The sequence below is a fragment of the Streptomyces sp. NPDC087787 genome (assembly GCF_044743035.1).
Taxonomy (GTDB): domain Bacteria; phylum Actinomycetota; class Actinomycetes; order Streptomycetales; family Streptomycetaceae; genus Streptomyces.
The window spans coordinates 1-57671 of sequence record NZ_JBIUVQ010000004.1 but is presented as its reverse complement, the minus strand read 5'-3'; the positions used below and the strand labels follow the sequence as shown (position 1 = coordinate 57671).

Annotated in this window: 45 protein-coding genes (1 of these 45 running past the window's edge); 29 read left to right on the top strand and 16 right to left on the bottom strand. The window is 73.1% G+C overall.

Annotated features, from left to right (window positions below; all coding sequences use genetic code 11):
• From ACIOWN_RS08110 to ACIOWN_RS08090, 5 genes are all read left to right on the top strand, one after another.
• Positions 1–140 carry the 3' portion of a phosphoribosyl-ATP diphosphatase gene (locus ACIOWN_RS08110; protein ID WP_362347160.1) on the top strand. The gene continues 133 nt to the left of window position 1, outside the view, so only the last 140 of its 273 coding nucleotides appear in the window; its start codon lies off the left edge, out of view; the stop codon is at positions 138–140.
• Between the two features lie 56 nt (positions 141–196).
• On the top strand, positions 197–1045 hold the full coding sequence (hisG, locus tag ACIOWN_RS08105; RefSeq protein WP_362347162.1) for an ATP phosphoribosyltransferase: 849 nt from the start codon (positions 197–199) through the stop codon (positions 1043–1045).
• Between the two features lie 21 nt (positions 1046–1066).
• Complete coding sequence (locus ACIOWN_RS08100) at positions 1067–1534, top strand: PH domain-containing protein (RefSeq protein ID WP_100567920.1); 468 nt, start codon at positions 1067–1069, stop codon at positions 1532–1534.
• A gap of 223 nt (positions 1535–1757) precedes the next feature.
• Complete coding sequence (locus ACIOWN_RS08095) at positions 1758–3104, top strand: hemolysin family protein (protein WP_362347164.1); 1347 nt, start codon at positions 1758–1760, stop codon at positions 3102–3104.
• Complete coding sequence (locus tag ACIOWN_RS08090) at positions 3101–4195, top strand: hemolysin family protein (protein ID WP_362347166.1); 1095 nt, start codon at positions 3101–3103, stop codon at positions 4193–4195. The genes ACIOWN_RS08095 and ACIOWN_RS08090 overlap by 4 nt, the downstream gene beginning before the upstream one ends.
• A 33-nt stretch (positions 4196–4228) precedes the next feature.
• Here the strand turns inward: ACIOWN_RS08090 and ACIOWN_RS08085 are convergent, their stop codons facing one another.
• The gene (locus ACIOWN_RS08085) at positions 4229–6094 is read right to left on the bottom strand and encodes an AAA family ATPase (RefSeq protein ID WP_362347168.1); all 1866 of its coding nucleotides are present in this window, start codon (positions 6092–6094) and stop codon (positions 4229–4231) included.
• Positions 6095–6525: 431 nt separating this feature from the next.
• On the bottom strand, positions 6526–7146 hold the full coding sequence (locus ACIOWN_RS08080) for a hypothetical protein (protein WP_362347244.1): 621 nt from the start codon (positions 7144–7146) through the stop codon (positions 6526–6528).
• Between the two features lie 242 nt (positions 7147–7388).
• On the opposite strand from ACIOWN_RS08080, the gene ACIOWN_RS08075 reads away from it, so the two are divergent.
• Positions 7389–8765 carry a peptidase C39 family protein gene (locus ACIOWN_RS08075; RefSeq protein ID WP_362347169.1) on the top strand — a complete coding sequence of 459 codons (1377 nt, stop codon included), beginning with the start codon at positions 7389–7391 and terminating at the stop codon, positions 8763–8765.
• A 198-nt stretch (positions 8766–8963) separates the two neighbouring features.
• The gene (locus ACIOWN_RS08070) at positions 8964–9584 is read left to right on the top strand and encodes a TetR/AcrR family transcriptional regulator (protein ID WP_100567925.1); all 621 of its coding nucleotides are present in this window, start codon (positions 8964–8966) and stop codon (positions 9582–9584) included.
• 69 nt (positions 9585–9653) lie between these two features.
• Here ACIOWN_RS08070 and ACIOWN_RS08065 read toward each other — a convergent pair whose 3' ends face one another.
• Complete coding sequence (locus tag ACIOWN_RS08065; protein WP_362347171.1) at positions 9654–10886, bottom strand: glycoside hydrolase family 18 protein; 1233 nt, start codon at positions 10884–10886, stop codon at positions 9654–9656.
• 324 nt (positions 10887–11210) lie between these two features.
• Here ACIOWN_RS08065 and ACIOWN_RS08060 point away from each other — a divergent pair, with 324 nt between their 5' ends.
• Positions 11211–12383 carry an acyl-CoA dehydrogenase family protein gene (locus ACIOWN_RS08060; RefSeq protein ID WP_358735845.1) on the top strand — a complete coding sequence of 391 codons (1173 nt, stop codon included), beginning with the start codon at positions 11211–11213 and terminating at the stop codon, positions 12381–12383.
• Here ACIOWN_RS08060 and ACIOWN_RS08055 read toward each other — a convergent pair.
• Both ACIOWN_RS08055 and ACIOWN_RS08050 read right to left on the bottom strand, forming a co-directional pair.
• A complete protein-coding gene (locus ACIOWN_RS08055; protein ID WP_362347173.1) occupies positions 12346–12597 on the bottom strand; it encodes a hypothetical protein in 252 nt (83 codons plus the stop codon). The genes ACIOWN_RS08060 and ACIOWN_RS08055 overlap by 38 nt on opposite strands.
• 180 nt (positions 12598–12777) lie before the next feature.
• Positions 12778–13224, bottom strand: coding sequence for a hypothetical protein (locus tag ACIOWN_RS08050; protein WP_401981124.1), 447 nt, complete (start codon positions 13222–13224; stop codon positions 12778–12780).
• A 235-nt stretch (positions 13225–13459) separates the two neighbouring features.
• Here ACIOWN_RS08050 and ACIOWN_RS08045 point away from each other — a divergent pair, with 235 nt between their 5' ends.
• From ACIOWN_RS08045 to fxsA, 4 genes are all read left to right on the top strand, one after another.
• A complete protein-coding gene (locus tag ACIOWN_RS08045) occupies positions 13460–13900 on the top strand; it encodes an Lrp/AsnC family transcriptional regulator (RefSeq protein WP_100567930.1) in 441 nt (146 codons plus the stop codon).
• Between the two features lie 89 nt (positions 13901–13989).
• Positions 13990–15594 (top strand): amidohydrolase, encoded by a 1605-nt coding sequence (locus ACIOWN_RS08040; RefSeq protein ID WP_401981122.1) that lies wholly within the window; start codon positions 13990–13992, stop codon positions 15592–15594.
• 546 nt (positions 15595–16140) lie between these two features.
• A complete protein-coding gene (locus tag ACIOWN_RS08035) occupies positions 16141–16941 on the top strand; it encodes a polyprenol monophosphomannose synthase (RefSeq protein WP_362347179.1) in 801 nt (266 codons plus the stop codon).
• 85 nt (positions 16942–17026) lie between these two features.
• Positions 17027–17581 (top strand): FxsA family membrane protein, encoded by a 555-nt coding sequence (gene fxsA, locus ACIOWN_RS08030; RefSeq protein ID WP_362347182.1) that lies wholly within the window; start codon positions 17027–17029, stop codon positions 17579–17581.
• A gap of 150 nt (positions 17582–17731) precedes the next feature.
• Here fxsA and ACIOWN_RS08025 read toward each other — a convergent pair whose 3' ends face one another.
• From ACIOWN_RS08025 to ACIOWN_RS08010, 4 genes are all read right to left on the bottom strand, one after another.
• The gene (locus ACIOWN_RS08025) at positions 17732–18106 is read right to left on the bottom strand and encodes an RNA polymerase-binding protein RbpA (protein ID WP_003977404.1); all 375 of its coding nucleotides are present in this window, start codon (positions 18104–18106) and stop codon (positions 17732–17734) included.
• A gap of 279 nt (positions 18107–18385) precedes the next feature.
• On the bottom strand, positions 18386–19735 hold the full coding sequence (locus tag ACIOWN_RS08020; protein WP_401981118.1) for an MFS transporter: 1350 nt from the start codon (positions 19733–19735) through the stop codon (positions 18386–18388).
• Positions 19736–19808: 73 nt separating this feature from the next.
• Complete coding sequence (locus ACIOWN_RS08015) at positions 19809–20576, bottom strand: glycerophosphodiester phosphodiesterase (RefSeq protein WP_401981117.1); 768 nt, start codon at positions 20574–20576, stop codon at positions 19809–19811.
• A gap of 17 nt (positions 20577–20593) precedes the next feature.
• On the bottom strand, positions 20594–21223 hold the full coding sequence (locus tag ACIOWN_RS08010) for a hypothetical protein (RefSeq protein ID WP_362347187.1): 630 nt from the start codon (positions 21221–21223) through the stop codon (positions 20594–20596).
• A 100-nt stretch (positions 21224–21323) separates the two neighbouring features.
• Between ACIOWN_RS08010 and ACIOWN_RS08005 the strand changes: the two genes are divergently transcribed.
• Positions 21324–22829, top strand: a complete 1506-nt coding sequence (locus ACIOWN_RS08005; protein WP_362347189.1) for a PLP-dependent aminotransferase family protein — start codon at positions 21324–21326, stop codon at positions 22827–22829.
• 37 nt (positions 22830–22866) lie between these two features.
• On the opposite strand, the gene ACIOWN_RS08000 is transcribed toward ACIOWN_RS08005, so the two are convergent.
• The gene (locus ACIOWN_RS08000; RefSeq protein ID WP_401981115.1) at positions 22867–24444 is read right to left on the bottom strand and encodes a hypothetical protein; all 1578 of its coding nucleotides are present in this window, start codon (positions 24442–24444) and stop codon (positions 22867–22869) included.
• A gap of 40 nt (positions 24445–24484) precedes the next feature.
• Entirely contained in the window at positions 24485–24679 is a 195-nt protein-coding gene (locus ACIOWN_RS07995) for a hypothetical protein (protein ID WP_100567939.1), read from the bottom strand.
• A 311-nt stretch (positions 24680–24990) separates the two neighbouring features.
• On the opposite strand from ACIOWN_RS07995, the gene ACIOWN_RS07990 reads away from it, so the two are divergent.
• The 8 genes from ACIOWN_RS07990 to ACIOWN_RS07955 all read left to right on the top strand — a co-directional run bounded on the left by ACIOWN_RS07990 (position 24991) and on the right by ACIOWN_RS07955 (position 37947).
• The gene (locus ACIOWN_RS07990; RefSeq protein ID WP_326801621.1) at positions 24991–25383 is read left to right on the top strand and encodes an ankyrin repeat domain-containing protein; all 393 of its coding nucleotides are present in this window, start codon (positions 24991–24993) and stop codon (positions 25381–25383) included.
• Between the two features lie 324 nt (positions 25384–25707).
• Positions 25708–27126 (top strand): HEAT repeat domain-containing protein, encoded by a 1419-nt coding sequence (locus ACIOWN_RS07985; RefSeq protein ID WP_362347194.1) that lies wholly within the window; start codon positions 25708–25710, stop codon positions 27124–27126.
• 139 nt (positions 27127–27265) lie between these two features.
• Positions 27266–28393: a glycosyltransferase family 4 protein gene (locus ACIOWN_RS07980; protein ID WP_401981112.1), complete on the top strand. Its 1128-nt coding sequence runs from the start codon at positions 27266–27268 to the stop codon at positions 28391–28393.
• Entirely contained in the window at positions 28390–29553 is a 1164-nt protein-coding gene (locus tag ACIOWN_RS07975; protein WP_362347197.1) for a glycosyltransferase, read from the top strand. The genes ACIOWN_RS07980 and ACIOWN_RS07975 overlap by 4 nt, the downstream gene beginning before the upstream one ends.
• Positions 29550–30410: an SGNH/GDSL hydrolase family protein gene (locus ACIOWN_RS07970; protein WP_362347199.1), complete on the top strand. Its 861-nt coding sequence runs from the start codon at positions 29550–29552 to the stop codon at positions 30408–30410. The genes ACIOWN_RS07975 and ACIOWN_RS07970 overlap by 4 nt, the downstream gene beginning before the upstream one ends.
• A 289-nt stretch (positions 30411–30699) precedes the next feature.
• Positions 30700–32226 (top strand): hypothetical protein, encoded by a 1527-nt coding sequence (locus ACIOWN_RS07965; RefSeq protein WP_362347201.1) that lies wholly within the window; start codon positions 30700–30702, stop codon positions 32224–32226.
• Positions 32227–32278: 52 nt separating this feature from the next.
• On the top strand, positions 32279–33157 hold the full coding sequence (locus ACIOWN_RS07960) for a hypothetical protein (RefSeq protein ID WP_362347203.1): 879 nt from the start codon (positions 32279–32281) through the stop codon (positions 33155–33157).
• Between the two features lie 86 nt (positions 33158–33243).
• A complete protein-coding gene (locus ACIOWN_RS07955) occupies positions 33244–37947 on the top strand; it encodes a hypothetical protein (RefSeq protein WP_401981108.1) in 4704 nt (1567 codons plus the stop codon).
• A gap of 148 nt (positions 37948–38095) precedes the next feature.
• On the opposite strand, the gene ACIOWN_RS07950 is transcribed toward ACIOWN_RS07955, so the two are convergent.
• Positions 38096–38557, bottom strand: a complete 462-nt coding sequence (locus ACIOWN_RS07950; RefSeq protein WP_362347207.1) for a hypothetical protein — start codon at positions 38555–38557, stop codon at positions 38096–38098.
• 421 nt (positions 38558–38978) lie between these two features.
• On the opposite strand from ACIOWN_RS07950, the gene ACIOWN_RS07945 reads away from it, so the two are divergent.
• From ACIOWN_RS07945 to ACIOWN_RS07925, 5 genes are read left to right on the top strand one after another with little or no spacing between them, the layout of a single operon-like run.
• Positions 38979–41858: a nitrate- and nitrite sensing domain-containing protein gene (locus ACIOWN_RS07945; protein ID WP_401981381.1), complete on the top strand. Its 2880-nt coding sequence runs from the start codon at positions 38979–38981 to the stop codon at positions 41856–41858.
• Entirely contained in the window at positions 41855–42280 is a 426-nt protein-coding gene (locus ACIOWN_RS07940) for a roadblock/LC7 domain-containing protein (RefSeq protein WP_100567950.1), read from the top strand. The genes ACIOWN_RS07945 and ACIOWN_RS07940 overlap by 4 nt, the downstream gene beginning before the upstream one ends.
• Positions 42281–42298: 18 nt before the next feature.
• Positions 42299–42691 (top strand): DUF742 domain-containing protein, encoded by a 393-nt coding sequence (locus ACIOWN_RS07935; RefSeq protein WP_100567951.1) that lies wholly within the window; start codon positions 42299–42301, stop codon positions 42689–42691.
• Between the two features lie 24 nt (positions 42692–42715).
• On the top strand, positions 42716–46372 hold the full coding sequence (locus ACIOWN_RS07930; protein ID WP_362347209.1) for a hydantoinase B/oxoprolinase family protein: 3657 nt from the start codon (positions 42716–42718) through the stop codon (positions 46370–46372).
• Positions 46353–46958: an ATP/GTP-binding protein gene (locus ACIOWN_RS07925; protein ID WP_362347211.1), complete on the top strand. Its 606-nt coding sequence runs from the start codon at positions 46353–46355 to the stop codon at positions 46956–46958. The genes ACIOWN_RS07930 and ACIOWN_RS07925 overlap by 20 nt, the downstream gene beginning before the upstream one ends.
• A gap of 66 nt (positions 46959–47024) precedes the next feature.
• Here ACIOWN_RS07925 and glpK read toward each other — a convergent pair whose 3' ends face one another.
• Positions 47025–48545 carry a glycerol kinase GlpK gene (gene glpK / locus ACIOWN_RS07920; RefSeq protein ID WP_362347212.1) on the bottom strand — a complete coding sequence of 507 codons (1521 nt, stop codon included), beginning with the start codon at positions 48543–48545 and terminating at the stop codon, positions 47025–47027.
• Between the two features lie 232 nt (positions 48546–48777).
• On the opposite strand from glpK, the gene ACIOWN_RS07915 reads away from it, so the two are divergent.
• Positions 48778–49314: an NUDIX domain-containing protein gene (locus tag ACIOWN_RS07915; protein WP_362347214.1), complete on the top strand. Its 537-nt coding sequence runs from the start codon at positions 48778–48780 to the stop codon at positions 49312–49314.
• A 51-nt stretch (positions 49315–49365) separates the two neighbouring features.
• On the opposite strand, the gene ACIOWN_RS07910 is transcribed toward ACIOWN_RS07915, so the two are convergent.
• Positions 49366–51732 carry a TIM-barrel domain-containing protein gene (locus ACIOWN_RS07910; protein ID WP_362347215.1) on the bottom strand — a complete coding sequence of 789 codons (2367 nt, stop codon included), beginning with the start codon at positions 51730–51732 and terminating at the stop codon, positions 49366–49368.
• Between the two features lie 215 nt (positions 51733–51947).
• Here ACIOWN_RS07910 and ACIOWN_RS07905 point away from each other — a divergent pair, with 215 nt between their 5' ends.
• The gene (locus tag ACIOWN_RS07905; RefSeq protein WP_362347217.1) at positions 51948–53915 is read left to right on the top strand and encodes an acetoacetate--CoA ligase; all 1968 of its coding nucleotides are present in this window, start codon (positions 51948–51950) and stop codon (positions 53913–53915) included.
• A gap of 124 nt (positions 53916–54039) precedes the next feature.
• Complete coding sequence (locus ACIOWN_RS07900) at positions 54040–54927, top strand: hypothetical protein (RefSeq protein ID WP_362347218.1); 888 nt, start codon at positions 54040–54042, stop codon at positions 54925–54927.
• Between the two features lie 70 nt (positions 54928–54997).
• On the opposite strand, the gene ptsP is transcribed toward ACIOWN_RS07900, so the two are convergent.
• Together ptsP and ACIOWN_RS07890 are read right to left on the bottom strand one after the other, a co-directional pair.
• Positions 54998–56668 carry a phosphoenolpyruvate--protein phosphotransferase gene (ptsP, locus tag ACIOWN_RS07895; RefSeq protein ID WP_362347220.1) on the bottom strand — a complete coding sequence of 557 codons (1671 nt, stop codon included), beginning with the start codon at positions 56666–56668 and terminating at the stop codon, positions 54998–55000.
• A 92-nt stretch (positions 56669–56760) separates the two neighbouring features.
• Positions 56761–57210, bottom strand: a complete 450-nt coding sequence (locus tag ACIOWN_RS07890; RefSeq protein ID WP_362347221.1) for a PTS glucose transporter subunit IIA — start codon at positions 57208–57210, stop codon at positions 56761–56763.
• Positions 57211–57671 lie beyond the last annotated feature (461 nt).

Sequence of the window (57671 nt, the reverse complement as noted above, 5' to 3'; positions counted from 1 at the left end):
AGGCCGCCGAGGTCTGGATGGCCGCCGAGTACGAGGGGAAGGAGGCGGCCGCCGAGGAGATCTCGCAGCTGCTGTACCACGTCCAGGTGATGATGGTCGCCCGCGGCATCTCCCTGGACGACGTCTACGCCCACCTCTGAGCACTCCGGGCAACCGCACACACTCCCGTACGAGACGAACAAAGGAAGCCGACCTCATGCTGCGCATCGCCGTCCCCAACAAGGGTTCACTCTCCGGCCCTGCGGCGGACATGCTGCATGAGGCCGGCTACCAGCAACGGCGGGAGTCCAAGGAACTGCGGATCGTCGACCCGGTCAACGAGGTCGAGTTCTTCTACCTCCGTCCCCGCGACATCGCGATCTACGTCTCCACCGGCCGCCTGGACATCGGCATCACCGGCCGCGATCTGCTCATCGACTCAGGCGCCGGCGCCGAGGAGATCCTGCCGCTCGGCTTTGCCCGCTCCACCTTCCACTACGCCGCCAAGCCCGGCGCGGTCGGCGGCATCGCGGACCTGAACGGCCGTACGGTCGCCACGTCCTACGAGGGCATCGTCAGCAAGCACCTTGCCGACAGCGGCATCGACGCCTCCGTCGTCCACCTGGACGGCGCCGTCGAGACCGCCATCGAACTCGGGGTCGCCGACGCCATCGCGGACGTCGTCGAGACCGGCACCTCCCTGCGCAACGCCGGCCTGGAGATCGTCGGCGAGTCGATCATGAAGTCCGAGGCGATCGTCGTCCGCCGCACCGGCGCCGACGTCGAGGAGCCCAAGGTGCAGCAGTTCCTGCGCCGCCTCCAGGGCGTCCTGGTGGCCCGGACGTACGTGATGATGGACTACGACTGCCGGGTCGAGCAGCTGGAGAGGGCCGTCGCGCTCACCCCCGGCCTGGAGTCCCCGACCGTCTCCCCGCTGCACAACGAGGGCTGGGTCGCCGTGCGCGCCATGGTCCCCGCCAAGGAGGCGCAGCGGATCATGGACGATCTGTACGAGATCGGCGCCCGGGCCATCCTCACCACGGCCATCCACGCCTGCCGCCTCTGAGGGACGAGGAGGCAACCAGAGATGTCCGAGCTGCCCGCACTTCCCGTCACCTTCCGCCCGGGCCGCACCCGGGCCGTCCTGCTCACCGCAGGGGCCGTCATATTCGTGGTGATCACCACCGTGGGCCTGCTGCTGGAGCAGCTCAGCCCCGGCGAACGGGTGAGTTTCGCCTTCACCGGCGCGCTCCTGGCGGGGGTCCTCGTCCTGCTCGCCCGGCCGAAGGTCGTCGCCGACGACTCGGGCGTCACCGTCGTCAACATCGCCGGCCGCCGCCGTCTGGAGTGGGCGGAGATCATACAGGTCAACCTGCGCCCGGGTGATCCGTGGGTGTTCCTCAACCTCAGCGACGGCACCAGCCTGGCCGCCCTCGGCATACAGCCGGGCATAGCGAAACAGCAGGCCATCGCCGACGCACGCGCCCTGCGCGCGCTCGTCGAAGCCCGTTCGGCCGCGGGCCCCGAGCAATCCGGCGACGAACCTCATAGCTGACTCGGGCGTCCACCCTGCCGCATCGGCCCGTGTCTTGATTAATCTGGTTGCGGACGCGTTTTCGCTGCGCCTCCGCCCCTGGGTCCCAAGACCGGTGCCAGGGGCTCCTGCTACCCGAGGAGTGACTCCCTCCGGCGATGGACGGATCGTCCTGCAGTACCTGCGCCGCCCCCTGCCGACATAGCGCGGACCTGTTCCGCGTGAACGCGGAGGCGGCGGCATCATGACCATCCCCCTGCTGCTCCTCGGAGCGGCTTTCCTGCTCATTCTCGCCAACGGCTTCTTCGTCGCGGCCGAGTTCGGCCTGGTCACGGTCGAGCGCCCGGACGCCGAGAAGGCCGCCGAGGAGGGCGACAGACGGGCCCTCAGGGTCGTCGAGTCCCTCAAGGAGCTGTCCTTCCAGCTCTCCGGCACCCAGCTCGGCATCACCATCACCTCCCTGGTCGTCGGCATGCTCGCCGAACCCGCGCTGGCCGGGCTGCTGCGCGGCCCGTTCGCGGCCGCCGGTGTCCCCGGAGGAGCCGTCTCCGGGGTCGCCGTCGTCGTCGGCATGCTGCTGGCCTCGGCGGTCCAGATGGTGATCGGCGAGCTCGTACCCAAGAACTGGGCGGTCTCCCGGCCCCTCCAGGTGGCGCGCTTCGTGGCCGGCCCCCAGCACCTCTTCTCGCGCCTGTTCCACCCGGTGATCTCCGCGCTCGACACGGTCGCCAACCGGCTGGTGCGCGCCCTGGGCGTCGAGCCCACGGAGGAGCTGGCCTCGGCCCGCACCCCCGGCGAGCTGGTCTCCCTGGCCCGCCACTCGGCCCGGGCCGGCGCCCTCGAACAGGACACCGCGGACCTCTTCGTGCGCACCCTGTCCCTGGGCGACCTGACCGCACAGCACGTCATGACCCCGCGGGTGAAGGTCAGCGCGCTCCAGTCCTCGGCGACCGCCGAGGACGTGGTCAACCTCACCCGCGCCACCGGACTGTCCCGCTTCCCCGTCTATCACGAGAAGATCGACGAGGTCGTCGGCATGGTCCACCTCAAGGACGCCCTCGCGGTGCCGTCCGACGAGTGGCTGCACACGCCGGTGGGCCGCATCGCCCGCCCGGCGCTGCTGGTCCCCGAGACCCTGCCGGTGCAGCCGCTGCTCGCCCAGCTCCGCAACGAGCAGCCGATCGCGGTCGTCGTCGACGAGTACGGCGGCACCGCGGGCGTCGTCACCCTGGAGGACATCGTCGAGGAGCTCGTCGGCGAGGTCCGCGACGAGCACGACGCCACCGACGTGCCGGAGGTGGCACCGGCCCCGCCCGAGGACGGCAGCCCCGCCTGGGACGTCGACGGCGGCTGCCGTGTCGACCTGCTCCGGCGGATCGGCCTGGACGCGCCCGAGGGCCCCTACGAGACCGTCGCCGGACTGGTCGCCGACCTGCTCGGCCGTATCCCGGCCCCCGGCGACCGCGCCGAGCTGCCGGGCTGGCGGCTGGCCGTGCGCCAGGTCGGGCACTACCGCGCGGAGCGGGTCCGGCTGGTCCGTACCGCCACCGTGACCGACGCGGTCCCGGCCGTGGCGGAGGCCGCCCGATGAGCGTGATCCAACTGCTGTTCGCCGCGCTGCTGGTCCTCGCCAACGGCTTCTTCGTCGGCGCCGAGTTCGCCCTCGTCTCCGTCCGCCGCAGCCAGATCGAACCGCTCGGCACCGCCCGGGCCCGCCAGGTGCTGCACGGTCTTGAGCGGCTGCCGCAGATGATGGCCGCCGCCCAGTTCGGCATCACCGTCTGCTCGCTCACCCTGGGCGCCGTCGCCGAACCCACGGTGGCCCGCCTGCTGGAGCCGGTGTTCGCATGGCTTCACCTGCCCAGCGGCGTGGTCCACCCGCTCGGCTACGTCATCGCGCTCGCGGCCGTGGTCTTCTTCCACCTCGTCATCGGCGAGATGGTGCCGAAGAACCTCGCCATGGCCGCGCCGGAGAAGGCCGCGCTGTGGCTCGGCCCCGGTCTGGTCGCCTTCGCCCGGCTGTGCCGGCCGATCACGGTGGCGCTCGGCGCCTGCGCCAAGGGTGTCCTGCGGCTCTTCCGCGTCGAGCCCAAGGACGAGGTCGAGGCCGCCTTCACCAGCGTGCAGCTCGGCCGGCTGGTCGAGGACTCCCGCCAGGCGGGGCTCCTCGACCCCGAGGAGCAGGAGCGCCTTGAGGACGCCCTGGAGCTGGGCTCGCGGCCGGTGACGGACGTCCTGCTCCCGCCCGAGGCACTGGTAACGGTCGGTCCGTCGGTCACGTCGGCCGAGATCGTCGCGCTCACCGCCCGCACCGGCTACTCCCGCTTCCCGGTCGCCGCCCCCGGCGGCGTCTTCCTCGGCTATGTGCACGTCAAGGACGTGCTCGACGTGGAGGACGCCGGGCAGGCCGTACCGCAGCGGACGTGGCGCCCGATGGCGACCCTGGGGGCCGAGCTGCCCCTGGACGACGCCCTGACCGTCATGCGCCGGGCGGCCACCCACCTGGCCCAGGTGGCGGACGCCTCCGGCACGGTGCTCGGCCTGGTGGCCCTGGAGGACGTGCTGGAACTGCTCGTGGGCGAGGTGCGCGACCCCGCGCACCGCCTGGCGGCCGAGGTACGGCTGACCGAGCCACGGGTCAGCGGCGAGCCGGAGGAGGCCCTGGCCACCCGGGCCCCGTGAGGCACCCGGACGCGGGGCCCCGGGATCCGTCCGTCACAGGGCCGACGGATCCTGGGGTCCCCGCCCCGACAGCACCTCCCCGTACGCCTGCATCAGGTCCGGCAGCCGCAGCGTCGACAGGTCGTCCCGGGTCGGGGTAGCCGGGTACGTCGACAGCCTGAGGTCCCGGTAGGCGCAGCTCTTCTCGTACAGGGTGCGCAGGAAGCGCCCGTTGCCGAGTTCGTCGATCCAGCCCTGGTCGACCACGTGCCCGGCGATCGAGTGCAGCTCGTCGCGGGCCTCGTCGTCCCACAGGTCGCCGTTCTCCGCGGCGAGCACCTTGCCGATCTCGGTGAGTTCCGCGGGCCGGTACGAGGGGAAGTCCACCCGGGTGGTGAAACGCGACGACAGCCCGGGGTTGGCGGCCAGCAGGCGGTCCATGCCCTCGGGATAGCCGGCCAGGATCACCACCAGGTGGTCGCGGTTGTCCTCGGCCCGCTTGAGCAGCACCTGGAGGGCCTCGTCCCCGTACGCGTCGCCCTTGCCGTAGCCGGAATTGGACAGGGAATACGCCTCGTCGAGGAAGAGCACGCCGCCGATCGCGGAGTCGATCAGCTCGTTGGCCTTGACGGCGGTCTGTCCCAGGTACTCGCCGACCAGGTCGGCCCGCTGCGCCTCCACCAGGTGGTCGCCGCCGAGCAGGCCGAGTGCGTAGAAGACACGGCCGAGGATGCGGGCGACGGTGGTCTTGCCGGTGCCGGAGGGGCCGGAGAAGACGAAGTGGCGCTTGGGCGGCTGCACGGGCAGCCCCTGCCCGGCCCGCAGCCGCGCCATGTTCAACTGCGCCGACAGGGCCTTGACCTGCCGTTTCACCGGTTCCAGACCCACCATGCGCTCGAGTTCGGCGAGTGCCTCCTCCAGTAACGCGGGGTCGGTGGGCCCGGTGGGCAGCGGAGGGTCGGCGGCCGGTGCGCGCCGGCGCACCGACGGATCGGCCACCGACGGCAGCGGACCGCTCACCGGCAGATCGGTCCCGGACAGCTTCAGGTCCCGGCCCTCGGTGCCGAACAGCGGGTCCAGCAGATCAGGGCCGTCCATGAGGTCCTGCCCGAGGCCGGTGAGGGTGATCGCGGCGAGACCGGCCGTGTCGTCGTACCCGTCGCCCTCGGCGATCGCCGCGAGCCGTGCCGAGGTGTCCATGAAGGCCGGATCGACCCGGTGCACCGCCCGGTACAGGGGGAGCGCCGCGGCGCTGCGGCCGGTGCCCTCGTGTGCCCGTGCCAGCCAGTACCTGAGCTCCTTGCGCTGCGGCTGCTCGCTGCGGCACCGCATCAGCGCGGCCGACAGCATCGGCTCGGCCTGCCCGTACATCTCCAGGCGCACCCGGGCCATGCCGCCGAACAGCCCGGCCTCTATGCCGAGCAGCGGATCGTCGAGCAGCGGGTCGGTGTGCCGGACGAGCTGCTCCCAGTCCTTGACGAGGTAGGCGCGGCAGGCGTGCAGGAAGCGGACCTGGGCGTCGGTGTCCACGGGCGGCAGCCCGGCGAGCGCGCGGTCCAGCTCGGGGACGTGGCGGCCGTCCAGCCAGTGCGAGGCGTGCGCGAGCAGCAGATCGCGCGGGCTCTCCAGCACGGGCTGCACCCACCAGCCCAGCCAGTACCAGGAGTTGAGGGTGCGGCGGTGCCGGGCGCGCTGTTCGCCGAAGCGTTCGCGGTGCCGGTACATCCTCAGCAGCGCGGTGGTCGTGTCGACGCGCAGCGCGTGCAGGCCGAGCCAGCCGTCGGCCATCGCCGGGTCCAGCCGCACCGCGGCCCGGAACTCCTCCTCCGCCTGTGGATAGGCCCCCATGGTGTAGGCGTCCACGCCTCGCAGCCACGCGAGGTCGGCCGGGGCCTTCGGGCCCTGCGTGCCGAAGTCCATCACGTCCCCCACAAACCGTGCCCCCGAAGGTTCGCCGCCAGGCATCCACCTGACGGCTTCCTGTGGTCGAACCGCTGTACCGCGGACCGGAGTTGCAGGTGCGCGAAGCAGCCGTTCGAAGGTCGCACCGAGGGCATGGTACCCGTGGGGCCGCCGGTCGCCGAAGGGTGCCGCACGGGCCGTTCGGCGAGGTGGCGGCGGACGGGACGCACCGTGCGTGGTGACCGAGTGTGAGCAAATGGCGTCACGCAGCGTCCGGAGAATGCGAAAAGGGCAGAACGAAGCCCCCGATCACGGGGGAACAACCGGGGGCTTCGTGTTTGCGGGCGGTACGCGATGACCGCTCATTCAGAACGTAAGACCTGTACGGCCCCCGGGTCAAGCGGAGTTGAGGGACTCGGGAAAGTCGCCCGGCGCGGATCTTCACAAGTTCAGCACATTGCCGACGACTCATCACCGTCAGTGACGAACTGGTCCGGTCCAACGACCCCGGCGGGCCCCGGAAGCACCGAGTACCCCTTGGGCAACTGCCGCACCAGAAGATCCGAGAACGGCCGCGAGGGGTCCTCGGCGAAGTGCCGCCGCTCGGCCTCGACCCACCCGGACCAGAACTCCCGCTGCTGCTCCCCGTCCCGCGACCGGCCCCGCGCCCAGGCCTCCTCGCGCGGCAGATCCATCCACAGCAGGTGTGCCAGATACGGGCGCAGCGCCCGCCGTCCCGCGCCCACGCCCTCGACCAGGATCACGGGCGCCGGCGGCAGCAACCGTGCGGTCCCGAACCGCCGCTCGCGCCAGTCGTAGGGGGCGTAGCGCGCCGTCGCCCCCCGCCCGAGCGGGTCGACGACCTCACGCAGCAGCCGCCCCTCCCAGCCGAACAGCTCCTCATGGCTCGCGACGTCGTCCAGGTGCAGCACCGGCGCGCCCCCCAGCGCCGCGGCCAGCTTCCCCGTGAACGTGGACTTCCCGGATCCCGCGTGCCCGTCGACACCGATCAGCCGCACGGTCCCGCAGGACGGCGGCACATCACGGAGGAAGGCGGCGAGGGCGTGGATGGCGGTTCCCGGTGAGCTGGGAGGGCGACTGTTCTCGGTGGTCAGTCTAGTGACCGCTGCCGGCGCCACTGCCCCTCGTGTGTCCGGCTCCGTGGGGACTCGACGCAGGTCATGCCAGTGGTGGAGACCAATATTGGTGGGCGTGGCGTATGTCGAAGTGCTGGCAGGAGCCGGGTGGCGCGGCCATAGTGGGCCCAGCCACGGACCCGCCCCGACGTCGGACACCTGGGGGTCATCCACCCATGAGCAGAGCCGAACAGCCGTCCCGCAGATCCGTTCTGGCCGTCGCGGTCGCCGCGGCGGCCATGGCGGGTGGTGCGGCCCCGGTGGCTGCCGCGGCCACGGCCGCCCCCGCCGCCGGCGCCAAGGGCGCCGGAGCCGCCCCCGCCCGCCCGGTCGACTACCGCGCCTGGACCACGTACACCGACTGGCGCGCGGGCACGACCCGCGGCACCCGCGCCGTCGCGGGCGCCCGGCCCGGCCTGGAGATCGAGAAGCCCGCGGGCACCACCGACTACACCGACCCGCACACCGGCACGACCGCCACCTGGGAGTACGGAACCTGGACCAGCCCGGCGCACCGGCTGTCCGTACCGGCCACGGAGGCGGTCGCCTCCTGGAACGCGCACACCCCGGCCGGCACCTGGATGCAGGTCGAACTGCGGGGCACGTACTCCGACGGCACGGACACCCCCTGGTACGTGATGGGCCGCTGGGCCGCCGGCGACCAGGACATCAAACGGACCTCCGTCGACGGCCAGAGCGACGGCCGCAGCACGATCTGGACGGACACCTTCTCCCTGGACGACCCGGCCTCCGGGCTGCGCCTCGCCTCCTACCGGCTGCGGCTCACCCTCCACCGCCGGCCCGGCACCCGGCTGACACCGACCGTCTGGCGGATCGGCGCCATGGGCTCCGACGTACCCGACCGCTTCACCGTCCCGGCCTCCACGCCCGGAGTGGCCAGGGAGTTGACGGTCCCGCGCTACTCGCAGTCGATCCACTCCGGCCAGTACCCCGAGTACGACAACGGCGGCGAGGCCTGGTGCAGCCCCACCTCCTCGCAGATGATCATCGAGTACTGGGGCGGGCGGCTCACCCCCGGGCAACTGTCCTGGGTCGACCCGTCCTACGCCGACCCGCAGGTGTGCAACGCGGCCCGGTACACCTACGACCACCAGTACGAGGGCTGCGGCAACTGGCCGTTCAACGCCGCATACGCCGCCACGTTCAAGGACCTGCAGGGGGTGGTGACCCGGCTCGGCTCGCTCACCGACCTGGAGACGCTGATCGCGGCCGGGATCCCCGCCATAACGTCCCAGTCCTTCCTCAATACCGAGCTGACCGGGGCCGGTTACGGCACCAACGGCCATCTCATGACCGTCATCGGCTTCACCGCCGACGGCGACGTGATCGCCAACGACCCGGCCTCGCCGAGCGATTCGGCGGTACGGCGCGTCTACCGGCGCCGGGAGTTCGAGAACATCTGGCTCAGGACCAAGCGCTACAACGCCTCCGGCAAGGTGGCCTCCGGCTCCGGCGGCATCTGCTACCTGTACTTCCCGGCCCACCTCACCGGCCCCCAGCGCAAGGCGCTCGCCGCCGTGGGCGTGAGCTGACCGAAACCGCGCGCGTACGAGGGCCCCGGGCGACCGGGGCCTTCCCGGCGCTCTGCCTCCGCGCCCGGCCGGCCTGCCATACTGCGGTTGTCCGACCGCCAGTTGGAGGCCAGGGTCGAATTGAACGTCAGGCAACCGCGTGAGACCGCCCTCCCGCACGCTCTCGACTCCGTTCGAGCGGGAAGGACCACCAGCCGGGTGCGCGGCACCGAGCGCTCCGCGGGGCGTCGCGCCGAACTTCTCGCCATCGGGCGGAGGTTGTTCGCCGACACCTCCTACGATGCCCTCTCGATGGACGACATCGCCCGGCAGGCCCATGTGGCCAAGGGGCTGATCTACTACTACTTCCGGTCCAAGCGCGGCTACTACCTGGCGATCATCGAGGACTCCGTGGCCGACCTGGTCACCTCCGCGGCGCGCGGCCTGGACATGCCGGCCGTGGACCGGGTGCACCGCACCATCGAGGCCTATCTGCGCTACGCGGAGCACAACCAGGCCGCCTACCGCACCATCGTCAGCGGCGGCGTCGGCTTCGACACCGAGGTGCACTCCATCCGGGACGGCGTGCGCGAGGCCATCGTCGCGACCATCGCGGAGGGCGCCTACGGCCGTACCGCCATCGCCCCGGTGGCCCGTATGGGGCTGCTCGCCTGGGTCTGCAGTGTCGAGGGCGCCACCCTGGACTGGATCGGCCGGCCAGGACTCTCCCGGGACACCATGCGCGACCTGCTGGTGAAGACCCTCGGCGGCGCGCTGCGCGCCATCGAGGAGATCGACCCGACCCACCCGGCCCCCGCACCGGCCCGCCGCGACGGCTGAGAGGCGAGGGACGAGAAATGGACGGGGCGGAGGGGGACTCGCCCTCCGCCCCGCGTAGGGGAAGGCGTGCTAACCGATCGCCTTGATCAGCTCGCCGCTCGCCGTGTCGCCGCTCAGTTCCCACAGGAACGTCCCGCCGAGGCCCTGGTCGTTCTTGTACGCCATCTTGGTCGCGATGGTCTCCGGAGTGTCGTAACTCCACCATTCGCGGCCGCACTTGGCGTACGCGGTGCCGCCCACCGTGCCGGTCGCCGGACAGGTGTCCTTGAGCACCTTGTAGTCGTCGATGCCCTGTTCGTACGTGCCGTTCGCCGGGCCCGTGGCCGTGCCGCCCGGGGCGTCCTGGGTGACGCCGGTCCAGCCGCGTCCGTAGAAGCCGATGCCGAGCAGCAGCTTCGAGGCGGGGATGCCGAGGCCCTTGAGCTTGGTGATGGTCGCCGAGGTGGTGTACTCCTCCTTCGGGATGCCGGAGTACGAGGTCAGCGGCGAGTGCGGAGCAGTCGGCCCGGCCGCGTCCCAGGCGCCGAAGTAGTCGTAGGTCATGGGGTTGTACCAGTCGACCCGGGCCGCGGCGCCCGCGTAGTCGGCCGCGTCGATCTTGCCGCCGTCGCTCGCGTCCGCCGGGATCGCCGCGGTGACGAGCGCATCGCCGCCGAACTTGGCGCGCAGCGCCGTCATCAGGTTCGTGAAGGCCTCGCGGCCGCTGGTGTCGCAGGTGTCGCCGCAGGCGTTGGGGTACTCCCAGTCGATGTCGATGCCGTCGAAGACGCCCGCCCACCTGGGGTCGTTGACCAGGTCGTAGCAGGACTGGGCGAAGGCGGCCGGGTCCTTCGCGGCGTCGCGGAAGCCGCCGGACCAGGTCCAGCCGCCGAACGACCACAGCACCTTCAGGCCGGGGTGCTTCTCCTTCAGCTTCAGGAGCTGGTTGAAGTTGCCGCGCAGCGGCTGGTCCCAGGTGTCGGCGACGCCGTCCACCGACTCGTCGGCGGTGTAGGCGCGGTCGGTCGCCGCGTAGGCGTCGCCCATGGCGCACCGGCCGCCGGTGACGTTGCCGAAGGCGTAGTTGATGTGGGTGAGCTTCGCCGCGGAGCCGGAGGTCTCGATGTTCTTGACGTGGTAGCCGCGGTCGTAGACGCCCCATTCGGTGAAGTAGCCGACCACTTTGGAGCCCTCGGCGGCCGACGGGGCGGCGGACCGGGTGGGGGTGGCGGTGGCCGTGCTCGCACCGGCGAGCAGTCCGGCGCCGAGGGCGACGGTACAGGCGGTGGACAGCAGCGCCCGGAGGCGGTGCGGAGTGTGCATCGGTGTCTCCTCGTGGGGGAGAGGGGATCGTGCCGATTGGCATGAACGCGGAATGCGTGGTTCCGGGGCACCGTAGGAGGACTGGACCAGTGGGGTCAATGGTTCGGACCAATTTCCGGCCCCGGGGATTTCTGGAAGTAAGCGCTCGTTAACCGGTGACGCGATGCCCCGGATCGGGCATACTCACAGCGCACAGCCGCTGGTCAGCAGCTACCGAGACCCGGGATCGCCGACACCCGGCTGGGCCCGAGAACGACCCCGGCGGAGCCGCCCCACCCAAGGCGCACATCCGCCGATGTGCCCGAAAGGGAGGAGAGCGTCGCCATGCCCGACCGCGCCCCGCAGCCGGTGGACCGGCAACTGCCCACGGAGGAGGCCCGGGATCTGATCTCGCTCGTCCGCGACATCGCGCAGCACGAGATCGCCCCGAAGGCGGCTGAGGAGGAGGACGCGGGACTCTTCCCGCGCGAGGTCTTCACCCTGCTCTCCCGCTCCGGACTGCTCGGCCTGCCCTACGACTCCGCGTACGGCGGAGGCGACCAGCCCTACGAGGTCTACCTCCAGGTCCTGGAGGAACTGGCCGCGGCCCGCCTCACCGTCGGCCTCGGCCTGAGCGTGCACACCCTCGCCTCCTACGGGCTCGCCGCCTACGGCACCAAGAAGCAGCAGGTGGAGCATCTGCCCGCGATGCTGGGCGGCGGCCTGCTCGGCGCGTACGCCCTCTCCGAGCCGGCCTCCGGCTCCGACGCCGCCTCGCTCAGCACCAAGGCGGTCCGGGACGGCGACGGCTGGGTGCTCACCGGGACCAAGTCCTGGATCACCCACGGCGGGGTCGCCGACTTCTACACGGTGATGGCCCGCACCGGAGAGCGGGGCCCGCGCGGCATCACCGCCTTCCTGGTGCCGGGTGACGCCGAGGGCCTGAGCGCCGCGGCCCCGGAGAAGAAGATGGGCCTCAAGGGCTCGCCCACCGCGCAGATCCACCTCGACGGCGTCCGGGTCGGCGACGACCGGCGCCTGGGGGAGGAGGGGCAGGGCTTCGCCATCGCCCTGTCCGCGCTCGACTCCGGGCGGCTCGGCATCGCGGCCTGCGCCATCGGCCTCGCCCAGGCCGCGCTGGACGAGGCGGTCGGCTACGCCGCCGGGCGGCAGCAGTTCGGGCGGCCGATCTCCGACTTCCAGGGCCTGCGCTTCATGCTCGCCGACATGGCCACGCAGATCGAGGCGGGCCGCGCGCTGTACCTGGCGGCGGCGCGGCTGCGGGACGCGGGCCTGCCGTTCGCGCGGCAGGCGGCCATGGCCAAGCTGTTCTGCACCGACACGGCCATGAAGGTCACCACGGACGCCGTCCAGGTGCTCGGCGGATACGGCTACACCACGGACTTCCCGACCGAGCGCTACATGCGCGAGGCCAAGGTCCTGCAGATCGTCGAGGGCACCAACCAGATCCAGCGGATGGTCATCGCCCGTCACGTAGCGGGTCCCGAGACCCGCTGAGCCGCGCGAGACCGGCCGGCGGCGCCGCCAGGCGGACCCACTCCGGGTCGTGCCGTCCCGGCAGGGTGCGGCCGCGGTCGGCCCAGGTGCGCATCAGGTCGCGGTAGATCGGCGGGTCCGCGGGCTGCGGAGGCGCAGGCGGAACCGATTCTGCGGGCGGCGGCGGCATGAAGACCCGCCGCCGTCGTCCGGCCGCCGGATGCGTGGTGGTCATACCCGGGCAACGCGGAGTGCGGGGCACAGGTCACCACCCGGTGGAATCGAGCGTGAGTTCACCGGCGTCCGGGCCGGCGGCCTCCGGGACGCGGGTGGGCTGTTCGGCACCACGGCGGCCTGCGTGCCAGGGCCGTGGCGCACGGACGGACGAGGGCGCCCGGCGCTGCCGCGGCGCCGCTCAGGCGGCGTACCGGTGAAGCTGCGGCACGCGCATCGGGCGGGAGCCCGGGCCGCCGACGTGCGAGAAGGGCTGCGTGCGCCAGTCGAGGCCCTGCGGGAGCGTCAGCAGCAGCGCGGTGTCCTGCTCCTGGGGACCGAAGGACTCGTCCGCGGGCCGGGCCTCGGACGCCCAGCGGCCCGTACCGGCGCAGACCGTGAGCCCGAACGGGTTCCACGGCGAGGCGCACAGCGCGTGCTCCGGCAGCACCTCCTCGTCCGCCAGCAGGGCGATGGGCTGCGCGCACTCCGGGCACATCACCCGGTACATCTCGAAGGTGTCGTAGGCGTCGGCTTCCGCGCCTTCCACGTCGTCGTCGGTATCGGATTCCAGCCACTCCGGCTGGAGTTCGACGACCGACTGCCGTCGCCTGGGCACAGAACGACCAGGGCGCTTGAGACTCTGCATGGGATTCTCCCCCTAAGGCTGGGCCGTGAAAGGCACTGCGGCCTCGACCACAGCAAGCACTTCCCGTCCGCTCTCGCCGGTAATCACGAGACCATCACGCAGGGGCTTCGAGGCGTGTGGCGTTGGTCACATGCCGTGCGCAGGTGCCCGCCGTGGTGTGTTTGTCCGCCGACGGGACACGACCCGGGCCGCTGGGCTGTCCCGGGAGATCAGGCGCCCTGTAGGTTCTTGCGCCATGGAGGAGCTGGACCGACAGATCGTGCAGCTGCTCGTCAAGGACGGGCGGATGAGCTACACCGACCTGGGCAAGGCCACCGGCCTGTCCACGTCGGCCGTGCACCAGCGGGTGCGGCGGCTGGAGCAGCGCGGTGTCATCCGCGGCTACGCCGCGGTCGTCGACGCCGAGGCCGTGGGGCTGCCCATGACCGCCTTCATCTCGGTCAAACCCTTCGACCCCAGCGCCCCCGACGACATCGCCGACCGCCTGGCCGGCGTCCCCGAGATCGAGGCCTGCCACAGCGTCGCCGGAGACGAGAACTACATCCTCAAGGTGCGCGTCTCCACCCCGCACGAACTGGAGGAACTGCTCGCCCGCGTACGCACGCTGGCGGGCGTCTCGACCCGCACGACGGTGGTCCTCTCCACCCCGTACGAAGCCCGCCCGCCCCGCGTCTGACCCCGCCCGGAGGCCCTGCGGCGGAGCTCCGGGGCGTGCCGGGGCGACCTGCGTGCCGGCGGGTTCGGGGGAGGCGGGAGACTGGGGGCATGAGTGAGCGTGCTGCCGAGGTCCGGACCGTCCTGCTGCGCCGGGGGGAGATCCACAGTCCCGCCGACCCGTTCGCGACCGCCATGGTCGTGGAGGCCGGCCAGGTGGCCTGGGTCGGCTCGGAGGGGGCGGCGGACGCGTTCGCCGACGGCGTCGACGAGGTGGTCGACCTGGACGGCGCCCTCGTCACCCCGGCGTTCACCGACGCCCATGTGCACACCACCGCGACCGGCCTCGCCCTCACCGGTCTGGACCTGTCCGACGCGCCCTCCCTGGAGGCGGCGCTCGCCCGGGTACGGGACTTCGCCGCCGCCCGCCCGGGCGACCGCGTCCTGCTCGGCCACGGATGGGACGCGGCCCGCTGGCCCGGCGGACGCCCCCCGGCGCGCGCCGAACTCGACGAGGCCACGGGCGACCGGCCGCTCTACCTGAGCCGTATCGACGTGCACTCCGCGGTCGTCACCACGGCGCTGCTCGACCTCGTACCGGAGGTCCAGGGCCCCGTGGACGGCCCGCTGACCGCCGACGCCCACCACGCCGTGCGGGCCGCCGCGTTCGCCGCGGTCACCCCCGCCCAGCGCGCCGAGGCGCAGCGGGCCGCGCTCGCCCGCGCCGCCTCCCTGGGCATCGGTTCGGTGCACGAGTGCGGCGGCCCGCGCATCTCCTCCGAGGACGACTTCACAGGGCTGCTGAGGCTCGCCGCCGAGGAACCGGGCCCGCGGGTCGTCGGCTACTGGGCGGAGGAGGACGCCGAAAAGGCGCGTCGGCTGGGCGCCCACGGCGCCGCCGGCGACCTCTTCGTGGACGGCTCCATCGGCTCGCACACCGCCTGCCTGCACGCGCCGTACACGGACGCCGCCCACACCGGGACCGCCTACCTGGACACGGCCGCCGTCGCAGCCCACGTCGCCGCCTGCACCGAGGCGGGCCTCCAGGCGGGCTTCCACGCCATCGGCGACGCCGCCGTCACCGCGGTCGTCGACGGTGTGCGCGCCGCCGCCGAGAAGGTGGGCCTGGCCCGTGTGCGCGCCGCCCGGCACCGCGTCGAGCACGCCGAGATGCTCACCCCGGAGACCGTCGCCGCCTTCGCCGAACTCGGCCTCACCGCGTCCGTGCAGCCCGCCTTCGACGCCCTGTGGGGCGGCGACGAGGGCATGTACGCCCGGCGCCTGGGCGTCGAGCGGGCCCGGACGCTGAACCCCTTCGCGGCCCTGCTGCGCGCCGGAGTCCCCCTCGCCTTCGGCTCCGACAGCCCCGTCACACCGCTGGACCCGTGGGGCACGGTCCGGGCGGCGGCCTTCCACCGCACGCCCGAGCACCGCGTCTCCGTCCGCGCGGCGTTCACCGCGCACACCCGCGGCGGCTGGCGCGCGGTCGGGCGGGACGACGCGGGCATCCTGGTGCCCGGCGCCCCCGCCGACTACGCCGTCTGGAGCACCGGCGAACTCGTGGTCCAGGCCCCCGACGACCGGGTCGCGCGCTGGTCGACCGACCCGCGCTCGGGCACGCCCGGGCTGCCCGACCTCACTCCGGGGCGTGACCTGCCCGTCTGCCTGCGGACCGTGGTGGGCGGACGGACGGTGTTCGTACGGCCGGGCGAGTGATCTCCCGTGGGCGCACCGCGCCGCCCCGCGCCCGCCGCTCGGTCGCGCGACCTGCGCATCCTCCGCACCGGCCCGGTGGCCATGGGCGTTTGTACTGGTCACGGCACTGGTTGACAGGCGACGGCAGCGGGCCGGTAGGTTCTGCCGGGTCCACCACCGGACGCCCGGCCGGGGAACTTCCGTACCCGTGTCACGGTGCCGCTGGGTCAGGGACGGTGTGCCGCACCGGGTCACCGTCGCTGGGAGCCAGGCTCAGCGCCCGCGTCCGCGAGGGAACGTTCCGGACGGTCGGCAAGGTGTGACCCGGGTGGGGCCCGGGCGCTCAGTAGACAACGGCTTTCGGTCGATCCGCAGCCAGCGGGTCCCAGGTCGGCCCGAAGAGCGCCGGGCCCCCATCCGCCGCACGGGCGGATCCATGGCACGATCGAGGCGGGCGCTCCTACCCCCCTCTTGCCGAATCGACACCCCCGTACGCCTGCGATGTCACGTCCGCGCAGGCCGGGGACACTATGGTGGTCCCCTGCGTACGGACATGAAGGGGCAGCAGTGAACGACGGCGACGGCAACCCCGCGGCCGGCTCCCGGGACAGGCGACTCGGCCCTCTCGGCACGGCCTTGGTGATCATTCCGACCTACAACGAGGCGGAGAACATCAAGACGATCGTGAGCCGGGTGCGCTCGTCCGTCCCCGAGGCGCACGTCCTCGTGGCCGACGACAACAGCCCCGACGGCACGGGCAAGCTCGCGGACGAACTGGCGGCCGAGGACGGGCACGTGCACGTGCTGCACCGCAAGGGCAAGGAGGGCCTGGGCGCCGCCTACCTCGCGGGGTTCCGCTGGGGCCTGGAGCACGACTACGGCGTCCTGATCGAGATGGACGCCGACGGCTCCCACCAGCCCGAGGAACTGCCCCGGCTGCTGACCGCCCTCAAGGGCGCCGACCTGGTCCTCGGATCCCGCTGGGTGCCGGGCGGACGCGTGGTGAACTGGCCGAAGTCGCGCGAGTTCATCTCCCGTGGCGGCAGCACCTACTCACGCCTCGCCCTCGACCTGCCCCTGCGGGACATCACCGGCGGCTACCGCGCCTTCCGCCGGGAGACTCTGGAGGGCCTGGGCCTGGACGAGGTCGCCTCGCAGGGCTACTGCTTCCAGGTCGACCTGGCCCGCCGCGCCGTCAAGGCCGGCTACCACGTCGTCGAGGTGCCCATCACCTTCGTCGAGCGCGAGCACGGCGACTCCAAGATGAGCCGGGACATCCTCGTCGAGGCGCTGTGGCGGGTCACCGCGTGGGGCGTGGGGGAGCGGGTGACCAAGATCACCGGCCGGGGCGGCAAGCCCCAGGCATAGGGTCCTTCGGTGGGATCCGGCCCGATCCGGACGACAGGCGCCGGCCCTTATCCGGCATTGAGCAGCCGCCAGGCACACTGGGAGCATGACGACTGGCGCTCCGACCTCTTCCTACTCCGCCCGGCCCCGGCGTTCCGGGCCCCGCCGGTATCTGCCGCTGGGCCTCGCGGTGTGGATCGTGCTGGAGATCTGGCTGCTGACGGTGGTCGCCGGAGCGGCGGGCGGGTTCACGCTCTTCGCGCTGCTCGTCGCCGGCGTCGTTCTCGGCGCGGTGGTGATCAAGCGGGCGGGCCGCCGTGCCTTCCAGAACCTCAACGAGGCGCTCCAGCAGGGCGGCGCCCCCTCCGCGCGCCGTGGTGGCAACGGCCTGATGATGCTGGGCGGCCTGCTGCTGATGATCCCCGGCATGCTCTCGGACGCGGTGGGCCTGCTCCTGCTGCTTCCGCCCATCCAGCAGGCCGTGAGCCGCTACGCCGGGCGGACCGTCGACCGCAGGCTGCGCGAGGCCGGCCCCGGCACTTTCGGCGACGCGTTCCAGCAGGTCCGCATCCACCGCCCCGACGGCAAGGTGGTCCAGGGCGAGGTGATCAGGGACGAGCCGGACGCCCCGGACGAGCAGCGCCCGCCGCTGACCCGGTGACACCGGGGGGATCCCGGAACCCGGGCACCGGGGGGACACCCGGAACCCGGAAGAAGACGTGGCAGCGGGCGCCGTACAGGAACGTACGGCGCCCGCTGCCACGTGCATGCGTCGGCGTGCGCTGCGAATCGGCCCGGCCCCCGGCGGGGACTACGCGCTCTTGCGGCTGTCCCGGGGATGGACGGCGATGTTCATCGCGCCGGACCGCAGCACGGCGAGACGCTCCTCGAGGACCTCTTCGAGCTCCTCGCGGGTGCGCCGCTCCATCAGCATGTCCCAGTGCGTGCGCGCCGGCTTCGCCTTCTTCTCCTCCGGCCCGTCGCCATCCACCAGGAGTGCCTGGGCCCCGCAGACCTTGCACTCCCACTCCGGCGGGATCTCCGCCTCGACCGAGAAGGGCATCTCGAAACGGTGCCCCTTCTCGCATGCGTACTCCACGGCCTGGCGCGGAGCCAGGTCGATACCGCGGTCGGTCTCGTAGCTGGTCACCACGAGGCGCGTGCCGCGAAGAGCTCGCTCACTCATGAATCGTGCCTCCCGGGCTTGTCGCCCACAGGACAGGTGTCGCTGTCGTCGTCATCCGGTCAACGTCCGGTCGGCGGTAAAGATTCCCGTTCCGATGTCCCGTTCCGGGTCATGCGTCGCCGTCGTAGCCGCAGCCTTGTCAACCAGTGCAGTACCCACCGGCGCCCGGTTTGTCACATCTGTAAGTAGATGTCACCCAGCGTTTCGGCATCTTTGACACGCAGTAACGGTACGCCTGGCAGGCCAAACGCGTACACTACCGCCCTTTCGCCCCGAGCGCTAAATCCGCTCGGGAACCGGATTGCCCGCGTCGCTGATCGCGCGGCGCACCGGGACCCGGGCGAGCAGCACGAACCCGATCGCGAAGAACGCCACCAGCGAGATGATCGCGTCCCGGTAGCTGCCGGTGAGCTGGTAGGTGATCCCGAAGAGCAGCGGTCCCAGCCAGCTCATGCCCCGGTCGCTCATCTCGTACGCCGAGAAGTACTCGGCCTCCTTGCCGGGCGGGACCAGATGCGAGAACAGCGACCGGGACAGCGCCTGGCTGCCGCCGAGGACCAGCCCGATCCCGGCGGCCAGCACGAAGAACCACATCGGCGCCCCGGCCGGCAGGAAGTACCCGGCCGCCAGGATGACCGCCCACGCGGCCAGCGAGCCGAGGATCGTGCGCTTGGCCCCGTACCTGTGGGCCAGCCGTCCCATGCCGAGCGCCCCCGCCACCGCCAGCACCTGCACCATCAGCACCGCCGTGATGAGCGTCGACTGGCTCAGGCCCAGTTCGCGGGAGCCGTACACCGACGCCTGCGAGATCACCGTCTGGATGCCGTCGTTGTAGGCGAGGTAGGCGAGCAGGAAGGACAGAGTGAGCGGTTTGCCCCGCATGTCCCTGACGGTGGCGGCGAGTTGGCGCCAGCCGTGGACCGGTGCCGCGGCGGGGGCGGTGCGGCGGTCGCGCAGCCGCTTCAGCGGGACGAGCGTGAAGACACCCCACCACAGACCGGCCGAGGCGAGGCAGATGCGCACGGCCATGGACTCGGAGACGCCGAAGGAGTCGTGGGCGGTGAACAGGACGAGGTTCGCCACCAGCACCAGTGAGCCGGCCGCGTAGCCGAAGGCCCAGCCGCGCGAGGAGACCGCGTCGCGCTCCTCGGGCGGGGCGATCTGCGGCAGGTAGGAGTTGTAGAGGACCATCGAGACGGCCACCGACGCGTTGGCGACGACCAGCAGCAGACCGCCCAGCAGATAGCGGTGGCCGTCCAGGAAGAACAGGCCCGTGGTGGCGCCGGCGCCCACATAGGCGGCGGCCGCGAGGAGCGGCTTCTTGCGGCCGGTGCGGTCGGCCGCCGCGCCGGCCATCGGCATCAGCACGATCGCCACGATCACGGACGCCGAGACGCAGTACGCGAAGAACGACCCGGCCCGCACCGGGATGCCCAGCGGGTGGACGAAGCCGTGCGGGTCCGCCGCCGACTCGGCCACCGCCGTGAGATAGGGGCCGAGGAACACGGTGAGCACGCTCGTCGAGTAGACGGAGCATGCCCAGTCGTAGAAGTACCATCCGCGCTGCTCGCGGCGCCGGTCGGCGGCCTCGTCGCCGGCCCGCCCCGCCCGCACGGTGTCACTGCCCACCCCGCGCCCTCGCTTCCCCGCTGGTTCCCCTGCTGCCGACGGTCCGCGAAGACGGACGGAGGCGTTCTGGGCCTCAGGCCCAGACACCCCGCTCCTCCATGACCTTGCGCAACGTGTCGATGTGATCGGTCATGATGCCATCGACACCGAGGTCCAGGAGCCGGTGCATCAGTGCGGGTTCGTTGATCGTCCACACGTGCACGTGCAGCCCGCGTGCGTGGGCGGTGCGGACGAACCGCCGGTCTACGACCGGGACGCCGAACTGGGACACGGGCACCTGCGCGGCCACCGCGGACCGGCGCGGCACCGCCGGCAGACCCCAGGAGCGCAGCCTCAGGGCCAGCACCCCGCGGGTGCCGTACGAGGTGGCGAGGCGCGGCCCGGCCAGCCGCTGCGCCCGGACCACGCGGGCCTCCGAGAACGAGCCGACGCAGACGCGGTCCCAGGCGTTCGTCCGCTCGATCAGGTCCAGCAGGGGGCGCAGGGCGGGCTCGGCCTTGACGTCGACGTTCCAGCGGACCTCGGGGAAGGCCTCAAGGAGTTCCGCGAGGAGCGGCACCGGCTCCCGGCCCGCCACGCGCGCCTGGCGCACGTCGTCCCACGGCAGGTCCGCGATGCGGCCCGCGCCGTCGGTCACCCGGTCCAGGGTCGCGTCGTGGAAGGCGACGAGCCGGCCGTCCGACGTGGCGTGGACGTCGGTCTCCATGTAGCGGTAGCCCAGTCCGGCCGCGCGCCGGAACTGCGCCATGGTGTTCTCCAGCCCGTCGGCCGCCCCGCCGCGGTGCGCGAACGGGATGGGTCCCGGATGGTCGAGGTAGGGGTGGCGTACGGGCGTGGTCACGGACGCAGTATGGCTCGTCAGGGTGTCCCGGCGGCAACGGCGTTGTCTCCGGCCGGCGCCGGAAGGGCGAACAGCCGCAGGAAGAGCTGGGCCAGCGGTCCGATGGTGATCGCGTACAGCACCGTGCCGACGCCGATCGTGCCGCCCAGGGCGAAGCCGGTGACCACGACCGCCACCTCCACGGCCGTCCGCATCAGGCGGATCGAGCGGCCGGTGCGCTGGTGCAGTCCCGTCATCAGCCCGTCGCGGGGGCCGGCCCCGAAGCGGGCGGAGATGTAGAGGCCGGTGGCCACTCCGTTGAGCACGATGCCCGTCACGAGCAGCGGAACCTGGACGGCGAGGGTGCGGGCGTCGGGCAGCAGGGCGAGGGTGCCGTCCATGGCGAGGCCGACGACGAAGACGTTGGAGACCGTGCCGAGGCCGGGGCGCTGGCGCAGCGGGACCCACAGGAGCAGCACGACCGCGCCGACGATGATCGCGACCGTGCCGATCGTCAGGCCGGTCAGTTCGGACAGGCCCTGGTGCAGCACGTTCCACGGTTCCAGACCCAGGCCCGCCCGGACGAGGAGTGCGGAGCTCGCGCCGTACAGCACGAGGCCGGCGTAGAGCTGGATCAGTCGGCGCCCTAGGCGGGCGGGTGCGGACAAAGCGTCCCCCCTGGTGGTGGAAGTGGCCTGGTGGATGACACTCTGTGGCGGGGGGAGATGTTCCATCCATGGCCAATTCGAGGAAGGTGGACTGGTCGTCATGGCGCAGTGGACCTCGGCGGTGGGAGCCGCGCAGCTCGCTCGGCTGCTCAAGTCCCAGCAGGAACGCCCGGCGGGCCCGGGTTCACGCCGCCCGCCCGCCTACCGCGCGCTCGCCGACGGCATCCGGCTGCTGGTGCTCGAAGGGCGGGTTCCGGTGGCCGCCCGGCTGCCCGCCGAGCGTGAACTCGCCCTGTCCCTCTCCGTCAGCCGCACCACGGTCGCCGCCGCGTACGAGGCCCTGCGCACCGAGGGCTTCCTGGAGTCCCGGCGCGGCGCGGGCAGCTGGACCGCCGTGCCGGCCGGGAACCCGCTGCCCGCGCGGGGGCTGGAACCCCTGCCGCCGGAGGCACTGGGCTCGGTGATCGACCTGGGCACCGCGGCGCTGCCGGCCCCGGAGCCGTGGCTCACCCGCGCCGTGCAGGGCGCGCTGGAGGAACTTCCGCCCTACGCCCACACCCACGGCGACTATCCCGCCGGGCTGCCGGCACTGCGGTCGATGATCGCGGAGCGGTACACCGCGCGCGGGATCCCCACGATGCCCGAGCAGATCATGGTGACGACCGGCGCCATGGGCGCCATCGACGCCATCTGCCACCTCTTCGGGGGCCGCGGCGAGCGCATCGCCGTCGAGTCGCCGTCCTACGCCAACATCCTCCAGCTCATGCGGGAGGCGGGCGCCCGCCTCGTGCCGGTCGCCATGGCCGAGGGGCTCACGGGGTGGGACCTGGACCGCTGGCGCCAGGTACTGAGGGAGGCCGCGCCCCGGATCGCCTACGTCGTCGCCGACTTCCACAACCCGACCGGCGCGCTCGCCGACGAGGAGCAGCGGCGCAGGCTGGTGGAGGCGGCCCGCTCGGCGGGGACGGTGCTCGTCGTCGACGAGACGATGAGCGAGCTGTACCTGGATCCGGGGCTGGAGATGCCGCGGCGGGTGTGCGCCTTCGATCCGGCCGGATCCACGGTGATCACCGTCGGCTCGGCCAGCAAGGCCTTCTGGGCCGGGATGCGCATCGGCTGGGTGCGGGCGGCCCCCGACGTGATCCGCAGTCTGATCGCCGCGCGGGCCTACGCCGACCTGGGCACCCCCGTGCTGGAGCAGCTGGCCGTGAACTGGCTGTTCAGCACCGGGGGATGGGAGGAGGCCTTGGAGGTCCGGCGGGGCCAGGCCCGCGACAACCGGGACGCGCTGGTGGCGGCGGTCCGGCGCGAGCTGCCCGACTGGGAGTTCGAGGTGCCCGGCGGCGGGCTCACGCTGTGGGTGCGCACCGGCGGCCTCTCGGGCTCCCGTGTCGCCGAGGCGGGCGAGCGGGTGGGCGTCCGCGTCCCCTCCGGCCCGCGCTTCGGCGTCGACGGGGCCTTCGAGGGCTATGTCCGGCTGCCGTTCACGGTCGCGGGAGCGGTGGCGGAGGAGGCGGCCGCACGCCTCGCGGCGGCGGCCCGGCTGGTGGAGGCGGGAACGGGAACCTCCGGGGGGAGCGAGTCCCCTCGCACGTTCGTCGCCTGAGCGCGCGGTTCCTCGGGGCCCGTGAGGGCCCGCGCCCTCACGAGGGCTCCGCGACCGCTTCCGTCACGGCCTCCAGGGGCTCAGGCACCCGCTCCCCGTCGGCCGGTGTGGTCTTCGGCGGCAGGAGATCGAGCACGGCCTGCCGATGGGCGTCGCTCGTCGCGTCGTCGTGGGGGTCGGGCGTGGCAGGCACCTGGAGCCGGTGGACCGGCTTCGTCCCCAGCCGGGCGTACCCCCGTCCCGCCGGGACGACGGGCGGCGGCGTCGTGTGCGGCGGCGCCCCCAGCACCGCCTTGAGCTGTTCCGCCGTCGCCGGCCCGAGCACGACACGCGCGCGCGTGTGCTGCCGTACCGCGTCGCTCAGCGCCTCCGCGCAGTCGAACTGCTCGGCCACGACCACCGCCACGCCGACCGCGCGTCCGTGCCGCAGCGGCACCTGCAGCAGCGCCTGCGGATCCTTGCGGCCGTCCGCGGCGGCCAGGTGCGTGAACGCGGTGGGCCGGTCGAGCAGCAGCCACAGCGGCCGCCTGGTGTCCTCCGGCGGCGGATGGCCCGCCTGCCGCGCGCGGTTGACGGCGATCAGCCGGCGCTCGGTCTCGGTGGCCGCCCACTCGAGGCTCGCCAGCACCCCGGCCAGCCCGCACTCGACCGCGAGCACCCCGTCCCGGCCGGTCAGGCAGGCGAACTCACCGGTGCCGCCGCCGTCCACGATCAGTACGTCGCCATGCTGGAGTGCCTGGAGCGCGACGGAACGCAGCAGCGTGGAGGTGCCGCTGCCCGCCTGGCCCAGGGCCAGCAGGTGCGGCTCGGTGGAGCGCAGGCCGGTGCGCCAGACGACCGGCGGCACGTCGCGCTGTTCCTCGCCGTAGCCGAGGGGGAGCGTGCGCTGGACCTCGGTGGGGTCGGTGAAGCCGAGCACGGTCTCGCCCGGCGCCGTGACGAAGCGCTGCGCGGCGATGTCCGTGGGCAGCGGGGCGAGCGCGGTGAAGGTGAGCTGGTTGCCCTCCTCGTCCCAGGAGAAGAGGTATTCGCGGCCACGGCCGGCCTTGACGGTGAGCAGGTGCTCGATCCGCGCGCGGGACTCGGCCTCGCCGTCGGTGAAGTACGCGGGGTACCGGATCGCCAGGTGGCGCACGCGCCCCGAGTCGTCGAACTCGAAGGCGGGGAACGCCTTCTCCCACGCGCCGCCGTGCGCGTACAGCGGTGCCGGGTCCCCGGTGGCCGAGAAGTAGGGCACCAGGGCCTCGTACAGGGAGGTCAGGCGCTGGACGCGCGACTCGTCCGGGCCCTCGGCCTTCGGCGGGGTGCGGTCGCGGCCGTGCCAGGCCGCTGCCGCCATCAGCACGACGGCGGCGAGCAGCGGGCCGTACGGCACCAGCGCCACGACCAGGAACAACGACGCCACGAGGAACATCAGTGGGCCGCGCCGGTCCTTCGGCGTGTCCGACCACTTGCGCCGTCCGGCCGAGGCCAGCCGGCGCAGACCACGCGTGATGGTGATCAGCGGGTGGAGGATGTCGGTGGCGCTGTCCGCCGCCGTCCGTGCCAGCTCCCGGCTCCGGGTGAGCTGTGCGCTGCCTGTGCTCAGAATGCGGGGGAGGGGGCGCCGGGCCACTGCTGCCTCCTGGAGGTGCGTACGGGAGGGACGGACGTCGTCAGAACCTCATGCCGCCCAGAAGGCTCGCCAGACTCTCGCCGCCGGCCTTGATGCTCGGGGCGATGGCCGTGCTCGAGAGGTAGAAGCCGAACATCGCGGACACGCACGCGTGCGACGGCTTCAGTCCGTCCTTGCGGAAGAAGACGACAGTGACGATGCCGAACAGGATCACGCCTGAGACGGAGAGGATCATGGGAGGTCTCCTGGTGTCGAGTGGGGACAGTCACCCTAGGTTCTTCCAGCATCACAGCATGTATCCATATGACAAAAGGTGCAAATGGGTGAATTTCGTTCGATTTCCATCGGCTGGCGGAGTCCCTTGGGGTACCTGAAGCGCACTGCGGCGTCCGACCTCGTCCGTGGTGATCATTACCTCGGGCACCCCCGGTCATGTGGCGCACAAGCCAGTACGCTGGCGATTCACCCGTACGGCCGACCAGCGCGGACCGCCGTACGCTTGCTCCCCGCAGTACCGAACGTTCGCAGTGAGAGGCGGTCCGGCCGATGAGTGAAGCCCCCGACCCCGAGGTCGTGGAGCTGGCGACCAAGATCTTCGATCTGGCCCGGCAGGGGCGGACCGAGGCCCTCGTGGCGTACGTCGACGCGGGCGTCCCGGCCGACCTCACCAACGACCGCGGCGACTCCCTGGTGATGCTCGCCGCCTACCACGGCCACGCGGCGGCCGTCCGCGCGCTGCTGGCCAGGGGCGCCGACGCCGACCGCGTCAACGACCGGGGCCAGACCCCGCTCGCCGGAGCGGTCTTCAAGGGCGAGCAGGAAGTGATCAAGGCCCTCCTGGAGGGCGGCGCGGACCCGTCCGCCGGCACCCCCTCGGCCGTCGACACGGCCCGGATGTTCGGCAGGGCGGAGCTGCTGGAGATGTTCGGCGAGAGCTGATCCCCGGGCCGCGAGCAGTTCGCTTCGGCCCTCCTGACCAGGAACGACACGAACAACGGGGGAGGCGGTACGGGGCCGCCGGAAATTTCGGTCGCGGCAGCGCGGGCGCCGGGTCATCATGACGTCGTGGTTCACGGACGCGATGGCTGGGCAGGTGTTGCCGCACCGCGTGGGCCGTGATCCGGCCCGCATGGGCCACCGACGAGAGGCAGAGGAAGATGGTCTACAGCAAGCAGCGGACGGCGGGCGCCCCGACGTGTTGTCGCGCGGCCAGGTAGTGCGAGATCCCCGGTTGCGTCGACGCTTGATGTGAGGCTGTTTCCCATGTTCGATCCGGTCATAGCGCCCAGCGGTACGCTGCTCGGCCTGCTCCAGCGGGGCCGCGGCGACGGCACGCTGCACGCGCTCACCGCTCCCCGCGCCGAGGCGCTGGCGGCACTGAACCACTGCGTGCTGGGCGACCCCCGCCACGACTGGCAGGTGGAGAACCGCTCCCTCTACTACGCCCGGCTCTTCCTCGACCTCGACGGCGAACTGGACCGGATCGAGGAGCACCTCTTCGACCCCGAGGACGCCCTCGACACCGACGAGTCACGCACCGGACTCGCCCTCGCCGTGCTCGGGCACCTCGCCTCCTACGGCAGGCGCGACGCGCTCGCCCTGCTGCGCCGGTACGCCGCCACGGGCGCCAACTGGGCCTGGGCCCTGGACGAACTGGCACTCAGGGACGACGACGCGGGGCTGCGTGCCCTCGCCGCGCCGGTCCTCGCGCGCTTCTCCACCGACGCCGAGGGCGAGGCCGAGCTGGCCGCCGCGGTGCGCGACGCCTTCGAGCCCCGGCCGTGGCGGCTGTGGGCCGACGACCCGCGCGAGTCGGTCGCCACGCGCGTGCGTGCCGCGCACGAGACAGGTTCCTTCGACCTCTGGCAGCGGCAGATGCGTCCCACCGGACCCCGGCCCGGGTGGAGCGTGCAGGCGGTGTTCGACTGGGCCCAGCAGGGCGCCGAACGCGGCGCGGCCCGCCATGTCCCGGCCGCCCGCTGCCTCACCGCCGTCGCGGGCCCCGAGGACCGCCCCGAGATCCTGCGCGCCGCCCGGTCCGGCACCGACGCGGCCCGCTGCACCGCCCTGCGCTACCTCGCCGACAGCGACGACCCCGAGGCCCCGGACCTCATCGAGTCCGCGGTGTCCGACGGCTCGGCCACCGTGGTGGAGGCAGCCGTCGACGCCTTCGAACGCATGCGCGGCGCCGCCGCCGTCGACCGGGCGCGCGGCTGGGCCCGCCGCCCCGACCCGCTCGGCGCCGCCGCCGGACGTGTGCTCGCCTGCCGCGGCACGGTCCGGGACCGCGACCTCGTCCTCGCCGCCCTGCGGGAGGCGGTCCGGGGCGAAGGCCCCGACGCGCCCACCCTGTGGACCCTGGTCGACGGCGCCGGACGGCTCGGCATCACCTGCGCCGCGCCCGTCCTGCGCCACATCTACCGCGAGACCGCCTCCTCCCATCTACGCGGCCGCGCCGCCCGCGCCCTCGCCGCCACCGACCCCTCCTTCCCCGCCGGATTCGCCGTCGAGTGCCTGTGGGACTGCGAGGAGACCACCCGCGAGATCGCCGCCCGGCACGCCGAGACCGGCGACACGCGCGTCGTCGAGCGACTGCGCAGACTCGCCGCCGACCCGGCCGAGGAGGACGAGGTCCAGACCGCCGTACGCAGCCGGATCGGACCGGACGCGCCCGCCGCGTGAACCCCCGGTGACCCGGGAGCCAGGAGCGCGTGGCCGGGGGCGGTCCCACAGGGCCGCACAGCCCAACGCTCATGGGACGTTCCACGCCAGGAAAGATCCACGTTGACGCGGGCACGTCCGGCACGGCGACAACACCGGTATGCGTGTCGTCATCGTGACCGAATCCTTTCCCCCCGATGTGAACGGCGTGGCCCACTGCGCGCTCCAGACCGCCCGGCACCTCGTCGATCGCGGTCACGCCCCCCTCGTCGTGGCTCCCGCCACCGCCGCCTCGACCGGGCCCGACGCCCTCGCGCCGTGCCCCGTCGTCCGCGTCCCCTCCCTCCCGCTCCCGGGCTACCCCCAGGTCCGCGTCGCCCTGCCCAGCCGGCGCGTCGCGGCGGCGCTCACCGAGCACCGCGCCGACCTCGTCCACCTGGCCGGCCCCTTCGTCCTCGGCGTCCGCGGCATGGCCGCCGCCACCCGGCTCGGCATCCCCGCCGTCGCCGTCTACCAGACCGACCTCGCCGGCTACGCCCGCACCTACATGGGCGCCGGCGAGGCGGCCGCCTGGCGGCGCATCCGCTCCGTCCACACCGCCGCCGACCTCACACTCGCCCCCTCCAGTGCCGCCCTGCAGGACCTGGAGGCACACGGCGTGCCCCGGGTCAGGCTGTGGGGCCGTGGAGTGGACACCGTCCGCTTCCGCCCCGGGCACCGCGACGAGGCACTGCGCCGTGAACTCGCCCCGAACGGTGAGCTGATCGTCGGCTACGTCGGCCGGCTCGCCCCCGAGAAGCAGGTGGAACTGCTCGCCGGGGTCTGCGGGATGAACGGCGTACGGGTCGTCGTGGTGGGCGACGGGCCCAGCCGGCCCCAGCTCACCGAGGCCCTGCCGGGCGCCGTCTTCCTGGGCCGCCGCACCGGCGACGACCTCGCGAGGGTCTTCGCATCGCTGGACCTCTTCGTCCACACCGGTCCCTTCGAGACGTTCTGCCAGACCGTTCAGGAGGCCATGGCCTCCGGGGTGCCCGTCGTCGCACCCGCCGCGGGCGGCCCGCTCGACCTGGTCGACCACGGTCGCACCGGGTTCCTGGTCCCGCCGCGCGACGCGGCCGCCGTACGCGACGCCGTGTGGGCGCTGGCCGCCGACCCGGCGCTGCGGGCGTCGCTTGCCGCGGCCGGCCGCACCGCGGTCGAGGGGCGCACCTGGGCGGCGATCGGCGACCAGCTCGTGAACCACTACCAGGACGTGCTCGCCGCGCGGCGGACGGCGGTGGCGGCATGAGCACCGCTCCGCTCACCCTCGTACGGCTCGCGAACTTCGTCGCCCCCGCCTCCGGCGGACTGCGCACCGCCCTGCGCGAACTCGGCAAGGGCTACAAGGCGGCCGGCCACGCCCCGGTGCTGATCGTCCCCGGCGACCGCCACACCGACCAGGAGACCGAGCAGGGCCGGGTGATCACCCTGCCCGGGCCGTTGCTGCCCGGCACCGGTGGCTACCGCGTCCTCACCGGCAAGCGCCGGGTCGCCTCCCTCCTGGAGGAGCTCGAACCGGACCGCCTCGAGGTGTCCGACCGCACGACGCTGCGGTGGACCGGCCAGTGGGCCAGGCGCGCCCGGGTCCCGGCAGTGATGGTCTCCCACGAGACCACCGACGGTGTGCTGCGCACCTGGGGCGTGCCGCAGGCCCTGTCCCTGCGGGCCGCCGACGCCCTCAACCTCCGTACCGCGCACACCTACGCGCGGGTGGTGTGCACCACCGAGTTCGCCGAGCGCGAGTTCGTGCGCGTCGGCGCGCGCAACGTCGTACGCGCGCCCCTGGGCGTCGACCTGGTGGAGCGGCACCCCGCGCTGTGGGACGCGGCACAGCGCGCCCGGCACGCGCGCGCCGACGAGACGCTGTTGGTGATGTGCTCCCGGCTGTCCGTGGAGAAGCGGCCCGGCAACGCCCTGGACGCGCTGGAGGCGCTGCTGCGGCGCGGACGGCGGGCGGTACTGGTGGTGGCCGGGGACGGTCCGCTGCGGGCGCGCCTGGAGCAGCGGGCCCGCGAGCGGGCGCTGCCGGTCACGTTCCTCGGGCACGTCCGCGACCGCGGCGGGCTCGCCGCGCTCCAGGCCTGCGCCGACGTGTGCCTGGCACCCGGACCGGCCGAGACCTTCGGGCTCGCCGCGCTGGAGGCGATGGCCTGCGGCACCCCCGTGGTGGCCAGCGCGTCCTCCGCGCTGCCCGAGGTGATCGGCTCGGCCGGCGACAGCGCGGCCGACCACGGCGAGGCGTTCGCCGACGCCGTGGAGGGTCTGCTGGCGCGCCCGGAGCGGGAGCGGCGCGAGGCCGCACGCGCGCGTGCGGAGTGCTTCGGGTGGACGGCCTCCGTGGACGCGTTCCTCGCCGCGCACGACGTCCCGGCACCCGTACGGCGCCCGCAGTCGGAGGGCGTGGCATGAGACCGGTGCGCTTCGTCGCCCTCGGCGACTCGCTGACCGAGGGCGTCGGCGATCCCACGGGCGACGGATGGCGCGGCTGGGCGGCCCTGCTCGCCGGCGGCCTCGCCGAGCGGCCCGCGGCCGTGGAGTTCACCAACCTGGCGGTCAGCGGGGCGCAGACCCTCGACGTGCTGGAGCGGCAGACCCCGGCCGGGCTCGACCTGAGCCCGGACGTCGTGGCGGTCGTCGTCGGCGTCAACGACACACTGCGCCGCACCTTCGACATCCACGCCGTGGCCGCCCGCCTCGACCAGGTCTACGCGGCCTTCACGCGCCGGGGCGCGGTTTTGCTGACGGCCTGTCTGCCAGATCCCGGCGCGATGCTCGGCCTGCCCGGCGCGCTGGCCCGCCCGCTGGCCCGGCGGCAGCGGGCGGTCAACACGGTGGTGCACGCCCTGTCGGAGCGGTACGGGGCCGTGCACCTGCACGCCGACGCGGGCCGGTGGCTGACCGACCGCGCGATGTGGAGCGCGGACCGGCTGCACCCGGGGGAGCGCGGGCACCGCCAACTCGCCGTCCGCTTCCATGCGTTGCTCGCGGAGACGGGCGTCGCGAACGGGCCCGCCCCCTCGCCCGAGCCGGAGTTCCCCGCGCCCACCAGGTCGGCGAGCCTGTGGTGGCTGGCCACGGCGGGCACCGGCTGGGTGGCGCGCCGCTGCACCGACCTGCTGCCCCAACTCCTCACCCTGGCCGCCGACGAGCTCCACCACCGGGCCCGCGGCAACAGCACCCGCCTCGACGTGCGGTCCTCGGCATCGGTGTCGGCGGCGCTGTCGGCGCTGTCGGTACCGGAACGGACCGAGCCCGAACCCGCTTGAGCCGGACCGGGAACCGCGCCGGGGCACACGTACGGGCCGGGTGCCGTCCGTCATGGCTCATGCCTCGACCCGGCGGGGGACGAGCCGGTGTCTCCGGTGAACGCCACACCGCCCTCGCCCGCCTCGTCGCGGGCGCCCCGACGCGGCCGACGGCAGCCGACGGACCGTGCCCCAGCCCCGACCGGGCCGATCCTCCGGGCCCGCCCGGGAGCGGGTGCGAAGACCCACGGCGCCGGCCTCGTCCGCGCCGTTTGGATCGTTGTCGGACCAAGGACCTAATCTGTGCACCGTGACTTCGCCTGCATCGACGGACAGTGTTCCGCCCCAGCTCAGCGCGGGGCCGCGCCCCGCCCTGGGGCCGGCCGCCGACGAGGGGCTGGCGCGGCGGCTGCGCGCGCTCGCCTGCACCGCGCCGCTGCACGACCTGGACGCCCGCAAGGCCAATCTCGCCGGCGAGTACTCGGTGTACGGCATGGCGGAGGTCGCGCTCGCCGCCATCGACCTCGTCACCCTCAACATGGACTTCGACACCGGCGCCGACCACGACCAGGTCGTGGCCCGGCTCGTCCCGCGCGTCGCCGCACAGGCCCCGCGGCGCCCGGCAGGCGAGCACGAGCGCGTGGCCCGCTGGGTCCTGGAGAACCTGATCAACGTCGGCAGCGTCGACCGCGGCTTCCGCGCGGTGTACGGCACCTTCGGCCCGGACGGCACGTATGTGCGCCGCGACTACGACTTCAAGCTGGTCGAGGAGGTCCCCGGCCCCGGCGGCACCGTCTACCTGCGCACGACGGACGAGGCGGTCAACGTCCTCGTCGGCGCCCTCGACACGGACGTCACCAGCGCCCAGATCGCCGCCGAGGTCAAGCTGGAGGTGCTGATCAGCCGCGGCCGCCTCGCGGACGCGCAGCTCGCCGCCGAACAGGCCCGCTACCGGACCGTGCAGTACGCGGAGACCCTGCGCAGGGCCCTGGAGGCGACCCGGCGCAACGTCCGGGCGGTGGACTGGCTCGGCGCCGTCCCCGACATGATCGCCGAGGCACTGGACCACGTCGCCGACCGCTACCGCCACGAGAACGCGATCCTGACCAACATCCGCAAGGCGCGCGACGAGTCGGAGGAACCCGAGCACAAGCGGCGCGCCGCCGAGCTGGTCGACATCGTCAAGGACTGCATCCGCAGACACACCCAGCTGCAGTCCCGGCTCCTCGAGGCGGGCCCCCTGTTCCGCGCCGAGCAGGACCGGCAGGCCTTCGCCACCCCCCTGACCACCTCCGGCACCGACCTCTACGGCCATCTGCTCGCGCCGACCCTCCCGCTGCCGCTGGAGCAGGCGATCCGGGTCACGGACGCCTTCTTCGCGCGCGGGACCGGGCTGCGCACTCCGGTGTCCGTCCGCGTCGCCGACCTCGTGGACATCCTGCTGACGCCGCCCGTCGAGCGGGAACACCTGGGCGCCGAGATGCCCGAACCCGACCTGATCGCCACCCCGGACGACAGCCGGTTCAGCGAGGAGCAGCTCGCGGCCGCCAGGGAACTCCTCGATCTGCCGGCCGACGCCCCGCGGCGGCTGTCGGGCCTGCTCGCCGAGGCCCGCGACAAGGACCCCGACCTGCCGTACCTGGTCGCCCTGCTGGCCGTCCACGCGGCCAGCCCCCCGGTCGGCACCGCCTACCGGCAGGGCGAGGAGAAGCTGCTGTTCGCCGTGGACGACGGGACCGAACTGGACGATCAGGAGTTCGGCGGCGCCGACCTCATCGTCGGCACGGCACTGCTGGACGCGGCGGGCATGGCGGCCGACCGGACGGAGGCGGCGTGAGCCCCGCCGGCAACCGTACGCACGAGCGACACCCCAGCAAGGAGCCCCAACCGTGACCGAGCACGTCGACCGGAGTGAGCCGGAAGCCGCAGGCGCGCCCACGGCGGTCGCCGTCACACCCGCCGACGCCGCCGACGCGGCCCGGCTCGTCGCCTTCGGGCTCCAGCCCAAGCTGCAGCCCGCCCGCGACCAGGAGTACGCGGATCTGCTGCGCCGCCACCGAGAGGACCCCGCGTTCGCACGGCTCGCGGACGCCGTGGCCGCCGGACTCGGGCTGGTCGTCCTCGAGGTGTCCCCGCGCGCTGGCATGGCGGTGACCGCCGCCGAGGACTCGGTGTTCGCCGTCCGCATGAGCGACTACGCGCGCCGCACGGCCGCCGACTCCGGCGACCGCTTCCTGCACGGACTGGCCCACCTCGCGGTCGCCGCCCTGGCCTTCCCGCGCCCCGAGGACCTCGCCGACGACGGCTACATCGGGCGCGTCACCGTCAACGGCGTCGACGCCTTCGTCCGCCAGGCCTGCCGCCGCCTGGAGGAACGCGCCGAGCAGCAGGGCGAGAACACCGACCCGGCCACCGACGCGCCCGGCCTTGAGGCCGCCTGGCGGATCTGGGCCAGACGCAGCGCGACCGGCGCCACCAAGGACGCGCGCCGCCCGGCCGCCTCGACCACGGGCATCGTGGCCAAGGCCCTGGCGTTCCTGACCGACTCCGGGTTCCTCCAGCGCACCGGCGACGAGAGCGGCGGCACGTACCGCACGACGGCCCGCTACCAGCTCCAGGTGCGCGACATGGCGGGCAGCGCCGCCCTGGCGGAACTCCTGGAACTGGGCATCGTCCCGGTCACCGACGGCACCCCGAGCCTGCTTCCCGCCGAGGACACCGACGACCTGGACCTGGTGGCCGACGCGGGCCTGCCGTTCCACTCCTGAGGTCCGAGGCCCCGCAGTCTCCCGCCACCCCCGTCCGCACGAAGCCCGCCACCCCCCAACTGCAAGAAGACTGACGAGAGTCCGCCATGTACGAGCTGTCCCGGGTCCGCCTCTACTCCATCGGGCCCGCCGGTGCGCGCTACGCCGACACCGTGCTTGACCTGCGGGGCGTGGGCGCGCCGGTGCCCGACCCCGCGCCCATCCAGGCGGAGTTCTTCGAGGAGGAGCCGGTCGGCCCGCCCCGCCGGCCGGCCCCCGCCGGTGTGCTCTTCCTGGAGAACGGCGGCGGCAAGTCCGTGCTGCTCAAGCTGATCTTCTCGGTGATGCTGCCCGGCCACCGCAACACCCTCGGCGGCGCCAGTTCCGGCGTGCTGCGCAAGTTCCTGCTCGCCGACGACTGCGGGCACGTGGCGCTTGAGTGGCAGCACGTGCAGACCGGCGAGTGTGTCGTCGTCGGCAAGGCCAGCGAGTGGCGCGGGCGCCAAGTCTCCAACGACCCGCGGAAGTTCGCCGAAGCCTGGTACTCCTTCCGGCCCGGGCCCGGGCTCACCCTGGACAACCTCCCGGTCGCCGAGGCCACCTCCGTACGGCCGTCCGCCGAGGGCCAGTCGGGCGCGCGGGGCCGCCGCCGCACCATGAAGGGCTTCCGGGACGCCATCACCGAGGCGGGAAAGACGTACCCGCACCTGGAGGTCCACTTCGAGGAGATCCACGAACGCTGGACCGAGCACCTGGGCGACCTCGGCCTCGACCCCGAACTCTTCCGCTACCAGCGGGAGATGAACGCCGACGAGGGCGAGGCGGCCGGCCTGTTCGCGGTGAAGAAGGACTCCGACTTCACCGACCTGCTGCTGCGCGCGGTCACCGACACCCGCGACACCGACGGGCTCGCCGACCTGGTCAGCGGGTTCGGCAACAAGCTGGGCCGGCGCGCCGAACTGATCGCCGAACGGGACTTCACCGCCGGCTCGGTCGACCTGCTCGGCCGGATCGTGGAGGCCACCGAGGCCCGTACCCGCGCGCGTGACATCCACGCCGCGGCCGAGCGGCGCACCCGCACGCTGGCACGGCGGCTGTCCGCCCGGGCGGTGCGGGAGCGGATCCGGGCCGCCGACCTCGCCCAGCGCGTCACGGCCGCCGCCTACGCCGTCACCCACTCCGAGGGAGCCCGCGAGCGCAGCTCCCTGATCGCCGCCGAACTCGCCTACCGGCACGCCTCGCTGGCCCTGGCCGCCGCCGAGAAGTCCGCGGCCGCGCAGAAGCGGGAACTCGCCGACGCGCGCACCCTGTACTCGGCGTGGCAGGCCGCCGAGGCCGTGCTGCGCCACCGCGCCGCCGCCGACCGCGTGGCCCGTGTCTCCGCCGCGATCCAGGAGGCCGAGCGGGACGCGGCCCCGGCCCTGGCCGCGCGTGCCAAGGCCGCCACCGACCTCGTACGGGCCCTGCACGCCGCCGCCGAGAGCGCCGAGACCCTCGCCAACGAGGGGGAGGAGCGGTCCGCACAGCTCCAGGAGGTCAGCGAGTCCGCATACCGGGACCAGACCGCCGCCGCGACCGAGGCGCAGCGTGCCCGCAGCGAGGCCGGGCATCTGCGCCAGCGCCTCGCCGAGGTCGAGCAGGAGACCGCCGAGGCGGTCCGCGCGGGCTGGCTGGACGACAGCGCCCCCGACGCCGATCCGGCCCGTGCGGCCCTGGCCGCCAGCGACGCGGAGAAGACCGCCGTCGCCGCCTGGGACCAGGCCCGCGAGGCCGCCCGGAAGGCCACGGAACACGCACGGGAGGCCGCTTCGGCCGAGTCCCGCGCGGAGCTCACCGCGGCCCGCGCGGCCGACGCGGCGACGGCGGCCCAGCGCGCCCACGAGACCGAACGCCGCATCGCCGAGGCGCTGGCGGCCGAGGGGCGGCTCGCGGAGCTCCTGAGCCTGCCGGGCGCGACCGCGCGGGCAGCGGTACCGGCGCCCCGTACCGGACCGGACACCACGGGCGCCACCGCCTCGGGCGCCGAGGCGGCCCACCACACCGCCAAGGCGCCGGACGGCCCCGCGGGGCCGGGTGCCGAGGTGACGGACCCGGCCGGGTCCGAGGGCACGCTCACTCCCGAGGACCTGGACCGCTTCGCCGACGAGCTGCGCGAACTGCTCGACGACACCGTCTCCTCCGCCGAGCGGCACCTCTTCGAGCTGCGGACCGCCGCCGACGACGACTCCCGGATCCTCGGCGCGCTCGGCGACGGCGGGCTGCTGCCGCCCGGCCCGGACGTCCTGGCCACCGTGGAGTTCCTCGGCGAGCACGGCATCCCCGCGCTGTCCGGCTGGCGCTACCTCGCCCAGTCCGTCGACCCCGCCGACCACGCGCGCGTACTGGCCGCCCGGCCCGAGCTGGTCGACGGCGTGATCATCACCGACCCGGACACGCACACGCGTGCCCGCGCGGCCCTCGCGGACGCGGCGCTGCTGCCCCGCTCCACCGTGGCCGTCGGCACCGCCGCCGCGCTGCTCGCCCCCACCCCGGCCGACGGCGCGCCCGAGGGCGACGTCTTCCTCGTCCCGCCGAACCCGGCCATGCACGACGAGCTCGCGGCCGACGAGGAACGGCAGGCGCTGCGCGTACGGGCCACCGAGCGGGACGAGGAGATCCGCCGGCTCGCCGCCCGGCTCGGCAAGGACCGGGAGCTGGCGGCGCGGCTCGCCTCCTGGCGCACCGGCTGCCCCGCCGGCCGGCTGCTGGAGCTGGCGCAGTCCGCCCAGGACACGCGTGCGTTCGCCGAGGAGGCCGAGGCCGAGCTGGCCGAGGCACGGAGCCTGCGCGCGGAGGCCGACGAGGCCGCCGCCGAGGTCGCCCAGGAGCGCGACGAACGGCAGGAGGCCGCCCAGAAGGCACGGCGCGCCGCCGACGCCCTCGCCGGGCTCGCGTTCCGGCTGCGCGAGCGGGCCGGCTGGCAGGCCCGGCTGCGTGAACTCGCCGACGAGGCCGCCGAGTCCGAGGCCCGCGCCCAGGCCTGCCTGGAACGCGCCCGCGCCGCCGACGAGGACCGGCGCGCCGCTCAGCGCGCCGCCGACGACACCCGCCGCACCGCACGCGCGCTGCGCGCCGAGCGCTCCGAGATCGCCGGTGCCCCCGACGACGTCCCGGACATCGACGCGGACGCGCCGAAGGTGTCCCTGCCCGCCCTGCGCGAGGCCTATCGCACCGCCTCCCAGGTGTACGAGAAGGTCGGGGTGGGCGCGGACCTGCGGGCCGAGCAGGCCCGGGCGGAGAGCGACGAGAGCGCCGCCCGCGCCGAACTCGACCGGCTCAGCAACAAGGTCCGCACCCGCGCGGCACAACTCCTGGAGTCCTTCGAGGGCTCCGACGGGCCGTCCCGGCAGGCCGCCGCCGCCCGCGCCGAGGAGCTGGTGCAGCTCCTGGAGACCCGGATGTCCTCCGCGAGCGAACAGCTCGGCCGGCTGCGCGGCGAGGCCGAGCGGCACGCGCCCGAGGACGGCGAGGCGCACACCGGACTCCCCGAGGAACTGCTCCCGCGCGACGCCGAGCACGCACAGGCCCTGCTGCGCACCGCCACCGCCGAACTCGCCTCCCGGACCGAGGCACTGGCCCAGGCCCGCGATGCGCACGCCGGACTGCTGGAGGCCCACCGCGCCGCCGAGGACGCGGCCGGAGGCTTCGACGAGATCGCCGCCATGCTGCGCGACCTGCTGCGCGAGCAGGCGGGGGACGAGGAACAGGAGGAACCCGAGCCGTACCCGGGCAGCGCGGAGGGAGCCCGGCAGGCGGCCGCCGAGGCCCGCAGGTCACTGCGCGGCTGCGCCGCCGACCTGTCCGCCGCGGAGTCAGCCGTCCGCGAGGCCGGCGACGTCCTGGTCCGGCACGCCAACTCCACCCGTTACGAGCAGGTGCGCACCCCCGCCCGGCAGCAGATCCGCGAACTGCCCGCCTCCGCCCTGCCCGAGCACGCCCAGAAGTGGGCGGAGGCCTTCGCGCCCCGTCTCCGTGTGCTCACCGACGAGCTGGCCCAGCTGGAACGCAACCGGGACTCGATCGTGGACCGGCTGCGCGGACTGGTCGAGTCGGCGCTTGCCACGCTCAGGTCGGCCCAGCGCCTGTCCCGCCTCCCGGAAGGGCTCGGCGAGTGGTCCGGGCAGGAGTTCCTGCGCATCCGCTTCGACGAGCCCGACCAGGCCACCCTCACCGAGCGCCTCGGCGAGGTCATCGACGAGGCGACCCGCGCCGCCGTGAAGAAGAACTCCGACCTGCGGCGCGACGGCATGTCCCTGCTGCTGCGCGGAGTCGGCGCGGCGCTCCAGCCCAAGGGCGTCGCCGTGGAGATCCTCAAGCCGGACGCCGTACTGCGCGCCGAGCGGGTCCCCGTCGGGCAGATGGGCGACGTGTTCTCCGGTGGCCAGCTGCTCACCGCGGCCATCGCCCTGTACTGCACGATGGCCGCCCTCAGGTCGAACGACCGAGGCCGCGACAGGCACCGCCACGCGGGCACGCTCTTCCTGGACAACCCGATCGGCCGCGCCAACGCCACCTACCTGCTGGAGCTCCAGCGGGCCGTCTCCGACGCCCTCGGTGTGCAGCTCCTCTACACCACCGGCCTGTTCGACACGACGGCACTCGCGGAGTTCCCCCTGGTCATCCGGCTGCGCAACGACGCCGACCTCAGGGCCGGGCTGAAGTACATCAGCGTGGAGGAGCACCTCAGGCCGGGGCTGCCGCAGCAGACTGCGGCGGGGGAGGCGGTGCACAGCGAGATCACGGCGACCCGCATGTTCAAGCGCCCGGCCTGACGGCCCGGCAGGCCCGAACGGGCGGCCGGTGCGCTGGCCGGCTCGACAGGCTGCTGAACTGGCCCGGCTCGAACCTGGCTGGTGCGCTTGCCCGACTCCACCGGGTGGGGCCACTCGACCGGCCGTCGCCCGCCGACGGCCGGTCACCCTACGGATGCGACAGCCGCCCCGCGCCGCCCCGCCCGCGTATCCGCCTTTGCGCCCGCTCGGCGGCCCGCGCCTCCCGCCGTGCCTGGCGCCGCTCACGCCGCCGGGCACGCGCGGTGCTGCTCGGCACCGACACCACGCCGTCGCGCTGGTTCCACACCTGGCGGGTCACCCACACGTCGAGCGCCGCCCATGTGGCCACCACCGTACTGGCCACGCTGCTCAGGACCATCGGGAACGCCAGCCAGGACCCGGACACGCTGAACAGGAAGGCCACCACGGCCTGTATTAGCGTCACGGAGACGATCAGCACCGCCCGCACGGCGGCCGAACGCACCGGATCGGGCAGCCTGCGCCGCCGCGCGGGCTCCTCGACCCACAACGGCTTGTAGGACGGCAGCCCCGTACGCCCGCCCGTGTGCGCCGAAGGCCCATACCCCCGCGCTCGCTCCGCTGTCCCCATCACTGTGTCCCTCCCCACCACCGGCAGACCCACTCACCCCGGTGCCCGAAGATTCGGCTTCCCAGTGGCTGCCCGGCTTGCGCTGTTTTACGCGGCCCGGACGCGCAGTGCGCATCCTGTGGCCGATTCCGCCCCCATCTCGCATGGACAAGGACGAACGAGACGTCACGAAGATTCCCGGCCGACGAAAAAAATCGGTCAACCGACCGGGCCGCACGCCGCGTTCCGGCGCCCCGCCGTCCTGGTCCTTCGGACCGGCATCTCCCGCAATGCCCCGACAACTCGCCCGCGCCCGGAACCAATGCGGAAGAACAGGCTCCGGGCAGCTCTTCGAGTTGACTGCATGTCGGTAGTAGGCTCGCGCCGTTTGTTGACGCACATGTGTACCCCCGGGCCCTTGGGGGACGAGCTGGGGGAGGCCATGCGCTTTCGCGGGAAGTCAATCCGCCGGAAGATCGTGGCGCTGCTTCTCGTGCCGCTGCTCTCGCTCACGGCGATCTGGGCCTTCGCCACGCTGATCACCGGGCGGCACGTGACCCAGCTGTTCAACGCGTCCTCCGTGGTGGAGAAGGTCGCCTACCCCACCGAGGACACCGTCCGGGCCGTGCAGCAGGAACGCCGCCAGACCCTCGTCCACCTCGCCGACCCGCGCGCCTCCGACGGCCTCACCGCACTGCGCCGCAGCAGGAGCGCCACCGACGAGGCCATCGCCAAGATCCGCAGGGCTGCCGGGAATCCCGACGTCCGTGAAGCGCTCGGCCCGGACGGCGCCGGACGCCTGGGCGTCGCCCTGGACGCCCTCGACGGCATCGACTCCCTGCGCCGCAGCGTCGAGGACCGCAGCGTCGGACGCGCCCAGGCACTCGACCTCTACAACCGGCTCGTCGACCCCTGCTACGCCCTGCTCGCCAACCTCCACGTCGTCGACGACGCCGACCTGGCCAGGCAGTACCGCGCGCTGGTCGGTCTCGCCCAGGCCCGCGAACTCCTCTCCCGCGAGGACGCGCTGCTCGGCTCCTCGCTGATCGTCGGCAACCTCACCCGCGCCGAGACCCGCGGCATCTCCGACCTGGTCGCCCAGCGCTCCCTGCTGTACGACGTCGACCTGCCCCTGCTGCCCTCCTCCGAACGCGGCCGCTACGAGCGCTTCTGGCAGAACGCCTCCTCCGCACCGGTGCGGACCGCCGAACAGGCCGCCGTCTCCAGTACGTCCGGCACACCGCGGACGGTGAGCGTGCAGAGCTGGGACACCGCGGCCGGAGACGTCCTCGACGAGCTGGGCACCCTCAACGACGACGCCAACGACCGCTTCCAGGACCGTGTCCGCCCGCTCGCCCTGCGTGTCATCCTCGAGGCCGCCGTCGCGGGCGTCCTCGGCCTGATCGCCGTGCTGTTCTCCCTCGTCCTGTCCGTGCGCGTCGGCCGCAGCCTGATCCGCGACCTCGGGCAACTGCGCCTGGAGGCCCACGAGGCCTCCGGTGTCCGGCTGCCCAGCGTGATGCGCCGTCTGTCGGCCGGCGAACAGGTCGACGTCGAGACCGAGGTCCCGCGCCTGGAGTACGACAGGAACGAGATCGGCGAGGTCGGCCAGGCCCTCAACACCCTGCAGCGGGCCGCCGTCGAGGCCGCCGTCAAACAGGCCGAACTCCGCGCCGGCGTCTCCGAGGTCTTCGTCAACCTCGCCCGCCGCAGCCAGGTCCTGCTGCACAAACAGCTCACCCTCCTCGACGCGATGGAACGCCGCACCGAGGACACCGACGAGCTCGCCGACCTGTTCCGGCTGGACCACCTGACCACCCGTATGCGCCGGCACGCCGAAGGCCTGGTGATCCTCTCCGGCGCCGCCCCGTCCCGGCAGTGGCGCAAACCCGTCCAGCTGATGGACATCGTGCGCGCCGCCGTCGCCGAGGTCGAGGACTACGAACGCATCGAGGTCCGGCGGCTGCCGCGCACCGCCGTCATCGGCCCCGCCGTCGCCGACCTCACCCACCTGGTGGCCGAACTCCTGGAGAACGCCACGGTGTTCTCGCCCCCGCACACCGCGGTCCAGGTTCTCGGCGAACGTGTCCCCAACGGCTTCACCCTGGAGATCCACGACAGGGGCCTCGGCATGGCCGCCGAGGCGCTCCTCGACGCCAACCTCCGGCTCGCCGAGACACCCGAGTTCGAGCTTTCCGACACCGACCGGCTCGGTCTGTTCGTGGTCAGCCGGCTCGCCCAGCGGCAGAACGTCCGGGTCTCGCTCCAGCCCTCCCCGTACGGCGGTACCACCGCGGTCGTCCTCATCCCCGACGCGCTGCTGACGGACGACGTCCCGGACACCAACGGCATCGGCTTCCGCCTCGACCGGCCCTCCGGGAAGGCCGACCGCGAGCCGGGTCGCGGGACCGCTCTCGCCCAGGCGCCGGCGCGGCTGTCCGGACTGCCCGCCTCGGTCCTCGACGGGCCGGTGGAGCTGGAGGCGCCCGTCGACCTCGACGCCATCGAGGACTTCCCGCACGTACTCGGTGAGGAGACCGGCGAACGCGGCGGACTGTTCGGGCCGCGCCCCTCCCCGGCACGGCAGACGGCCCAGGAGGCGCCGCCCCGCAGCCTCGCCGAGCATCGGCAGGGCACGGTCCGGCGCGGCACACCGCAGGAGACCGGCGAGGAGGACAAGCCGGGGCGCCCGGTCCCGCTGCCACGGCGGCGGACGCCCAAGCTGGTCAGCTCCCACGGACGCCCCGTCACCGAGCAGAGGCGGCGCGAGACGGCCGACGCCGGGAACACGGCGGTTCCCGGCCGCCCGGAGCGCGAGGCGGACCCGCTGCCGGTCCGCCGTCGCGACGAGGCCCCGCTCGGACCGGTCGCGGCCGACGGCCGCGGGGAACGCGACAGCACCGGGGAATCCCCGGCCACGAGCCAGGGGCCGCGGCAGGCACCGGCACTTCCCCGGCGCACCGTCCGTCCCGCGCTCGCCGGCGGCGGCCCGGATCGCGAGGAGCGCGTCCCGGCGAAGGTGTCCGGCGGCCGGGACGGTGAGGGGCGCGACCCGGCCGAGGCACTTGACGGCCCGGGACCCGACGAGAGTCCGCTGCCCCGGCGCGTACGGCAGGCCAGCCTCGCCCCGCAACTGAAACAGAGCCCCGGCCGGCCCACCGAGGGCGGCCCGGACCCCGTCGAACGCGACGCCGACGAGGTACGCAGCCGGATGGCCTCGCTCCAGCGCGGCTGGCAGCGCGGCCGCGAGGAGAACGCCGCGGGGGACCAGGCCCCGCACGGCAGCACAGCACAAGGAACGACAAAGGGGGACGGTCGATGACCGCACCGAAGGCGACCGGCCACACCGCGACGGACAAGACGGAGCTGAACTGGCTCCTCGACGAACTCGTGGACAGGGTCGCCAGCATCCGCAAGGCCCTCGTCCTGTCCCGGGACGGACTGGCCACCGGCGTGTCCAAGGACCTGACCCGGGAGGACAGCGAGCACCTGGCCGCCGTGGCCTCCGGCTTCCACAGCCTCGCCAAGGGCGTGGGCCGGCACTTCGACGCGGGCGGCGTGCGGCAGACGGTCGTCGAGCTCGACGACGCCTTCCTGTTCGTGACCGCGGCCGGCGACGGCAGCTGCCTCGCCGTCCTGTCGGACGCCGACTCCGACGTCGGCCAGGTGGCCTACGAGATGACCCTGCTGGTCAAGCGAGTCGGGGCGCATCTGGGTGCCGCTCCGCGCACCGATGTGCCCTGAGGCGGGTAGTGGGATGACATGAGCGGAGACGGTCAGGCACGCAGCCACTGGTTCGACGACGACGCCGGACCGGTGGTCCGGCCGTACGCCATGACGCGGGGCCGCACCAGCCATGCGGCCCAGCACCGCCTCGACCTGATCGCGGTGGTCGTCACGGAGTCCCATGTGGACGACCCGGAGGCGGACGTCACGCTGTCGCCGGAGCACGTGGACATCGTCGAGCTGTGCCGCTCCCCGCAGTCGGTCGCCGAACTCGCCGCGGAGCTCGATCTGCCCCTCGGCGTGGTCCGCGTGCTCGTCGGCGACCTCGTGGACGAGGAGTACGTCCACGTGACACGTCCGGTGCCGCCCGCTGAACTGCCCGACGAGAGCATCCTGCGGGACGTGATCAACGGCCTGCGGGCGCTGTGAGCCACGAGGAAGCGGAGTGCTGACATGACGGGCTGGCAGTTCTGGGTCGACCGGGGCGGCACCTTCACGGACATCGTCGCGCGGCGCCCGGACGGACGTCTGGTCACGCACAAGCTGCTGTCCGACAACCCCGCCCGGTACGCCGACGCGGCCGTCGCGGGCATCCGCGAACTCCTGGACGGCTCCGACGGCTCCGACGGCCCCGCCCGTTCCATCGAGGCGGTCCGCATGGGCACCACCGTGGCCACCAACGCCCTGCTGGAGCGCACGGGCGAGCGGACCCTCCTCGTCGTCACCCGCGGCTTCCGTGACGCCCTGCGCATCGCCTACCAGAACCGCCCGCACATCTTCGCCCGCCGCATCGAGCTGCCCGAGCTGCTGTACGAGCGGGTCGTCGAGGTCGACGAGCGCATCGCGGCCGACGGCACCGTCCTGCGCGCCCCCGGTCTGGACGCCCTGGACGGGCCCCTCCGGCAGGCCTACGACGACGGGATCCGCGCCGTCGCCGTGGCCTGCCTGCACAGCCATCTGCACCCCGCGCACGAGAGGGCCGTCGGCGAGCTGGCCGCCCGGATCGGCTTCCCGCAGATCTCGCTGTCCAGCGAGGTCAGCCCCCTGATGAAGCTCGTCCCGCGCGGCGACACCGCCGTCGTCGACGCCTACCTGTCGCCCGGCCTGCGCCGCTACGTCCAGCACGTCTCCGCCGAACTGGACGGCGTACGGCTGATGTTCATGCAGTCCAACGGCGGGCTCGCCGAGGCCGGACAGTTCCGCGGCAAGGACGCCGTCCTGTCCGGGCCCGCGGGCGGCATCGTCGGCATGGCCCGCATGTCCCGGCTCGCCGGCTTCGACCGGGTCATCGGCTTCGACATGGGCGGCACCTCCACCGACGTCTCCCACTACGCGGGCGCGTACGAACGCGTCCTCACCACGCAGATCGCCGGCGTCCGGCTGCGCGCCCCCATGCTCGACATCCACACCGTGGCCGCCGGCGGCGGCTCGGTCCTCCACTTCGACGGCTCCCGCTACCGGGTCGGCCCGGACTCGGCGGGCGCCGACCCGGGACCCGCCTGCTACCGGGGCGGCGGCCCGCTCACCGTCACCGACGCCAACGTCATGCTCGGCCGCATCCAGCCCGCCCACTTCCCCGAGATGTTCGGCCCCGGCGGCGACCAGCCCCTCGACGACGCACTCGTCCGCGAGCGCTTCACCGCCCTCGCCCGCGAGATCCGTGCACGGACCGGCGACGACCGCACCCCCGAGCAGGTCGCCGAGGGATACCTCCAGATCGCCGTCGCCAACATCGCCAACGCCGTCAAACGGATCTCCGTGCAGAAGGGCCACGACGTCACCCGCTACGCCCTCACCACCTTCGGTGGCGCGGGCGGGCAGCACGCGTGCATGGTCGCCGACTCGCTCGGCATCCGCACCGTGCTCGTCCCGCCCATGGCGGGCGTCCTGTCCGCGCTCGGCATCGGCCTCGCCGACACCACGGCCATGCGCGAGCAGTCCGTCGAGGCACCCCTGGAGCCCGCCGCCATGTTGGGCGTGCTCAAGACCGCCGACGATCTGGAGGGCGCCGCCCGCGCCGAACTGCGCGCCGAGGACGTTCCCGAGGAACGCATCCGCGTCACCCGCCGCGCCCAGCTCCGCTACGACGGCACGGACACCACCCTCACCGTCGAACTGACCGAGCCCGCCGCCATGCGGCACGCCTTCGAAGAACGTCATCGCGCCACGTACTCCTTCACGCTCGACCGCCCGATCGTCGTCGAAGCCCTCTCCGTGGAAGCCACCGGCATCACCGAACCCCCCGATCTGTCCGCCCTCGCCCCGGACGAGCACGCACGCGCCGGCCGCTCCACCGCCACGGAGACCGTCCGCCTCCACACCGGCGGCGCCTGGCGCGACGTACCCCTCCACCGCCGGGAGGACCTGGCTCCCCGCGACCCCGTCACCGGCCCAGCGATCGTCACCGAGGCCAGTGCGACGACCGTCGTCGACGACGGCTGGCGGGCCGTGGCCAAGGACGACGGGCATCTGCTCCTGGAACGCGTGGTGGTCACGCAGAGTTCCGATCTCGGCACGGAAGCGGACCCGGTGCTCCTGGAGGTGTTCAACAACCTCTTCATGTCCATCGCCGAACAGATGGGCGCCCGGCTGGAGTCCACCGCCCAGTCCGTCAACATCAAGGAGCGCCTCGACTTCTCCTGCGCCCTGTTCGACCCGGACGGAAACCTGGTGGCCAACGCCCCGCACATCCCCGTGCACCTGGGCTCGATGGGCACCAGCGTCAAGGAGGTCATCCGGCGCCGCGGCCCCCGGATGCGGCCGGGCGACACCTACGCGGTCAACGACCCGTACCACGGTGGCACGCACCTGCCGGACGTCACCGTCATCACCCCGGTGTTCGACACGGCCGGCACACAGGGTGACCGCATCCTCTTCTACGTCGCCTCGCGCGGCCACCACGCCGAGATCGGCGGGATCGCACCGGGCTCCATGCCGGCCGGCAGCCGCACCATCGAGGAGGAGGGCGTCCTCTTCGACAACTGGCTGCTCGCCGAGAACGGGCGCCTGCGCGAGGACGAGACCCGCCGCCTGCTGACCGGCGCGCGACACCCCTCCCGCAATCCGGAGACCAACCTCGCCGACCTGCGCGCCCAGATCGCCGCCAACCAGAAGGGCGTCGACGAGGTCGCCCGCATGATCGACGACTTCGGCCTCGACGTCGTCCAGGCCTATATGCGACACGTCCAGGACAACGCGGAGGAGGCCGTCCGCCGCGTCATCGACGCCCTGGACGACGGCGAGTACGCCTACGAGACCGACTCGGGCGCCGTCATCCGGGTACAGGTGCGCGTGGACCGCGAGCAGCGAGCGGCGACGATCGACTTCACCGGCACCTCCGCGCAGCTCACGACCAACTTCAACGCCCCGTTCTCCGTGGTCAACGCGGTCGTCCTGTACGTCTTCCGCACGCTCGTCGCCGACGACATCCCGCTCAACGACGGATGCCTGCGCCCTCTGAGGATCGTCGTGCCGCCCGGCTCCATGCTCTCCCCGCGGCCCCCCGCCGCCGTCGTCGCGGGCAACGTCGAGACCTCACAGGCGATCACCGGCGCCCTCTACGCGGCGCTCGGCGTCCAGGCGGAGGGCTCCGGCACAATGAACAACATCACCTTCGGCAACGAGCGCCACCAGTACTACGAGACCGTCGCCTCCGGATCGGGCGCGGGCGACGGATTCCCCGGCGCCAGTGTGGTCCAGACACATATGACCAACTCCCGGCTCACCGACCCCGAAGTCCTCGAATGGCGGCTGCCCGTACGGCTGGAGGAGTTCGCCGTCCGGCGCGGCAGCGGCGGCGCCGGACAGTGGCAGGGCGGGGACGGCGCGGTGCGCCGCATCCGCTTCCTGGAGGCCATGACCGTCTCCACGCTCTGCCAGCACCGCAGGGTGCGCCCCTACGGCATGGCGGGCGGCGAGCCCGGCGCACTCGGCGCCAACCGGGTGGAGCGCGTGGACGGCTCGGTCGCCGAACTCGGCGGAAGGGACTCCGCGGACGTCGCCCCCGGCGACGTACTCGTCGTCGAAACCCCCGGTGGCGGAGGATACGGCCCGCCGCCGTCAGACCCACATCGAGCAGGAGAAGCAAGCGATGATCCTCGGCCGTTCTGAGCGCGGCAAGCCCCCGGTCGAGCCCGTCACGCTCAAGATCCTGGTGGCCGGCGGCTTCGGCGTGGGCAAGACCACCCTTGTCGGCGCGGTCAGCGAGATCAGGCCGCTGCGCACCGAGGAACTGCTGACCGAGGCCGGGCGTCCGGTCGACGACCTCAGCGGTGTGGAGGGCAAGCACACCACCACGGTGGCGATGGACTTCGGCCGGATCACGCTGCGCGAGGACCTCGTGCTGTACCTCTTCGGCACGCCCGGGCAGGAGCGGTTCTGGTTCATGTGGGACGAGCTGTCCGAGGGCGCGCTCGGCGCCGTCGTGCTGGCCGACACCCGCCGCCTCGAGGAGTGCTTCGCCGCCGTGGACTACTTCGAGCGGCGCTCCATCCCCTTCCTCGTCGCCGTCAACTGCTTCGAGGGCGCCGCCCGCTATGCCGTGGGCACCGTCCGCCAGGCCCTCGACCTCGACGACCACGTGCCGCTGCTGCTGTGCGACGCCCGTGAACGCGAGTCGGTGAAGGAGGTCCTCATCGAGGTCGTCAAGCACGCGATGGCCCAGGCCGCGGAACGCCGCCGGGCCACCGCCGTCTGACGCCACGCGCCCGGCCGCACCCCGGCCGGGCGGGGCACGGGCCGCCTACGAGGACCGTGAGGACTTCTAGTTGTCTCCGTCCTCCAGCCAGCCGAAGCTCTTCTCCACGGCCTTGCGCCAGTTGCGGTACTCGCGGTCACGGACCGAGGCGTCCATGGACGGGGTCCACTCGGCGTCCTTCTGCCAGTGCGACTTGAGCTCATCGAGGTCGTCCCACACGCCCGTGGCCAGCCCGGCCGCGTACGCGGCGCCCAGACAGGTGGTCTCGGAGATCCTGGGCCGGATCACCGGCACGTCCAGCACGTCCGCCTGGTGCTGCATGAGCAGGTTGTTCTTGGTCATGCCGCCGTCGACCTTCAGGGTCGTCAGCCGGACCCCGGAGTCCTGGTACATGGCGTCCACGACCTCGCGCGTCTGCCAGCTGGTCGCCTCCAGCACCGCCCGCGCCAGGTGCGCCTTGGTGACGTACCGGGTCAGGCCGGTGATCACCCCGCGCGCGTCGGAGCGCCAGTACGGCGCGAACAGGCCGGAGAAGGCGGGCACGATGTACGCGCCGCCGTTGTCCTCAGCCTTCGCCGCCAGCGGCTCGATCTCGTCCGCGGTGCGGATGATGCCGAGCTGGTCGCGGAACCACTGCACCAGCGCGCCCGTGATGGCGATGGCGCCCTCCAGGCAGTACACCGGGGCCTCGTCGCCGATCTTGTAGCCCATGGTGGTGAGCAGGCCGCTCTTGGAAGGCACGGGCCGGTTGCCCGTGTTCAGCAGCAGGAAGCTGCCGGTGCCGTACGTGTTCTTGGCGTCGCCCACGTCGTAGCAGGCCTGCCCGAACACGGCCGCCTGCTGGTCGCCGAGGGCGGATGCCACGGGCACACCGGCGAGCTGGCCGACGGCGGTCCCGTACACCTCCGAGGACGATCTGATCTCGGGCAGCATCGCCTCGGGGATGTTCATGGCGGACAGGATCGACGGGTCCCACCGGAGGGTCTGCAGGTTCATCAGCATGGTGCGGCCGGCGTTGGTCACGTCGGTGACGTGCCGGCCGCCGTCGACGCCGCCGGTGAGGTTCCAGATGAGCCAGGTGTCGATCGTGCCGAAGGCGATCTCACCGCGCTCGGCGCGGTCGCGCAGGCCGGGCACGTTGTCCAGCAGCCAGGCCGCCTTGGGTCCTGAGAAGTAGCTGGCGAGCGGCAGGCCGGTCTGCTCGCGGAAACGATCCTGCCCTTCGGAGCCGCCCAGCTCGTTGCAGAGCGCCGCGGTCCGCGTGTCCTGCCAGACGATCGCGTTGTGCACGGGCTTGCCGGTTGCCCGGTCCCACAGAACGGTCGTCTCGCGCTGGTTGGTGATGCCGAGCGCGCTGAGCTGGTCGGCCCGCAGCCCCGCCTTGGCGACCGCGCCCGCGACCACCGCCTGCACCTTCGACCAGATCTCGGTGGCGTCGTGCTCCACCCAGCCGGGCTTGGGGAAGATCTGGCGGTGCTCGCGCTGGTCGACGGCGACGATGGCACCACTGTGGTCGAAGATGATGCAGCGGCTCGAGGTGGTGCCCTGGTCGATGGCGGCCACGAACTTCTCGGCGTTGTCCGGCATGGCTACCCCTTGTGAGGTGGAGAAGCGGCCGAGGGCCGGGACCGTTCATCCCCTGCACCCTCACTGGTAACAGTTTGTCCCACATCGGCGGAATCAGCCCGGGATGGGCGGCCAAGGGCGCCCACGTCCGGGGAAGTGTTCTCCCGCGCGCGGGGAGCGTCAAGGACGTCGGCGGCAACGGTGACAACCGCCGACGGAAGACGTGCGCCCACTGATCGGATACAGTCCGCGCGTGTCCGACATCCCGCACGCGACCGCCAACTCCCTACCGCACTCCCACTGTTCGGGCTGCGGAGCGCCGTACGGCGAGGGCGTCGGCGGCTGGCCCCGCACCTGCCCGGCCTGCGGCACCGTGGCCTACCGCAACCCGCTGCCGGTCGCGGTGGCCCTCCAGCCCGTGTACGACCCCCGGGGCACCGCCCTGGTCGTCATCACCCGCGCCATCGCCCCCGCACGCGGGGGAACGGCCCTGCCGGGCGGCTACATCGACGACCACGAGGACTGGCGCCACGCCGTCGTCCGCGAGCTCCGGGAGGAGACCGGGATCGAGGCGGCCGCACGCGATGTACGGCTCGCCGACGCGATGAGCTCGCCCGACGGGCATCTGCTGCTCTTCGGACTGCTGCCGGAGCGCCCCGTCGAGGACCTCCCGCCGTTCACCGCCACCGAGGAGACGGAGGACCGGCACCTGCTGCGCACGCCCGCCGAACTCGCCTTCCCCCTGCACACACGGGCCGTCCGTGCCTGGTTCGACGGCCGCTACGTCTGAGCCGGCCGCACACCCGGAAACAGCCACTGCCCGGGCTCGGGGCGTCCTGACTCAGGACGCCCCGAGCCCCCGTATGCGCAGCGGACGGAGCGGCTCACCGGCACCGTCCTCCCGCTCGCGCTCGACGACGACCCGACCGCCCTGCCGGCGGGTCGCATAGCGTTCGATCTCCGGCTCCTCCCAGCCGTCGCCCGCGTCCGGCACCACGAGGCCGCCCCCGGTACGCCCCGGCGCGGGCGCCCACACCTCCAGTTGCAGACCGCCGTCCTCACCCCGCACGGGAATCACGGCTCCCGCTCGCGCGAACACCGGGATCCGCGCGAGCGGAGCGTCGACCAGCACCTGCCCCGGCCCTTCGTACGCCCGTTCCGTCGCCGTGTCGTACCAGCGGCCCCGCGGCAGCCGCACCGCCCGCCGGTCCGTACCCGGGCCGAGCACAGGGGCGACCAGAAGGCCGTCGCCGAGCAGGAAGGCGTCCTCGCAGTCCCGCAGCGCCCGGTCCTCCGGCGCGCCCCACCACAGCGGCCGCACACAGGGCGCCCCGGTGCGCCGCGCCAGATGCGCGAGGGTCACGAAGTACGGCAGCAGACGCCGGCGTTCGACGAGCGCCACGCGCGCGTGCTCCAGGACCTCCGGCCCGGACTCCCACGGCTCCCCGCGCCCCGCTCGCGGGCTCGCGTGCGTGCGGAACAGCGGCAGGTAGGACCCCAGTTGGAGCCCGCGCAAATACAGCTCGGGCGAGGGTCCGCCCTCGGGCCCGCCCACGTCCGGGCCGGAGTACGGCACTCCGCACAGACCGAGCCCCAGGACCAGTGACAGCGACGCCCGCAGCCCCGGCCAGCCGGTGGCCACGTCTCCCGGCCAGGCGCCGCCGTAGCGCTGCATCCCGGCCCACCCGGAGCGCGAGAAGAGGAACGGCCGCTCATCGGGCACCAGGCCGAGCAGCCCCTCGTACGCCGCCTCGGCCATGCACAGCGCGTACACGTTGTGCGCCTGGCGATGGTCGCCGCCCCGCCCCTCCAGGGCGTGCCGGGCCGACCGGGGCAGGGTCGTCTCGCCGAAGGCCGCGAAGGAGGTCGGCTCGTTCATGTCGTGCCGGAAACCGGCGAAGCCCCGATCCAGCCGCTCCCGGTAAAGGCCGCCCCACCACTGCCGCACGCGCGCGTGTGTGAAGTCCGGGAAGACCGCCTCCCCGGACCGGCCGACACCCCGCACCATCCGGCCCGACGCGTCCCGCACAAAGGCGTCCGCGGTCGTACCGCCCTCGTACACGGCGTTCCCAGGCGCGGCCTTCACGGCCGGTTCGACGACGGACACCAGCCGGATCCCGTCCCGCCGCAGCTCCTCGGCCAGAACCGGCAGCTTGGGGAAGCGGTCCTCGTCGACGGTGAACACCTGGTGCCCGTCGTAGTGCTCGACGTCCAGGTGCAGGGCGTCCAGCGGCAGTCCGTGCTCGTGGTGGCCCGCGACGATCCGCCGCACCTCCTGTTCACCGCCGAAGTCCCATCGCGTGTGATGGTGACCCAGGGCCCACCCGGGCGGCAGCGCGGCCGCACCGGTGAGGGAGGACCAGACGTGCGCCACGCGCGCGGGGGTGCCGACGACCACCCAGCAGCGCAGCGGGCCCCCGTCCATCCTGAGCTCGCTCGCCCCGGCCCTGTCGTGGCCCGAGCCGGCCCCCTCCGCACCCTCCCGCAGGGTGAGGGAGCCGTTCCAGGAGTTGTCGTGGAACACCAGGTGCGTGCCCGCGTCGGCCACGACAAGCTGGACCGGCATGGTGATGTGGAGCGGGTCGGCACCGGGACCGCGCGCGTGGCCGGGATCGGTGTTCCACAGGCGGTAGGTGCCGTCGCGCAGCCGCGGACCGCACGTCCGGCCGCCCAGCCCGAAGAACCGTGCGTCGGCCGCCACCTCCGAGCGCTGAGACCACCGTGCCGGGCCCCCGCCGGCCGGTTCCCACCAGCGGGGCGGCAGATCACGGCGCAGCGGCACGCCCCCGGGGGTGCGGACCTCGATCGCGCCGTGCCGCGAGACGCCGACGGTGACCCGCTCGGCCACGACCCGCCAGCCCCCGTCCTTGTCCGGCTCCAGCACCGCGCGCGGATCCGGCTCGGGGCACCGGCCGGCGAGCGCGTACGACGGTTCGGGGCCGGCGCCGTCCCAGCCCCAGAAGACGGCCCCGTTCCCGGCGACGGAGACACGGAGCTCCGAGCGGGCGAAGCGGACGACCCCGCCCCCGGGCCCGGGCTCCACGTCGAGCACCGCGCCGGGTACGCGCGCGCGTTCGGCCCCACGCGGCGGCAGGCCACCGGCGTCGGCACGCCGCCGGCGCCACGCGGCCCGCACCGTGCGCAGCCCGTGGGCCACCCCCGCCGAACCGACCGCCTTCACCGAACGCACCAGGTCACGACCGTCCATGCTGCTCACCCTGCCATTCACGGCCGTGCGCGCGCGTGGCGTTCAACTGCCGTTCATTCGTGCCGCGACCACATCTTCACGACGCGGACTATGTGCGGTGCACCCTGGTGCAGAAGTCGATCACATGGCATCGTCCGTGTCAGCCGCGTCACGCGCACACCCCCAGCACGTGCGCGGACCGACGCACACGACGCGCACAGTCCGGGAGCCGCCCCATGTCGACCGCGAACCCCCAGCCGCTCTGGCGGCCCGATCCGCAGCGGATCGCCCAGGCACAGATCACGAAGTTCCAGGCCTGGGCGGCCGAGCATCACGGCGCTCCGGCCCTGGGCGGCTACCCGGCCCTGCACCGCTGGTCCGTCGACGAGCTGGAAGCCTTCTGGAAAGCCGTCACGGAGTGGTTCGACGTACGGTTCACCAGCCCCTACGCGCGCGTGCTGGGCGACCGGTCGATGCCCGGCGCCGAGTGGTTCCCCGGCGCCACCCTGAACTACGCGGAGCATGCCCTGCGCGCGGCCGCCACACGCGCGGACGAGCCCGCCCTCCTCCACGTCGACGAGACGCACGAACCGCGCCCGGTGACCTGGTCCGAGCTGCGCCGCCAGGTGGGCTCCCTGGCCACCGAGCTGCGCGCCCTCGGCGTACGCCCGGGGGACAGGATCAGCGGCTACCTGCCGAACATCCCCGAGGCCGTCGTCGCCCTCCTCGCCACGGCCGCCGTCGGCGCCGTCTGGACGTCCTGCGCCCCGGACTTCGGCGCCCGCAGCGTCCTCGACCGCTTCCAGCAGGTGGAACCCGTCGTCCTGTTCACCGTCGACGGCTACCGCTACGGCGGCAAGGAGCACGACCGCAGCGACGTCGTCGCCGAACTGCGCCGCGAACTGCCCACCCTGCGCGCGGTCGTCCACATCCCGCTCCTCGGCACCGAAGCCCCCGAGGGCGCCCTGGAGTGGTCCGGCCTGACCTCCGCCGACGTCGCGCCCGTCTTCGAACCGGTGCCCTTCGACCACCCCCTGTGGGTGCTGTACTCCTCGGGCACCACCGGCCTGCCCAAGGCGATCGTGCAGTCCCAGGGCGGCATCCTCGTCGAGCACCTCAAGCAGCTCGGCCTGCACTGCGACCTCGGCCCCGGCGACCGCTTCTTCTGGTACACGTCGACCGGCTGGATGATGTGGAACTTCCTCGTCTCCGGACTGCTGACCGGCACGACGATCATCCTGTACGACGGCAGCCCCGGGTATCCCGACACCGGCGCCCAGTGGCGTATCGCCGAACGCACCGGAGCCACCCTGTTCGGCACCTCCGCCGCCTACGTCATGGCCTGCCGCAAGGCGGGAGTGCATCCCTCGCGCGACTTCGACCTGTCGACGGTGCGCTGCGTCGCCACGACCGGATCACCGCTGCCGCCCGACGGATTCCGCTGGCTGCACGACGAGGTCCGCGAAGATTTGTGGATCGCCTCCGTCAGCGGCGGCACCGACGTGTGCTCCTGCTTCGCCGGAGCCGTACCGACCCTCCCGGTCCACATCGGCGAGCTCCAGGCCCCGTGCCTGGGCACCGACCTGCAGTCCTGGGACCCGAACGGCACACCGCTGATCGACGAGGTCGGCGAGCTCGTGGTCACCAACCCCATGCCGTCCATGCCGATCCACTTCTGGAACGACCCCGACGGCAGCCGCTACCACGACAGCTACTTCGCCATGTATCCCGGCGTGTGGCGGCACGGCGACTGGATCACGATCACCTCCCGCGGCTCGGTGATCATCCACGGCCGCTCCGACTCCACGCTCAACCGCCAGGGAGTGCGGATGGGCTCCGCCGACATCTACGAAGCCGTCGAACGCCTCCCCGAGATCAAGGAATCCCTCGTCATCGGCGTCGAACAGCCCGACGGCGGCTACTGGATGCCCCTCTTCGTGCAACTGACCCCCGGCGCCGCCCTCGACGACGCGCTGCTCGGCCGCATCAAGGAGACCATCCGCGAACAGCTCTCCCCACGTCACGTCCCCGACGAGGTCATCGAGGTGCCGGGCATCCCGCACACCCTCACCGGCAAGCGCATCGAGGTCCCGGTCAAGCGCCTCCTCCAGGGCACGCCGCTGGACAAGGCGGTCAACCCCGGCTCGGTCGACGACCTCGACCTGCTGCGCTTCTACGAGGAACTGGCCCGCAAGCGCGCCTGAGCGCCCCGGTCCCCCCACCCACGGCGGGGGGACCGCAAGCCCCGTGAACACCTGCCCGGCCCCGTTGTCAGTGGTGCCGATTACGGTGAGTGAGCACAGATCGACTGCGCTCACAGGGGGAAACATGGCGCACACCGACCACCTGACCATGCGGCGCGTCCTGCGCCGGGAGATCGCCGGCACCATCGGCCTGCTCACCGACGAACAGGACTTCCGCGTCATGCGGCGCTACCGCAGCTTCACCTTCGACGACCACACCACCTACCTCGAACAGGTCGAGAAACTCCTCCGCCTCGTGGCCGCGCAGGGCGGCCACACCACCGTGGCCCTCTTCGACCCGGAGGAGTACGCCGAATACTGCGCGGCCACCGGCCTCGACCCCGACATCCCGTCCAGCCGCGCCCGCTTCACCGCCGAGCTCGCCGGCACGGGGCCCGCCCTTCCCTACGACGGACGGCCCCTGGCCGAACTCGTCCCCGACCTCGTCGACGAGGCCGTCCGCCAGGCCACCTGGGAGTACGCCTCCACCCTCCTGGCCCGGCTCGGCCCCTGCGCCTCCTGCGGCGAGAACATCGGCCGCGCCGCCTTCGCCCGAGCGGCGGACCTCGTCGTCCGCGTCCTCGACACGGCCCCGCCCGGCAACCGGCACCTGGTGTGCAGCGTCACCGGCACACCCGAAACCCTCCTCGCCGTCCTCCACGCCGACGACGAAGGCGACGCCACCCAGCTCGACGAGGCCGAAGCCCTGGAGTTCACCACGGTCCTCGCCCTCGGCATCGCGACCGACGGCCCCGGCGGACTGGTCATGCGCACCACCGCCCCCGGCACCGCCGACCGCGTCTACGGCTGGCGTCTGCGCGCCGGCGGCCTCGAACCCCTCACCGCCGGCGAGGTCTTCGACGCCTACTGCACCGACATCGAGTCCGGCGACCTCATCTCCCCGGAATCCGGCGTCGACTACGGCGCGCCGCCCGACCTCGGAGAAGAAGGACCGGCCCCGCGGCACGGCTGAACACCCGAGGGGCGCCCCACCGCACAGGTGGAGCGCCCCTCACGAACCAGCCGGCTGACGGCCGGCCCGGTCACTCGCCGGACAGCACCGCCTGCGCCGCGCTGCGCGCCTCGTCCGCGCTGTCCGCGGCACGCGCCGCGGCCGCCGCACGCTCGCACTGCGCCAGCGTGAACTTCGCCAGCGTCGCCCGTACATAGGGAAGCGAGGCCGCGCCCATGGAAAGGGAGGTGACCCCCAGACCGGTCAGCACACACGCGAGCAGCGGGTCGGACGCGGCCTCACCGCAGACACCGCAGCTCTTGCCCTCGGCCCGCGCAGCCTCGGCGGCGATCGCGACCAGGTCGAGCAGCGCGGGCTGCCAGGGGTCCTGGAGGCGCGACACCGCACCCACCTGACGGTCGGCGGCGAAGGTGTACTGCGCGAGGTCGTTGGTCCCCAGCGAAAGGAACTCCACTTCCTGGAGCACCGAGCGCGCCCGCAGCGCGGCCGACGGGATCTCGACCATCGCACCGAACTTCGCCCGCAGCCCCGCGGCGCGGCACGCGTCCGCGAACGCCCTCGCGTCCGTCCGGTCCGCGACCATCGGGGCCATCACCTCGAGGTAGACCGGCAGGCCCTCGGCGGCCTTGGCGAGCGCAGAAAGCTGGGTGCGCAGCACCTCGGGGTGTTCGAGCAGCGTCCGCAGCCCCCGCACACCGAGAGCCGGGTTCGGCTCGTCGGCCGGCGTCAGGAAGTCCAGCGGCTTGTCCGCGCCCGCGTCCAGCACACGCACCACGACCCGGCCCTCGGGGAAGGCCTCCAGCACCTGCCGGTAGGTCGCGACCTGCTTCTCCTCGGACGGTGCGTTCTTGTTGTCGTCCAGGAACAGGAACTCGGTCCGGAACAGACCAACACCCTCGGCACCGGCTTCGAGCGCCGCGGGCACGTCCGCCGGGCCGCCGATGTTCGCGAGCAGCGGCACCTTGTGGCCGTCCGACGTGGCGCCGGGACCGGTCGCGGACGCCAGCGCGGCCCTGCGCTCGGCGGCCGCGGCCTCCAGCTGAGCCTTCTTCTCCTCACCGGGGTTCACGAAGATCTCACCGGTGCTGCCGTCGACGGCGATCACCGTGCCCTCGGCCAGTTCGACGGCGCCGGGCAGTGCGACGACGGCCGGCACACCGAGCGCCCGCGCCAGGATCGCGCTGTGACTCGTCGGCCCGCCCTCCTCGGTGACGAAGCCCAGGACCAGCGTCGGGTCCAGCAGCGCCGTGTCCGCCGGTGCCAGGTCACGGGCGACCAGCACGTACGGCTCGTCGCTGTCCGGCACGCCCGGCATCGGCACCCCGAGCAGACGGGCGACGATACGATTCCGCACGTCGTCGAGGTCGGCCACCCGGCCCGCGAAGTACTCACCGGCGGCGGCGAGCAGGTCCCGGTAGGCGGCGAACGCGTCGTACACGGCGCGTTCGGCGGTGCTGCCGACGGCGATACGCCGCTCCACATCCGCGATCAGCTCGGGGTCCTGCGCCATCAGGGCCTGTGCCTCGAGCACCGCCTGCGCCTCGCCCCCGGCCAGATTGCCGCGTGCCATCAGATCGGCCGCCACGGCCTCCACCGCCTGACGGGCGCGCCCCTGTTCGCGCTCCGCCTCCTCCGCGGGGATCTGCTTGGCCGGCGGCTCCAGCACCGCCGTTCCCATGTGCCGAACCTCGCCGATCGCCACACCGTGGCTCACACCGACGCCTCGCAGCGTTGTCTCCATCTCACCTGTCTCCGGTAGTGCGGCGGGTCCCACCGCCGCGGTGGTTGATGTACGCCGCCCCTCGGGAGCCCGTCCCTGGGGAGGCAGTGGCCTCACTTCCAGGTGAAGAGGCTGTCGCCGGGTTTCACCTCTCCGCTGTCGCGAAGATCGGAGAGGCTGTCGGCGGTGGCCTCCAGGGCCACGACCGGGGACACGGGGGACTTGCCGGCGGCTTCGACTGCGGCGGGGTTCCAGCGCACCACCGCCTGGCCGCGTACGACCGTGTCGCCCTTCTTCACCAGCAGCTCGAAGCCCTCGCCGTTGAGTTGCACGGTGTCGATGCCGAGGTGGGTGAGGACTCCGCGCCCCTGCTCGTCGACGACGACGAAGGCGTGCGGGTGCAGCGAGACGATGACTCCGTCCACGGGGGCCACGGCGTCGGCGGGCTCACGTACCGGGTCGAGTGCCGTGCCGGGGCCGACCATGGCTCCGGAGAAGACCGGGTCCGGCACGGCCGCAAGTCCGATGGCGCGTCCTGCGACGGGGGACGTCACGGTGGTCATGGGAAGCCTCCCAGGGGTGGATGTGCGCCGTCACTGATCGCCGGAGCCGGCGCGGTGTGGCGGCAAGCTATGTCACGGTAAGTACCGGTTACGGGCGAGAGCTTACACAGCTCACGTTGGTGGTCTAGACCACCAATCGAAGCGGTTTGCACCCACTCCGCGGGTCCATGTACAGTCGTTCCCCTGCTCGGGACTGAGTGACGTCACCAGGCGTCCTTGCCGGGCAGCATCCATACTCGTCAGATCCTATCTCGGGGTCATCTTCTGCATGCCCGCAGGACGGTGGTCAGAGAGACAGGAAAAGCCTGATAGAGTTTGGATCACCGAAGGGAAGCGCCCGGAGGAAAGCCCGAGAGGGTGAGTACGAAGGAAGCGTCCGTTCCTTGAGAACTCAACAGCGTGCCAAAAATCAACGCCAGATATGTTGATACCCCGTCTCCAACATCCGTTGGGACGAGGTT

Bases quoted from the DNA above. Each gene is read 5' to 3' on its own strand.
- hisG (WP_362347162.1), top strand. From the start codon at position 197: ATGCTGCGCATCGCCGTCCCCAACAAGGGTTCACTCTCCGGCCCTGCG.
- ACIOWN_RS08100 (WP_100567920.1), top strand. From the start codon at position 1,067: ATGTCCGAGCTGCCCGCACTTCCCGTCACCTTCCGCCCGGGCCGCACC.
- ACIOWN_RS08095 (WP_362347164.1), top strand. From the start codon at position 1,758: ATGACCATCCCCCTGCTGCTCCTCGGAGCGGCTTTCCTGCTCATTCTC.
- ACIOWN_RS08090 (WP_362347166.1), top strand. From the start codon at position 3,101: ATGAGCGTGATCCAACTGCTGTTCGCCGCGCTGCTGGTCCTCGCCAAC.
- ACIOWN_RS08085 (WP_362347168.1), bottom strand. From the start codon at position 6,094: ATGGACTTCGGCACGCAGGGCCCGAAGGCCCCGGCCGACCTCGCGTGG.
- ACIOWN_RS08075 (WP_362347169.1), top strand. From the start codon at position 7,389: ATGAGCAGAGCCGAACAGCCGTCCCGCAGATCCGTTCTGGCCGTCGCG.
- ACIOWN_RS08065 (WP_362347171.1), bottom strand. From the start codon at position 10,886: ATGCACACTCCGCACCGCCTCCGGGCGCTGCTGTCCACCGCCTGTACC.
- ACIOWN_RS08060 (WP_358735845.1), top strand. From the start codon at position 11,211: ATGCCCGACCGCGCCCCGCAGCCGGTGGACCGGCAACTGCCCACGGAG.
- ACIOWN_RS08055 (WP_362347173.1), bottom strand. From the start codon at position 12,597: ATGACCACCACGCATCCGGCGGCCGGACGACGGCGGCGGGTCTTCATG.
- ACIOWN_RS08050 (WP_401981124.1), bottom strand. From the start codon at position 13,224: ATGCAGAGTCTCAAGCGCCCTGGTCGTTCTGTGCCCAGGCGACGGCAG.
- ACIOWN_RS08045 (WP_100567930.1), top strand. From the start codon at position 13,460: ATGGAGGAGCTGGACCGACAGATCGTGCAGCTGCTCGTCAAGGACGGG.
- ACIOWN_RS08040 (WP_401981122.1), top strand. From the start codon at position 13,990: ATGAGTGAGCGTGCTGCCGAGGTCCGGACCGTCCTGCTGCGCCGGGGG.
- fxsA (WP_362347182.1), top strand. From the start codon at position 17,027: ATGACGACTGGCGCTCCGACCTCTTCCTACTCCGCCCGGCCCCGGCGT.
- ACIOWN_RS08025 (WP_003977404.1), bottom strand. From the start codon at position 18,106: ATGAGTGAGCGAGCTCTTCGCGGCACGCGCCTCGTGGTGACCAGCTAC.
- ACIOWN_RS08005 (WP_362347189.1), top strand. From the start codon at position 21,324: ATGGCGCAGTGGACCTCGGCGGTGGGAGCCGCGCAGCTCGCTCGGCTG.
- ACIOWN_RS07995 (WP_100567939.1), bottom strand. From the start codon at position 24,679: ATGATCCTCTCCGTCTCAGGCGTGATCCTGTTCGGCATCGTCACTGTC.
- ACIOWN_RS07990 (WP_326801621.1), top strand. From the start codon at position 24,991: ATGAGTGAAGCCCCCGACCCCGAGGTCGTGGAGCTGGCGACCAAGATC.
- ACIOWN_RS07985 (WP_362347194.1), top strand. From the start codon at position 25,708: ATGTTCGATCCGGTCATAGCGCCCAGCGGTACGCTGCTCGGCCTGCTC.
- ACIOWN_RS07980 (WP_401981112.1), top strand. From the start codon at position 27,266: ATGCGTGTCGTCATCGTGACCGAATCCTTTCCCCCCGATGTGAACGGC.
- ACIOWN_RS07975 (WP_362347197.1), top strand. From the start codon at position 28,390: ATGAGCACCGCTCCGCTCACCCTCGTACGGCTCGCGAACTTCGTCGCC.
- ACIOWN_RS07970 (WP_362347199.1), top strand. From the start codon at position 29,550: ATGAGACCGGTGCGCTTCGTCGCCCTCGGCGACTCGCTGACCGAGGGC.
- ACIOWN_RS07955 (WP_401981108.1), top strand. From the start codon at position 33,244: ATGTACGAGCTGTCCCGGGTCCGCCTCTACTCCATCGGGCCCGCCGGT.
- ACIOWN_RS07950 (WP_362347207.1), bottom strand. From the start codon at position 38,557: ATGGGGACAGCGGAGCGAGCGCGGGGGTATGGGCCTTCGGCGCACACG.
- ACIOWN_RS07945 (WP_401981381.1), top strand. From the start codon at position 38,979: ATGCGCTTTCGCGGGAAGTCAATCCGCCGGAAGATCGTGGCGCTGCTT.
- ACIOWN_RS07940 (WP_100567950.1), top strand. From the start codon at position 41,855: ATGACCGCACCGAAGGCGACCGGCCACACCGCGACGGACAAGACGGAG.
- ACIOWN_RS07935 (WP_100567951.1), top strand. From the start codon at position 42,299: ATGAGCGGAGACGGTCAGGCACGCAGCCACTGGTTCGACGACGACGCC.
- ACIOWN_RS07930 (WP_362347209.1), top strand. From the start codon at position 42,716: ATGACGGGCTGGCAGTTCTGGGTCGACCGGGGCGGCACCTTCACGGAC.
- ACIOWN_RS07925 (WP_362347211.1), top strand. From the start codon at position 46,353: ATGATCCTCGGCCGTTCTGAGCGCGGCAAGCCCCCGGTCGAGCCCGTC.
- glpK (WP_362347212.1), bottom strand. From the start codon at position 48,545: ATGCCGGACAACGCCGAGAAGTTCGTGGCCGCCATCGACCAGGGCACC.
- ACIOWN_RS07910 (WP_362347215.1), bottom strand. From the start codon at position 51,732: ATGGACGGTCGTGACCTGGTGCGTTCGGTGAAGGCGGTCGGTTCGGCG.
- ACIOWN_RS07905 (WP_362347217.1), top strand. From the start codon at position 51,948: ATGTCGACCGCGAACCCCCAGCCGCTCTGGCGGCCCGATCCGCAGCGG.
- ACIOWN_RS07900 (WP_362347218.1), top strand. From the start codon at position 54,040: ATGGCGCACACCGACCACCTGACCATGCGGCGCGTCCTGCGCCGGGAG.
- ptsP (WP_362347220.1), bottom strand. From the start codon at position 56,668: ATGGAGACAACGCTGCGAGGCGTCGGTGTGAGCCACGGTGTGGCGATC.
- ACIOWN_RS07890 (WP_362347221.1), bottom strand. From the start codon at position 57,210: ATGACCACCGTGACGTCCCCCGTCGCAGGACGCGCCATCGGACTTGCG.